The sequence below is a fragment of the Pseudomonas sp. Y24-6 genome, assembly GCF_020295325.1.
Taxonomy (GTDB): domain Bacteria; phylum Pseudomonadota; class Gammaproteobacteria; order Pseudomonadales; family Pseudomonadaceae; genus Aquipseudomonas; species Aquipseudomonas gregormendelii.
The window spans coordinates 1-57671 of record NZ_JACBXG010000012.1 but is presented as its reverse complement, the minus strand read 5'-3'; the positions used below and the strand labels follow the sequence as shown (position 1 = coordinate 57671).

45 protein-coding genes and 4 pseudogenes are annotated in these 57671 nt (G+C 58.1%); 17 read left to right on the top strand and 32 right to left on the bottom strand.

Translation table 11 applies throughout. From position 1 onward, the window contains the following. Positions 1 to 7 precede the first annotated feature (7 nt). The 3 genes from HYI44_RS21685 to HYI44_RS21675 all read left to right on the top strand — a co-directional run bounded on the left by HYI44_RS21685 (position 8) and on the right by HYI44_RS21675 (position 2684). Positions 8 to 1294, top strand: coding sequence for an OprD family porin (locus HYI44_RS21685; RefSeq protein WP_225570502.1), 1287 nt, complete (start codon positions 8 to 10; stop codon positions 1292 to 1294). 94 nt (positions 1295 to 1388) lie between these two features. Then, the gene (nadC, locus tag HYI44_RS21680) at positions 1389 to 2237 is read left to right on the top strand and encodes a carboxylating nicotinate-nucleotide diphosphorylase (protein ID WP_060765963.1); all 849 of its coding nucleotides are present in this window, start codon (positions 1389 to 1391) and stop codon (positions 2235 to 2237) included. A gap of 153 nt (positions 2238 to 2390) precedes the next feature. Continuing rightward, positions 2391 to 2684 carry a hypothetical protein gene (locus HYI44_RS21675; RefSeq protein ID WP_060765964.1) on the top strand — a complete coding sequence of 98 codons (294 nt, stop codon included), beginning with the start codon at positions 2391 to 2393 and terminating at the stop codon, positions 2682 to 2684. Positions 2685 to 3217: 533 nt separating this feature from the next. On the opposite strand, the gene HYI44_RS21670 is transcribed toward HYI44_RS21675, so the two are convergent. Continuing rightward, the gene (locus tag HYI44_RS21670) at positions 3218 to 3499 is read right to left on the bottom strand and encodes a DUF3077 domain-containing protein (RefSeq protein ID WP_225570501.1); all 282 of its coding nucleotides are present in this window, start codon (positions 3497 to 3499) and stop codon (positions 3218 to 3220) included. 962 nt (positions 3500 to 4461) lie between these two features. On the opposite strand from HYI44_RS21670, the pseudogene HYI44_RS21660 reads away from it, so the two are divergent. Continuing rightward, positions 4462 to 4698: pseudogene (locus HYI44_RS21660) on the top strand (hypothetical protein); the annotation flags it as partial. 36 nt (positions 4699 to 4734) lie between these two features. Here HYI44_RS21660 and HYI44_RS21655 read toward each other — a convergent pair. The 5 genes from HYI44_RS21655 to HYI44_RS21635 all read right to left on the bottom strand — a co-directional run bounded on the left by HYI44_RS21655 (position 4735) and on the right by HYI44_RS21635 (position 9777). After that, positions 4735 to 5376, bottom strand: a complete 642-nt coding sequence (locus tag HYI44_RS21655) for a glycine zipper domain-containing protein (RefSeq protein WP_225570500.1) — start codon at positions 5374 to 5376, stop codon at positions 4735 to 4737. 32 nt (positions 5377 to 5408) lie between these two features. Continuing rightward, entirely contained in the window at positions 5409 to 7058 is a 1650-nt protein-coding gene (locus tag HYI44_RS21650) for a DUF3303 domain-containing protein (protein ID WP_225570499.1), read from the bottom strand. Beyond that, the gene (locus tag HYI44_RS21645; RefSeq protein ID WP_225570498.1) at positions 7055 to 7897 is read right to left on the bottom strand and encodes a hypothetical protein; all 843 of its coding nucleotides are present in this window, start codon (positions 7895 to 7897) and stop codon (positions 7055 to 7057) included. The genes HYI44_RS21650 and HYI44_RS21645 overlap by 4 nt, the downstream gene beginning before the upstream one ends. 384 nt (positions 7898 to 8281) lie before the next feature. Continuing rightward, a complete protein-coding gene (locus tag HYI44_RS21640) occupies positions 8282 to 9109 on the bottom strand; it encodes a phosphatase PAP2 family protein (RefSeq protein WP_225570497.1) in 828 nt (275 codons plus the stop codon). Next, positions 9106 to 9777, bottom strand: coding sequence for a histidine phosphatase family protein (locus HYI44_RS21635; RefSeq protein WP_225570496.1), 672 nt, complete (start codon positions 9775 to 9777; stop codon positions 9106 to 9108). Before HYI44_RS21635 ends, HYI44_RS21640 begins: the two co-directional genes overlap by 4 nt. A 457-nt stretch (positions 9778 to 10234) precedes the next feature. Here HYI44_RS21635 and HYI44_RS29680 point away from each other — a divergent pair. Beyond that, a pseudogene (locus tag HYI44_RS29680) lies at positions 10235 to 11113 on the top strand (methyl-accepting chemotaxis protein); the annotation flags it as partial. 42 nt (positions 11114 to 11155) lie between these two features. Next, positions 11156 to 12019, top strand: a complete 864-nt coding sequence (locus tag HYI44_RS29675) for a methyl-accepting chemotaxis protein (protein ID WP_412548505.1) — start codon at positions 11156 to 11158, stop codon at positions 12017 to 12019. 156 nt (positions 12020 to 12175) lie between these two features. Here HYI44_RS29675 and HYI44_RS21625 read toward each other — a convergent pair whose 3' ends face one another. The 5 genes from HYI44_RS21625 to HYI44_RS21605 all read right to left on the bottom strand — a co-directional run bounded on the left by HYI44_RS21625 (position 12176) and on the right by HYI44_RS21605 (position 17779). Further along, positions 12176 to 12595 (bottom strand): type II toxin-antitoxin system VapC family toxin, encoded by a 420-nt coding sequence (locus HYI44_RS21625; RefSeq protein ID WP_225570494.1) that lies wholly within the window; start codon positions 12593 to 12595, stop codon positions 12176 to 12178. After that, on the bottom strand, positions 12592 to 12837 hold the full coding sequence (locus HYI44_RS21620; protein ID WP_225570493.1) for a FitA-like ribbon-helix-helix domain-containing protein: 246 nt from the start codon (positions 12835 to 12837) through the stop codon (positions 12592 to 12594). Before HYI44_RS21620 ends, HYI44_RS21625 begins: the two co-directional genes overlap by 4 nt. Positions 12838 to 12959: 122 nt before the next feature. Beyond that, entirely contained in the window at positions 12960 to 14528 is a 1569-nt protein-coding gene (locus HYI44_RS21615) for an FGGY-family carbohydrate kinase (protein ID WP_225570492.1), read from the bottom strand. A gap of 66 nt (positions 14529 to 14594) precedes the next feature. Further along, entirely contained in the window at positions 14595 to 16178 is a 1584-nt protein-coding gene (locus tag HYI44_RS21610; RefSeq protein ID WP_225570491.1) for a glycerol-3-phosphate dehydrogenase/oxidase, read from the bottom strand. Positions 16179 to 16183: 5 nt separating this feature from the next. After that, positions 16184 to 17779: an FAD-binding oxidoreductase gene (locus HYI44_RS21605; RefSeq protein ID WP_122839941.1), complete on the bottom strand. Its 1596-nt coding sequence runs from the start codon at positions 17777 to 17779 to the stop codon at positions 16184 to 16186. 210 nt (positions 17780 to 17989) lie between these two features. Here HYI44_RS21605 and HYI44_RS21600 point away from each other — a divergent pair, with 210 nt between their 5' ends. Then, positions 17990 to 19018 (top strand): AraC family transcriptional regulator, encoded by a 1029-nt coding sequence (locus HYI44_RS21600; protein WP_122839942.1) that lies wholly within the window; start codon positions 17990 to 17992, stop codon positions 19016 to 19018. Positions 19019 to 19146: 128 nt separating this feature from the next. Here the strand turns inward: HYI44_RS21600 and HYI44_RS21595 are convergent, their stop codons facing one another. The 4 genes from HYI44_RS21595 to HYI44_RS21580 all read right to left on the bottom strand — a co-directional run bounded on the left by HYI44_RS21595 (position 19147) and on the right by HYI44_RS21580 (position 23442). Continuing rightward, on the bottom strand, positions 19147 to 20592 hold the full coding sequence (locus tag HYI44_RS21595) for a SulP family inorganic anion transporter (protein WP_225570490.1): 1446 nt from the start codon (positions 20590 to 20592) through the stop codon (positions 19147 to 19149). Between the two features lie 219 nt (positions 20593 to 20811). Continuing rightward, positions 20812 to 21705, bottom strand: a complete 894-nt coding sequence (locus HYI44_RS21590) for an NAD-dependent epimerase/dehydratase family protein (protein ID WP_225570489.1) — start codon at positions 21703 to 21705, stop codon at positions 20812 to 20814. A gap of 103 nt (positions 21706 to 21808) precedes the next feature. Further along, the gene (locus tag HYI44_RS21585) at positions 21809 to 22720 is read right to left on the bottom strand and encodes a LysR family transcriptional regulator (RefSeq protein WP_225570488.1); all 912 of its coding nucleotides are present in this window, start codon (positions 22718 to 22720) and stop codon (positions 21809 to 21811) included. 131 nt (positions 22721 to 22851) lie between these two features. Then, on the bottom strand, positions 22852 to 23442 hold the full coding sequence (locus tag HYI44_RS21580; protein ID WP_225570487.1) for an NAD(P)H-dependent oxidoreductase: 591 nt from the start codon (positions 23440 to 23442) through the stop codon (positions 22852 to 22854). A gap of 158 nt (positions 23443 to 23600) precedes the next feature. On the opposite strand from HYI44_RS21580, the gene HYI44_RS21575 reads away from it, so the two are divergent. Beyond that, entirely contained in the window at positions 23601 to 23915 is a 315-nt protein-coding gene (locus tag HYI44_RS21575) for a putative quinol monooxygenase (protein WP_225570486.1), read from the top strand. On the opposite strand, the gene HYI44_RS21570 is transcribed toward HYI44_RS21575, so the two are convergent. Beyond that, positions 23905 to 24669, bottom strand: coding sequence for a sulfite exporter TauE/SafE family protein (locus HYI44_RS21570; RefSeq protein WP_225570485.1), 765 nt, complete (start codon positions 24667 to 24669; stop codon positions 23905 to 23907). The genes HYI44_RS21575 and HYI44_RS21570 overlap by 11 nt on opposite strands. Positions 24670 to 24981: 312 nt before the next feature. Between HYI44_RS21570 and HYI44_RS21565 the strand changes: the two genes are divergently transcribed. The 4 genes from HYI44_RS21565 to HYI44_RS21550 all read left to right on the top strand — a co-directional run bounded on the left by HYI44_RS21565 (position 24982) and on the right by HYI44_RS21550 (position 27351). Continuing rightward, positions 24982 to 25866: a LysR substrate-binding domain-containing protein gene (locus HYI44_RS21565; RefSeq protein ID WP_225570484.1), complete on the top strand. Its 885-nt coding sequence runs from the start codon at positions 24982 to 24984 to the stop codon at positions 25864 to 25866. 45 nt (positions 25867 to 25911) lie between these two features. Beyond that, on the top strand, positions 25912 to 26487 hold the full coding sequence (locus tag HYI44_RS21560) for an NAD(P)H-dependent oxidoreductase (RefSeq protein ID WP_225570483.1): 576 nt from the start codon (positions 25912 to 25914) through the stop codon (positions 26485 to 26487). Between the two features lie 41 nt (positions 26488 to 26528). Further along, entirely contained in the window at positions 26529 to 26900 is a 372-nt protein-coding gene (locus HYI44_RS21555; RefSeq protein WP_225570482.1) for a MerR family transcriptional regulator, read from the top strand. 106 nt (positions 26901 to 27006) lie between these two features. Then, positions 27007 to 27351, top strand: coding sequence for a cupin domain-containing protein (locus HYI44_RS21550; protein WP_028624747.1), 345 nt, complete (start codon positions 27007 to 27009; stop codon positions 27349 to 27351). An 85-nt stretch (positions 27352 to 27436) separates the two neighbouring features. Here HYI44_RS21550 and mmsB read toward each other — a convergent pair whose 3' ends face one another. Beyond that, positions 27437 to 28324, bottom strand: a complete 888-nt coding sequence (mmsB, locus tag HYI44_RS21545) for a 3-hydroxyisobutyrate dehydrogenase (RefSeq protein WP_225570481.1) — start codon at positions 28322 to 28324, stop codon at positions 27437 to 27439. Positions 28325 to 28334: 10 nt separating this feature from the next. Continuing rightward, entirely contained in the window at positions 28335 to 29861 is a 1527-nt protein-coding gene (locus HYI44_RS21540) for a CoA-acylating methylmalonate-semialdehyde dehydrogenase (RefSeq protein ID WP_045060090.1), read from the bottom strand. A gap of 149 nt (positions 29862 to 30010) precedes the next feature. Between HYI44_RS21540 and HYI44_RS21535 the strand changes: the two genes are divergently transcribed. After that, positions 30011 to 30958, top strand: a complete 948-nt coding sequence (locus tag HYI44_RS21535) for a LysR family transcriptional regulator (protein WP_225570480.1) — start codon at positions 30011 to 30013, stop codon at positions 30956 to 30958. A 945-nt stretch (positions 30959 to 31903) separates the two neighbouring features. Next, the gene (locus tag HYI44_RS21530; protein WP_225570479.1) at positions 31904 to 33850 is read left to right on the top strand and encodes an AIPR family protein; all 1947 of its coding nucleotides are present in this window, start codon (positions 31904 to 31906) and stop codon (positions 33848 to 33850) included. Positions 33851 to 34258: 408 nt separating this feature from the next. On the opposite strand, the gene HYI44_RS21525 is transcribed toward HYI44_RS21530, so the two are convergent. The 6 genes from HYI44_RS21525 to HYI44_RS21500 all read right to left on the bottom strand — a co-directional run bounded on the left by HYI44_RS21525 (position 34259) and on the right by HYI44_RS21500 (position 40280). Then, positions 34259 to 35095 (bottom strand): hypothetical protein, encoded by an 837-nt coding sequence (locus tag HYI44_RS21525; protein WP_225570478.1) that lies wholly within the window; start codon positions 35093 to 35095, stop codon positions 34259 to 34261. A 33-nt stretch (positions 35096 to 35128) separates the two neighbouring features. Beyond that, a complete protein-coding gene (locus HYI44_RS21520) occupies positions 35129 to 35374 on the bottom strand; it encodes a hypothetical protein (RefSeq protein ID WP_225570477.1) in 246 nt (81 codons plus the stop codon). Positions 35375 to 36131: 757 nt separating this feature from the next. Continuing rightward, complete coding sequence (locus HYI44_RS21515; protein WP_225570476.1) at positions 36132 to 37217, bottom strand: HNH endonuclease family protein; 1086 nt, start codon at positions 37215 to 37217, stop codon at positions 36132 to 36134. Beyond that, positions 37217 to 38317 (bottom strand): adenine-specific methyltransferase EcoRI family protein, encoded by a 1101-nt coding sequence (locus HYI44_RS21510; RefSeq protein ID WP_225570475.1) that lies wholly within the window; start codon positions 38315 to 38317, stop codon positions 37217 to 37219. The genes HYI44_RS21515 and HYI44_RS21510 overlap by 1 nt, the downstream gene beginning before the upstream one ends. A 485-nt stretch (positions 38318 to 38802) precedes the next feature. Further along, positions 38803 to 39531 carry a recombinase family protein gene (locus HYI44_RS21505; protein WP_225570474.1) on the bottom strand — a complete coding sequence of 243 codons (729 nt, stop codon included), beginning with the start codon at positions 39529 to 39531 and terminating at the stop codon, positions 38803 to 38805. A 518-nt stretch (positions 39532 to 40049) separates the two neighbouring features. After that, the gene (locus tag HYI44_RS21500; RefSeq protein WP_225570473.1) at positions 40050 to 40280 is read right to left on the bottom strand and encodes a helix-turn-helix domain-containing protein; all 231 of its coding nucleotides are present in this window, start codon (positions 40278 to 40280) and stop codon (positions 40050 to 40052) included. Positions 40281 to 40546: 266 nt separating this feature from the next. On the opposite strand from HYI44_RS21500, the gene HYI44_RS21495 reads away from it, so the two are divergent. Beyond that, positions 40547 to 40927: a hypothetical protein gene (locus HYI44_RS21495; protein WP_225570472.1), complete on the top strand. Its 381-nt coding sequence runs from the start codon at positions 40547 to 40549 to the stop codon at positions 40925 to 40927. Beyond that, entirely contained in the window at positions 40924 to 41286 is a 363-nt protein-coding gene (locus tag HYI44_RS21490; RefSeq protein ID WP_225570471.1) for a hypothetical protein, read from the top strand. The genes HYI44_RS21495 and HYI44_RS21490 overlap by 4 nt, the downstream gene beginning before the upstream one ends. Positions 41287 to 42460: 1174 nt before the next feature. Here HYI44_RS21490 and HYI44_RS21485 read toward each other — a convergent pair. The 5 genes and pseudogenes from HYI44_RS21485 to HYI44_RS21465 all read right to left on the bottom strand — a co-directional run bounded on the left by HYI44_RS21485 (position 42461) and on the right by HYI44_RS21465 (position 48053). After that, positions 42461 to 43741, bottom strand: coding sequence for a DUF5906 domain-containing protein (locus HYI44_RS21485; protein WP_225570470.1), 1281 nt, complete (start codon positions 43739 to 43741; stop codon positions 42461 to 42463). 340 nt (positions 43742 to 44081) lie between these two features. Next, a complete protein-coding gene (locus HYI44_RS21480) occupies positions 44082 to 44522 on the bottom strand; it encodes a phage antirepressor KilAC domain-containing protein (RefSeq protein WP_225570469.1) in 441 nt (146 codons plus the stop codon). A gap of 315 nt (positions 44523 to 44837) precedes the next feature. Next, a complete protein-coding gene (locus tag HYI44_RS21475; protein ID WP_225570468.1) occupies positions 44838 to 45479 on the bottom strand; it encodes an ATP-dependent Clp protease proteolytic subunit in 642 nt (213 codons plus the stop codon). Positions 45480 to 46170: 691 nt separating this feature from the next. After that, positions 46171 to 46617 (bottom strand): annotated as a pseudogene (locus tag HYI44_RS21470) (integrase); the annotation flags it as partial. An 80-nt stretch (positions 46618 to 46697) separates the two neighbouring features. Next, positions 46698 to 48053 carry a tyrosine-type recombinase/integrase gene (locus tag HYI44_RS21465; RefSeq protein ID WP_225570467.1) on the bottom strand — a complete coding sequence of 452 codons (1356 nt, stop codon included), beginning with the start codon at positions 48051 to 48053 and terminating at the stop codon, positions 46698 to 46700. A gap of 43 nt (positions 48054 to 48096) precedes the next feature. Here HYI44_RS21465 and HYI44_RS21460 point away from each other — a divergent pair. Beyond that, positions 48097 to 48234 (top strand): annotated as a pseudogene (locus tag HYI44_RS21460) (LysR family transcriptional regulator); the annotation flags it as partial. A gap of 63 nt (positions 48235 to 48297) precedes the next feature. Here the strand turns inward: HYI44_RS21460 and recD are convergent. From recD to recC, 3 genes are read right to left on the bottom strand one after another with little or no spacing between them, the layout of a single operon-like run. Continuing rightward, complete coding sequence (gene recD, locus HYI44_RS21455) at positions 48298 to 50400, bottom strand: exodeoxyribonuclease V subunit alpha (protein ID WP_225570466.1); 2103 nt, start codon at positions 50398 to 50400, stop codon at positions 48298 to 48300. After that, complete coding sequence (gene recB, locus HYI44_RS21450; protein WP_225570465.1) at positions 50397 to 54086, bottom strand: exodeoxyribonuclease V subunit beta; 3690 nt, start codon at positions 54084 to 54086, stop codon at positions 50397 to 50399. The genes recD and recB overlap by 4 nt, the downstream gene beginning before the upstream one ends. Next, a complete protein-coding gene (gene recC / locus HYI44_RS21445; protein ID WP_225570464.1) occupies positions 54083 to 57535 on the bottom strand; it encodes an exodeoxyribonuclease V subunit gamma in 3453 nt (1150 codons plus the stop codon). The genes recB and recC overlap by 4 nt, the downstream gene beginning before the upstream one ends. Between the last annotated feature and the right edge of the window lie 136 nt (positions 57536 to 57671).

Here is a 57671-nt window from a genome sequence, read left to right as displayed (position 1 = left end):
GGTGACAATGAATAAACAAACATGTAAGACGCTGATGCCTGCTCTGCTTATCACATTACCCTTCGCCCCATCTTTTGCGGCGGCGGACATCTTGAAAGATAGCAAAGGCAATCTTGAACTAAAAAATTTCTACTTCAATCGCGACTTCAGAGACTCGACGGCCACTGATTCCAAGCGAGAGGAGTGGGCTCAGGGCTTCATCGTTAATCTCCAGTCCGGTTTTACCGACGGACCTGTTGGTTTTGGATTGGACGCGCTTGGCATGTTGGGGCTCAAACTTGACTCCAGCCCCGACCGATCGGGCACAGGACTTCTATCTCGCGGTAGCGATCGGCGTGCCTATGATGATTACTCGAAGCTTGAACTGACGGCGAAGGCCAGAATCGCTCAGAGTGAGTTAAGAGTTGGCGGTTTGAATCCAGTTCTTCCCTTACTGGCCTCAAACAATACACGACTTTTGCCACAAGTGTTTAACGGCGTGCAACTATCATCAAAGGATATCACGTCGTTGACTGCGACTCTTGGTCAAGTCGACTCCGTCAAGCAGCGTGACTCAACCGACTCTGAAGATCTGTCTGCCAGTTCTCAACAAGGCGGCTACTCTTCTGCCATCACCAGTGACCACTACACATATGCGGGATTTGACTATCAACTTCTTCCTTCCCTCAATGTGGCGTATCAGTACAGCGATCTGGAGAACTTGTTTCGGCGGGATTACGTCGGCTTAAAGTTCAACAAGCCCTTGTCCATAGGTCGCGTGTTTGCTGAAGTCAGATACTTTGAAGGTCAAGAAAGTGGCAAAAAACTACTGGGAAAAGTGGATAATCGGACGATCAGTAGCAATGCGGGCTATTCGGCCATGGGACACACCTTGAGTGTGGGTTATCAAGCGGCATCCGGCGCGACTGCATACCCGTATGTAAACGGTACGGACACCTATCTGTTTGGTGAAATGCTGGTGAGCAACTTCGCTCTTGCAAATGAAGACGTCTGGTATGCCGGATATTCGTATGACTTTGCCACCCTCGGCTTGCCTGGCCTGACATGGAATCTGCGTTATGCGAAAGGAGAAAACGTCGATCCCGCGAATATTAAAACAGTGAAGGCAAAGGCGCTCAGGGCGGAAGGTTCCGACGGTGAGGAATGGGAAAGAAGTTCTGATATCACTTACGTAGTCCAAAGTGGTGCGTTTAAAAATGTTTCATTCCGATGGAGGAATGCAATCAATCGCTCCACTTATACAGATGGGGCCGATGAGAACCGACTCATCATTGGATATGTCTATAACTTTTGATTGATAGCCATGCTCAGGTGCAATGCTCGTCTGGATTCTGCGCTTGGGCATGGCGAGCTGATATTTCGTTATTTATTGATTCAGGTGGGCTGGAATGCAAAATATAGAACTGACGGGCTTGGGTTCCGAGATCGATGAAAACGTACACAGGGCGTTATTGGAGGATGTCGGAAGTGGTGACATCTCCGCGAAACTTGTACCGTCCGCTCGCTTGGCCAGTGCAAAAATCATTACTAGAGAACCTTGCATCATCAGTGGTGTGTCGTGGGTGGAGGCCGTCTTTCGCCAACTGGATCCGCTTGTCATCCTGAAGTGGAACGTTAAGGATGGAGATCGCGCGGAACCCAATCAAACCGTATTACATTTAGAGGGCCCTGCCCGCTCTTTATTGACCGGTGAGCGAACCGCGCTGAACTACTTACAGTTTTTATCGGGCGTCGCGACACAATGCCGGCGGCTAGCTGATAAAGTTTCGCATACTCACGTAAAGTTGCTCGACACTCGAAAGACTATCCCTGGCCTTCGGCTCGCACAAAAATACGCCGTCACTTGCGGTGGTTGCCATAATCATCGCATTGGTCTCTACGACGCCTTCCTCATCAAAGAAAATCATATTGCAGCTTGCGGTGGTATTCTCGAAGCTATCAATACTGCACAACGCATTGCACCAGGTAGACCGGTAGAGATCGAAGTCGAAAACCTGGGCGAACTGCAAGAAGCACTGAGAGGTGGAGCGGATTTAATCATGTTCGACGAACTGAGTCTGGATGACATGCGTGAAGGCGTTCGACTCAACAACGGACAGGCCCGGCTTGAGGCCAGCGGCGGAATCAATGAAAGTACATTGGTAGCTATCGCAGATACTGGGGTCGACTACATATCAATGGGCGCGATAACTAAAAATATAAAAGCCATAGACTTATCTATGCGCTTGAGCCTTTAAACATCAGGCAGTATTCTGCCGAGCCCTGCCTGCGTTAAATAGCCAGAAATAGCATTATTTGTGGGGGCATCACGGGGGTTTGCAGGTAGTTGCCCTTGGCCTGGTCGAACAGCGCCGGAGGACTGCGGCGGTACTGCTACCGCTGCGCGGACTATGATGCTGTCGCGAAAGCTCTCCGAGCAGCTTGGGGAACTGTTCGAGGAGCTGGTGAATGCCCTAAGACTGGTTGGCGACGGGGTGATTTGTATCTCGAATATGAACGCCCAGATCGCAAGCGCTACCGAGGAGCAAAGTACGGTCACACCTGAGGTTAACGGCAGCGTAGCGAGCATCCGCCATCTAACAGAGAGCTTCGCTGGTAGCTTGCAAACCTCAGCCTTGGAAATCACTGCTTTGGGGCAGAGTAAAAAGCAGCAGCAAGCGCTACTGGACGGATTCCAGAGATAGCTGAATCACCCCTTAATATTTGGATATTCGATCGCTGCTTCACGCCCTGAGGAAGTCAGTCAACCTTGATCAAGGTTCTTGAGCAGCGGTGAACCGCGCTTCTTCAAGGCATTCCAATTGGTATTCCAATCAAAAATAAAAACAGATATTAATGTTATAAATCAATATCTTACTGAACGGATTCAAATTACCCCGGCCCACCAAATCAACGAAAAAAGACGTCTACGGACGTCTTTTTTTGTGCCTGGAATTCAGTGCAATTATGGGTTTCAGGCCATTGGCCTCCGCAGATGCATTTTGAATTCCAGGCGCTTTGGTGTCCCGTTGGTATCCCGAGCCTGAAGATTCGAGCAGCCACGCCAATCCCCACGACCTCCAAGACACCCTGCCTCACTCCACATAAATTGCTAATCAGCGAACAATAGCCCACTCCCATAACACCACCTCCTGAGGGAGCGGGCTTGCCCGCGAAAGCGCCAGATCATCCACAACAAATCCGAATGACCCAGCACCATCGCAAGCCCACCTTCAGACTAATCCCCAGAATCCTCCCGCTCCCGCATCAAAACCTTCAACGAATCATCAACCAACGCCTTACCCATAGCCGCCAAATAATGCGCAGCCCAAGCATGGCGCCCATTGTCCTTCGCATAAGCCGCATCCTCAGTCAGCGATTTGGCAAGGCAAAGAAAATCGGAAGCCATCGACAACGCATCACCAATGGGCACGCCACCAATGACGTGAAACATTGCTTGATTACCGAGGTAGATCGCGGGAGTGAAGCCGATGGTTCTGAGTTCGGGACTGTCGGTCATTTGCCACCTCCGGAGAGGGAGATGCAGTGGCCGAGGGTGGATGGTGGGGCGTTACGCAACTGGGAACTGCGAAGAGGGGGAAGCCAAACTTCGTACGGTTTAATTCTGCGCATTATCCAACTCCTTGATACGAGGAGCTGCCACGTTCGTTACCACACGAAAGGGTGACAGCTGTGCGCAGGGTGGTAAACCGGGTATCAAGGAAACCGGCACGCCCGAGGGCGTCCCACGCACAGCCGCCATAACTCGCGCTTGCTGGCATAAAAAAACGCCGGCAAACGTGATGGGGCGCTGTTGCGCCTTGAACTCGGGTTACCACACCCGGTCGCTGAGTTTGCAGCGACGGCGAAAGGGTATCGCGAGCGTTCCTTCCCTGCAACCACTGACAGCCTCGGACTGAATCCCGCAACCCACGAGATGACGCCTGAAGCGCTTCGCCGCGTGCGGGCTAACAGTGGGTTTGTTTCGTAACAGATCTTTGCAAGTATGCATCAGTCCCTGGCGCGCTCAGGAAGGGCAGACATTGATTTAGCAGTTAAACCACGCCGGCATTAATCCCAATCGCTCCCGATCAATCCCAATCGCTACCGCCCCCCTGGGTCTGGCTTAGTTAGGGATTACGTTCAGACCGTCTTTTTTCTGGTAGAAATGCATTCCTGAAATTCAGAGAAAAACGCGTACTTCGAGCGGACAACATCGAACGCCGGCGTCCGATGGTGGTTGGGTGGAGCGAGTACATCCAAAAAGCGCCGACAGGCAATTTGTCGATGACGACTATCCTCGCAGACAGAAGCGCGATAGTCGTACCGACACACTGATCGTTAACTGTCCCTGGTGGTGATGCAACTGGGCGTCAGAGGACCTGGAGGTCTCACACCGCTTCCGTGTGCTGACTGGCAACCCGCAACAGCGTCTGTGTCGCACCTGCCTGTCATGGGCGGGCCGTATGTGGGCATCCTCGGATGCGCCGGGGTCCAACTAGCCGGTACGCCAACCCATACGGTTCCGCCCACCCTGATTGGCGTCCGGAGGTTGAGCGCCTCATTCGCAAGCTCGACACTGACCAGTATCGTTTTCTTCGGCTGAACTACCACGGTGAAATTCAGGATACGTTGATGGTGAGCGAATCCGGCTTGTATGCGCTCATGATCTATCACCACATCCCTGAAAACCGAAATCTTCGGCAGTGGTTGACGCATGAGGTCATTCCCACACTACACAGCCTTGAATCAGGTTTACACCTGGGCGCTCGGCATCACCTGGATCGCCGATTGGGTGCCACGCGTCAGCTCGCGGTACTCGTAGGTCACCTTGTCTGGCGCGACCTTGCCGGTGTAACCCTTCTTGATGTTGGCGACGATGTAGTTGAAGTCGCTCTTGCTGCGGGTGGTGACCACAATGTTGGCCTTGCTGCTGGCGCTGGACACGTAGTTACCCACTTGCGACAGAGGCTGCTTGAGGCGGTTGTCGCGCTTTTTCACCAGGGCCTGCGGCACGTTGACCTGCATCGAGTCCATGCTTTCGACACTGGCGGCCCCGACGTCATTGCGCTTGTCCGCGGGTACCGCTTCCTGGCGGGTTGTCAGCTGCACAACCGCGACATCACTCGACTGGCGTTCGATGGCCGCCTTGGCCTGACGGGCGTTTTCCAGGTCCTTCTGACGACCCACGTAGTAACCTGTCGGCGCGCCCAGGGCCGCGCCAATGGCGCAACCGGTGCCAGGGTTGCCACCCGTCCCGGCGGCAATCGCGGCACCGCCAATGCAACCGAGCACGCCGCCGACCGCCGTGCTGCCCATGGGCGAGTTCTGGCAACCACTCAACAACAAACCGGTACAGGCGAGCAACAGGGTGGATACAGCAAGTGCGCGCGACAAGGGCGACTCCTTTCGAGACTGAACATGAGCATTCATTGAGGCTGGTAACCGTAGGTCAAGCCCCCGAGCAGGTGCAGGCGCACCCGTTCGTTGAGCGGGTAAAACACCGGCTGGACCTGGGCCGTCCACTGCACACTGTGGGCAATAATCCAGCCCATGGGCCCCAGTACAGAGCCGTTCTGCTGCTTGAGGTCGAGAAACAGCCGCTGCTCGGTCACCTTGTTGGTCCAGAGCATCGGCACCGTCAGCACCACCAGCGCATAACCGACAAAGGCGGCCGCGTAGAGCCTTGGCGGGACGTAACACAGCGCCCGAGTGAAAAAGCCCAGGCACTTGAATATGTGGGTGAAGGCGCCGAGCAGGGAAAACAACAGGGCGATCATCGGCACAATCAGCGCTCGGTAGCTGTCACGACCGATCTGCGCCTTTTCGCCCCTGTCGCGGTAGTTTTGCGGGTCGACCAAGCGATCGTCTATCAGTTGCCTGGCATCGAAGCTGATGGTCGGCCGGTACACGGTTTGCTCGAAGTCGCTGGGCGACAGGTCGGGTTGCAAGGTGATCAAGTACGGCAAGTGCAACGCGTCGCGCCACTTGTTCTGGATCGGCAGCTGTGCAAAAAACTGCCCGCGCGGCAAGCCCGGCTCGATCCAGCGGCCGATCGACTCCAACCCTGCGGCATAAGCGCTACGGGCATCCTGTTGCACGCGCCGGGCCACGGCGCGATTGAAGCCCGCACGGTCGTTGGGGCGCCAATCGTCGGCCACCGCGATGCCCTTCTCGCGTAGCGACTGACGGACCGTGTTGGCATGGCGGTTCGGTACATTGTTGGGGGTCAGGCGGCGGTTGCGTTGCTTGAGGCTCTGCACGTAATCGCTCCAGGCCTGCTGCTGGTGCCGGGCGATGGAAGCCGCGCTGATCGCCTCCAGGTAGCGCCGGCTGCCCTGCTGGTACTGGCGAAAGCTGTCATCCAGCTCGGCGAGGGACTCCTGGTAGCGGCGATAATTAACCTCGGCATCGCCGCGCACGGTTTCGGCGAACAACTCGAAGAACGGCTGCGCCTGCGGCTTGATGCTCTCCGTCAGGTGATCCTTCGACAGCAGCATAATGGGGAGCGTCGCCAGCAGGGTCTTGCCCTCGGGGCGCTGCAAATCCTCGGTCGTGAGGTCCAGACCCGTCAGGCCGAAATCCTGGTGCACCATCAAGTACGTCATCGGCACGCCCAAGGCCGCACGCGCGCGCTCATCGGGCGTCGAGCGATCCACCAGGTGATTGACCAGCGCCAACTGCGCAAAGTACGTAGTACCCACGCAGCCGACGATCACCAGGACCGCCCAGATCGTCGTGCGAAGACGACTCCAGCCCAGGCGCAAACTCTTCTTCAGCACCGAGCCCAACCCCAGCAGGGCCACCGCGGTGCCGGCGATCAAGCGTCCGTAGACCTCAATGGACTCCACTTGATGTTGACTGGCCAGGCCGCCGACTACGTCCAGCAAACGGGCGTTGAAGCCCATTTCGACCATCAGGTACAGCAGCGTCAGGCTTAGCATCACCAGGACCAGCACACGTTCCTGGCGCCGTGGCAGGGGGTTCTTGTCTTTGCGAAGCCAGTGCATCAACGCATTGGCCAGCGAGCGGCGCCGCGCACGGGGACCCAATCGCTGGAGCAGTGTCAGGCTGGTCACGACTCGGTCTCCATCCTGGAGATCAGGTTGATCTCTACCCGGCGCCTGGGTGGCGTACTGGCCTGGGCATGTTTGACGACCGCATCAGCCACCGGTTGCGGCAGCTGGGAAGGAATCGGCACCTTGGCCGGCGGTTTGGGCGCCGGCTTGGGTACTGGGGCAGGCACGCTCACCTTGGGGTTGGGCGCCGGCGGCGCGGAAGGCTCGGCGCGCGCAGTGGCCGCGGAGGTCGCTGCGGCAGTGGGCACCGGCGCAGGCTTGGAGGCCACTGGTGGCCTGGGTGCGGGTGCGGCGGCAACCGCCGGCCGGGCCTTGGACAGGCCTTGCAGCAGCCCCGGCAGGTCGACCTTCATCGGCCCGCGGAAATTCTTGTCCCTCGAGGAATAGGTCCAGGCCTCGGAGCGTCGGTCATCCATCCGCATGGCGACGAAACTCTTGCCGTCCTCACTGCGCTGGAAAGCCAGCACGTCGTCACAGCCCCCCAGTCGATAAGGGCCCCAGACTGTCTTCCCGGAGATCACTATCAAGGCGGTTTGGGAGTCGCACCGGGCGGTGCGATAGCTCATCACCACCGCCGTGTCGCCGTCCAGCTCCATCGTGGTTTCGACGGTGCTTTCACGCCAGTCGTCCGGCAGCTGCACCTGCATCTTGCGCTCATGCAGGCTCAAGTACGCTTGGCCAGCGGGGGTTTCCATGTGACTGAAAGGCCCGGCCACCGAATTGAAGCGCCCGATCACCTGGTCGGCCTGCACCCCGAACGCGCTGCACAGCAGTACAAGCAACACACCGCGAGTAATTAGGCGGCCCAGCGTTCGCAGGGCTCTGATGGGTCTCAACATGGTCTTCCTTAACCGGGTACCTGGGCGCGCCGACATTCCGCTACGCGCCAGGATGCTAGCATAAAGCCACAAATTCGCGATAACCCGGCTTACTGGGCGGATGACCCAAGCCCCTTGCGTGAGCGCATCTGCGACGGGCGCTAAGCCTGCGAAAGCGTGGAGTCACTGCTAATTGATCCAGCCCAGGCCCTGAGGACGACTTCTGAACTTGATGAGCAGTGTGCAGTGCGGATGAATTTTTCTTCACCCCACTGCACGGCGGCAACCGGTACATTGGCCTCGCTCATTCAAGAAACTACGGTTTGCCCGCCCTCCCGCGGGCTTTTTTTTGTCTGCGGGAAAAAAGATCGCAGCCTCGTTTCACTTGGCAGCTCCTACGGGGGGTTATGGGAGCGAGCTTGCTGGCGAGAGCACCGCCTCGGGTGATCGCGCCTGCGCCACTGGCACTTCCAGCCGCGCGCGACCGTAGAACGCCAGCGCCGTCAGCAGGCAGGCCAGCCACACGAAGATCCCGGCCCAGAAGGTGTGGGACATGTAGTGCCACCCTTGCAGGACTCGGGTGGTGCCGTACACGAAACCCAGTGCCAGCGAGCCGTACATCAGCGCCTTGGAATAGCGCCAGCGATAACGACGCGCCACGAAGTACAGCGCCAGCATGGTGAAACCACCCGAGGCATGCCCGCCTGGCCAGCAGCGCCCGTCACCCGCGACTTTGAGCAGGTCGAAGTTCTGGTACCACTCCTTGTGCTCGATCTTGCCGCCGTACTGGGTGGTTTCAATCGGGCAGTACACGCTGGTGTGACCCTTGAGGTAGTGGATAACGCCGGTACTGATGGAAAACGCGAACACCACGTACAGGAAATCCCGACGGTGCCTGGTGGCAAATCGCAGCACCGGGGCCAGCTTGATTTTCTCCATGAAGCGGATGAGCTTCGCATGCTTTTCAGCCTTCAGGCGCGGCCATAAAAAGGACAGCAAGGCGCCTATGATTGCGATTTCACCGGTCCAGTTGGGGATGATGCGCGCCCATTTATGGGTGATTTTTTCGAACAGGTGGACATGGTCCAGCGGGAAGGTCTGGCTGACCGGGTCATAAAAAAGATCATTGAAGGCGATGTCGATTCGGGTCAGGTCGAACAGCAGGAACACCGCGACTGCGAGGGCCAGCGGGATACCGAAATTGAAGGCATGGAAGCGCATGGATCGGCTCATTGGGTGGTCACCGAGCGCCAGTCGGACGCTTCTACGAAACCCAGCATGCGCGGGACGGTAAAGGCTTGGGCAGAGATGAACAGCGACGCGCCGTAACCGAGCGTCGAGACGGGCAGTTTGAGGTCTTTTTCCAGCTGCGCCATGCACTCGCTGTGGGTGACCAGAATCAGGTTGCGGCCCGGGACTTTGTGCATCAATGCATCCTGCAGCATGGTGCCCCGGCAATTGATCAACCACTCTTCACCGGCGCCCACCTGGTTGAACATGTACCCGGCCGTCTGCGCAGTGCGCAGCATCGGGCTGTTGTAGACGTCCGCTTTGTCGAGCCCCAACTGTTCGAACTGCGCGCCGACGCCCACCGCGACACTGCGCGAGCGCGCGGTGATGCCGTCGTTGCCACTCAGGCACGCGGCGCTGGAGTGATCGCAACGCTCGACATGGCGCACCAGGACGATCATGTCGCCCTTGGCCCAGCCATCGAGCAATGCCCGGGCGCCAGCAGTATTGCCATGGGCCAGGTCAGGTACGGCGGCGGGTGCCAACAGCCAGAGGGTCAACGGAATCACCAGCAGGGCAGACGCCAGGACCACGAGCGTATTTCGATAACGGGTCAGCCCGCTCAGATCAATGGAGCGCTTTATGCCCAACAGACTCAGTCTTAATTCCACATCTGGCCGCCTCCCCGGCATGCATCATCTTCATTTGATGCCGCGAAGTTAGAGAGTGGGGCGTTGGCAGGGGGTGAAACGAATGTGAAAAAAAGCTTAAGAAAAGATCGCAGCCTCGTTTCACTTGGCAGCTCCTACAGCAGGCCCGCGGCGGGCTCCCTCGTAGGAGCTGCCAAGTGAAACGAGGCTGCGATCTTTTGACCTTCAGTTACCAGTCAAGCTGCCGATACCCCCCTGCTACCCATTTTTTGCTGGCTCTCAAAAACAACAATCTTCCAGCCTAACGACGATCAAGAAACACAACGTTCCTGGAGGAATTGTGATGAATAGCTGGTTCGGCAACATCAGCGTAAACCTGAAACTGGGCCTGGGATTTGGCCTGGTCCTGGCACTGACCTGTGTCCTCGCCCTGACCGGCTGGACGAGCCTGGGCGGGTTGATTGACCGCAGCAACTGGATGAGCGACATCACCCAGCTCAACGCTGGCCTGACCAAGCTGCGAGTGGTGCGCCTGCAATACATGCTGACCAACGGCGACGAAACCGCCGCGCAGAATGTGCAGACCACCCTTGACGCGTTTTCCGCCCAGCAACAAGCGTTGCTGGTGAAATTCAAGAGCCCGGAAAACCTCAAGCTGCTGCGCGAGCAAGGCGCTCAGATCGACGCCTACAAAACGTCCCTGAACAAGATGCGCAGTGCCTACCGCTCCGGCAACAGCGCGCGCGACGCCATGGGCGCCAACGCCGAAATCGCCAATTCGCTGATCAATGCCATCAACACGCGCGTGCAGCAAATGCCGCCCGGCGACCAGCGCTTTGAACAGTTCCAGGCCATCACTGCGGCCAAGGAAGCCTTCCTGTTGGCCCGCTACGAAGTGCGCGGCTACACCGCCACCACCAATGCCGAGACCGAACAAAAAGCGCTCGGCCAACTGGACGCCGCGATTGCCAGCCTGACACCGCTCAACGTGCATTTCGCCGAGACTCAGCTCGACGCATTGCGTCAGCTGGAAACCGCGCTGGGCAACTACCGCAGTGCGTTGCAGGCTTACAAGAATGCCAGCAGTGAGGCGGTTCAGGCGCGCAAGGAAATGACCGACGAAGGCGCGGCCATCGTGTCCCTGAGCGATCAGCTGTATCAAATCCAGCTCGACCGCCGCGACGTCGAAAGCGCACAGGCGCGCACCCTGCAATTGATCAGCACCCTGCTGGCGCTGCTGGTGGGCATCATTGCCGCCGTGCTCATTACCCGGCAGATCACCGGCCCGCTGCGGGAAACCCTGGCGGTGGTCGAGCGTATCGCCGGAGGCGACCTGTCCCAAGACATCAAGGTCACTCGCCGCGATGAACTGGGCGTGTTGCAACAAGGCATCGCGCGCATGGGCGTGACCCTGCGTGAACTGATCAGCGGCATCCGCGACGGCGTCGCACAGATTGCCAGCGCCGCTGAAGAGCTGTCTGCCGTCACCGAGCAAACCAGCGCCGGCGTCAACAGCCAGAAGGTCGAGACCGATCAGGTGGCCACCGCCATGCACGAGATGACCGCGACTGTGCAGGAGGTGGCGCGCAATGCCGAACAGGCCTCGCAAGCGGCCGCCGCCGCTGATGGCGAAGCGCGTGCAGGCGACAAGGTGGTCAACGAAGCCATTGCGCAGATCGAACGCCTGGCCAGCGAAGTGGCGCGTTCCACCGAAGCCATGAGTGTGCTGCAACAGGAAAGCGACAAGATCGGCAGCGTCATGGACGTGATCAAGGCCGTCGCCGAGCAGACCAATCTGCTCGCCCTCAACGCAGCGATTGAAGCCGCTCGCGCCGGTGAAGCCGGTCGTGGCTTTGCCGTGGTTGCCGATGAAGTTCGCGGGCTGGCCCAGCGCACGCAGAAATCCACCGAGGAGATCGAAGGCCTGGTCGCCGGTTTGCAGAACGGCACCCAGCAGGTATCGACGGTGATGAACAACAGCCGCACCCTGACCGACAGCAGTGTCGCCCTGACCCGCAAGGCTGGCCTGTCCCTGGAGAACATCACCCGCACGGTGTCGAACATCCAGTCGATGAACCAGCAGATCGCCGCCGCGGCCGAACAGCAAAGCGCCGTGGCCGAAGAGATCAGCCGCAGCATCATCAACGTGCGCGACGTGTCGGAACAGACCGCCGCAGCCAGCGACGAGACGGCCAAGTCCAGTGTCGAACTGGCGCGCCTGGGTGGTCAGTTGCAGATGATGGTGAGCCACTTCCGCGTTTGATTACGCGATTGCGGTCAATGGAAGATCGTTTCGCCAAGCACCGCCGCTCCCACAAAGTGTACGTCGTTCACAAGCTCAATGAACGACACCCATCCTTGTGGGAACGGGGTTGTGCCAGGGGGCGTTGCGAAGAAATGGTCTGAGGGCCTGTGAAGTTCAGGCATCCCACGGATTGATCACTTCAACTGCGCAAAACTCGAAGTCCCGCACGTTTCGCGTGGCAATCGCCGCCCCATGGCTTCGGCCAATGGCGGCGATTTGCGCATCAGCCATCGAAACCGCTCGACCACTTGCCTCTGCGCCTGCTACCAGCGCCGCATACTCCACCGCAGCGTGAGCATCAAACGGCAGAATGCGTCCGGCGAAATCCTCCTCGAACATCGCCATCGCATGGGATTCCAGTTTCTGTTTGCGCTTACCAACCGGAAGTCGAGCGATGCCGTGCAGAATTTCCGCGACAGTGATCGCGCTGATGGCCAACTCCATCGCCGGCTGCGAATCGACCCAATCCAGAACCTTTGAATCAGGTTCGACGCGCATAAACTCCGAGAGAACATTCGTGTCGAGCAAGATCATTCAGACAAGTCCACCGCAGTCGCTTTTTCATGTCGTGATGGCAGGTTTAGCTCTACTCCAGCGTCACCGGAAAATCGCTGGTGAATACGACTCCCCAAGCCACCAGCACGCCGCACGGGTGACAACGCCCGCCCCAGGATCAGACGAGCCTCCTCTTCCATGGAATGACCATGATGAGCTGCGGCAATGCGCAGTTGTTCCTTTATCTGATCGTCAAGGTTTCGAATTGTGATGCTCGCCATGGCGCCCTCCTGCAATCAATGAAATCATTGATTGCAGCGTAGCACATTTGTTTTTGCAGGCCGTGACACTGTCCGATCCGGCCAAAAAAGTTCTCCGATAGCGCCATGGGTTGCTCAACGCATCAAGCCGGGTAACCCGTGATCTCGCGAATGCTTTGGTACAACGGTTTCAATTGACGATACATGCGCAGGTACACCTCCTTGTACAGGCGCTCGTAGGTCTGATGCGCCTCGGCCTGGGGCATGAATACCGCGCCGACCCGGGTCATCGCCGCCGTTGCCGTGGCAAAGTCCGCGTGCAGTCCCAGCCCGACGGCGCAGCAAATGGCCGCGCCCAGACCAGAGGCCTCGTACACATGCGGCCGCTCGGCAGGCAGGCCGAAAATGTCCGCCGTCAGCTGCATCGCCGCATCGCTCTGGGAACCTCCGCCGGCGATGCGCAAGCGCTTGATGGAGACCTTCGAGCGCTTCTCGATACTCTCCATGCCCTGGCGCAAGGCGTAAGCCAGGCCTTCGAGGATCGCCCGATAGATGTGCGCGCGGGTGTGCACGTCGCCGAAGCCGATCATCGCGCCTTTGGCTTCGACTCCCGGCTCGCGAATGCCGGGTGACCAGTAGGGTTGCAGCATCAACCCCATGGACCCCGCAGGCACGGCATTGACCAGGGCGTCGAACAGTTGCTCCGGTTCCACCCCCTGCTCCCTGGCCTGTTGCATTTCCCGCAGGCCGAACTCGTTCTTGAACCAACTGACCATCCAGTAACCGCGATAAATCATCACCTCGCAGTTGTAGTGGTCCGGAACGGCTGCCGGATAAGGCGGGATCAGCGGGACGATTTCCAGGTAGCGCGAACGGGTGCTGGTGATGGTCGCCGTGGTGCCATAGGACAGGCATACCGTGCTGGAATCCACCACCCCGGCGCCCACCACCTCGCAAGCCTTGTCGGCACCGGCGGCAATCAGCGGCAGCCCTTCGGGAATGCCGGTGTGGCGGCTGGCAGTGGCGCTGATGTAGCCCAGGGTTTCGCCGGGCTTGAGCAGGCTGGGCAGTTGCTCGGGGCGCACCGCCAGGGCCTGCCATTTCCAGTCGGAGGGCGCCGCCCAACGCAGGCGCTTGAAGTCGAAGGGCAGATAACCGACGCAGCCGCCGACCGAATCGACAAAGCGCCCGCACAGGCGATGGGTGAGAAAGCCCGAGAGCAGCAAAAACTTGTCGGTCGCTGCCCACACTGCAGGCTGATGACGAGCGACCCAGTTGGCTTCGGCCTGGGCGCGAAAATAGTCCACGGTGGCCTGGGCACCCACCAGTTTGAACAGCCAGCCCCAGGGTCCCTTGATGCCGCCTTCGACCTCGGTCTGGCGCTGGTCGAGCCATAGGATCGCCGGGCGCAGCGCATTGCCCTGGGCGTCGACGTTGATCAAGGTGCCGCGCTGGGTGGTCAGGGAAACGCCGGCAATCTGGGTTCGATCAATCCCGGTCTGCGCCCACAGCAACTGGCAGGCCTCACCCAGTTTGGCCCAGTAATAATCCGGGTCCTGCTCGGCCCACCCAGGCTGGGTGGAGTAGTAGGCTTGCAGTTCGACCTTGCCTTTGCCCAGCAGATTGCCCTGAAGATCGAACAGCAACGCCCGCACGCTTTGGGTTCCATTGTCGATGGCCAGCAGGTAACGCTTGTTCGGGTGGTTGTCCATGGAGCTCTCTTCAATGGGCATGAGGGCCTGCATATCTGCGGTTTTTTACGGGTTGTGCAGACTGGTTCATGGCAAGCCGTGCTGCCGCTGCCACAACACCCGGTACCGCTGCTCCTCCTGCTGCCAACGGGCATCATCCCAGCCCAGCCGGGGCTGGCACAGTTGGCGGATGGCGGGCAAAAACGCCTCGCCGCCTGCGTGCAGCAACAGCCCCAGGCGGGTGCGACGCAACAGCAGGTCATCCAGGTGCAGGACCATTTCAGTGTCACAGGCCAGCGCCAGTTCCGCCCACAAGGTATCAGTGGCGCCGACGGCGTCGTGGCCCAACTGCTCGAGCAGTTGCGCCAGTCGCGGCAGGGCTCGACCGTGACGCCCGGCCACCCGCCGCCACTGGTAGCTGCTGAGCCCCGGGATCACCAAAGGTGGCACGACGGCAAACACTGGCGCGCCGTCATCGTTCAACGTACGCCCGAGCATCGGTGCACAGGCCTTGAGCACTTCAACAGCCTGCGGGCGGAACGTGGTCAACTTGCCCCCCGCCAGCGTCACGCAACCGGGCTCTTGCCACAGCACATGCTCGCGGGTTTCGTTTGACGGTTTACCCTGCTGCTGGCCTGCAGCGCTGCCCACCACCGGGCGCACGCCGGACCAGGTCGACAGCACATCGCCAGCCACCACCGCGGCCTGGGGGAACTGCTGGGCGCAGGCGGCCAGCAGGTAGTCGAGTTCCTCGGCGCTGATGCTGGCGCTCAGGTCCAGGTCGTCGTGATGATCCAGGTCCGTGGTGCCCACGACGGTGGCGCCTTCCCACGGAAAAACAAACACCGGGCGGCGGTCGCCGTGATGCAGAAAAGTGAAGGCCTGGGCCACCGGCAAACGCCAGCCTGGCAGCAACAGATGACTGCCACGCAACGGTCGCAATTGACGGGGATGTTCAGGCGGTCGCAGACGTTCAGCCCAGGCACCGGTCGCCACCGCTAAAACGCCACAGCGCAGTTGCAGCCCTGCCCCGCCTTCGCAGTCTTCAACCTGCACCCCGCACACCCGCCCGCCTTCACGCAGCAATTGGACGACTCGCAGGCCATTGAGCACAACCGCGCCGTCCGCACGTGCCTCGGCCAAGACACGCATCACCAGGCGGGCGTCGTCGGTCAGTGCATCAACAAAACCGGAGCCGCCCAGCAAATCGTTTTCCTTCACTCCCGGCGCCATGTACCGCAGCTGCTGCGCGTCATGAAAACGGTGATTGCGCCTCCCGGCCAACGCGTCATACACGGCCAACAAACCACCCATCACGCGGGGGCCAGGAAAGCCGCCGCGGTAATGCGGCATCATGAAACTCATGGGCTCCACCAACCCTGGGGCTTCATCCAGCAGGCGCTGGCGCTCGCGCACTGAATCGCGGGTCAGGCGCCACTGGCCCTTGGCGATGTAACGCAAGCCGCCATGGACCATTTTCGAAGAACGACTGGAGGTGCCCCAGGCGAAGTCGCGCTGCTCCAGCAACAGGCAGCGCCAGCCACGACGGGCGGCCTCACGCACGATGCCGGCACCGCTGATACCGCCACCGATGACGATCAGGTCCCAGGCCTCATCCGCCAGGGTCGGCAGCGCGGCCTCTCGCCACGCGCCATTCCAGTCAGGGTTCATCGCCGTCACTCCTGCAGCAACGTGCCCGGGTTGAGCCGCCCGGCCGGATCGAAATGCCGACTCAACGCCTGCAAGGTGTCCATCGCCAGCGCCCCTTTCTCCCGCCGCAGATACGCCGCGTGGTCCTTGCCCACGCCATGCTGGTGACTGATGGTGCCGCCGTTGTCGACGATGGTCTGACTGGCCGCGTGCTTGAGCGCCTGCCAGCGTGCCAGGGTCGCCGGGTAATCCGCCGCCGGACGAAAGACGTAGGTGGTGTAGATGCTCGAACCTTCGCCATACACATGGGACAGGTGGGTGAACACGTGCACCTGCTCACCCTGGGCCGCAAGGGCGGCACGCAGGCTTTGCTCGATGCGCTCGAGCAGGTTGTCGACATTGCTCCAGTCGGTGGCGGTTTCCAGGGTGTCGACCACGTAACCGGCGTTCCACAGGTTTTCCCGCAGGTAGGGGAAACGGAAGCGGTTCTGCGCCCATTTCTTGCCGAGCAGAGTACCGGTGAAGACTCCACCGAAGGCCTTCAAATGCTGGCGGGCCTGGCTGAGCGACAGCGCGTTCTGCCGGCGGTTACCGGTGACGCCGAACGTCAGCATGCATTTGCCGGCACCGGCTCCCCGCAGGGCGAGGTATTTTTCCAGCCAGGCGATCTGCTGCGGATGACCGGCCAGGGCGAGCTGGGTTTCGGTTTCCAGGGCATTGGACAGGCGCAGCATCGACAACGGCACCCGCGCCTGGGCCAGCTGCCGGATCGCCTGCAGTGCGTGCGCCCAGTCGGGCAGGAATACCCCGTAGAAACGCTCATCGGCCGGCAGCGCACTGACCCGCACCTTGACCTGGGAAATGATGCCGAAGCGCCCCTCACAGCCGAGCACCACTTCGCGCAAATCGGGACCGGCGGCCGAGGCCGGAAAGGTGGCGATTTCCAAGGGGCCGGCAAAGGTTTCCAGCGTGCCGCCGGCGAACAACTGCTCGATTCGCCCGTAGCGCAGCGACTGCTGGCCGCTGGAACGGCTGGCGACCCAACCGCCCAGGGTCGACAACTCCCACGACTGCGGGAAATGCCCCAGGGTGTAACCACGGGCGCGTAGCTGACTCTCCACCTGCGGGCCGCTGGCACCCGGGCCGAAGGTGGCCAGCAGGCTTTGCTCGTCCAGGTCCAGCAAGCGATTCATGCGGGCCAGGGACACCGTCACCACTGGCCGTACCGAGTCTGGCGGGTTGATGTGCCCGGCCACCGAAGTGCCGCCGCCGTAGGGGATCAGGCACAGGTCCTGGGCCTGGGCGAGCGCCAGCAACTGGCGGACCTGCCCGGCGCTGTCGGGAAAGGCCACGGCGTCGGGGTAGAGGCCGGGCGCCCCTTCGCGCAGCGCCAGCCAGTCTGGCAGGCTCTGGCCCCGGGCATGCAGCAGGCGATCGTGCGGCTCGATACTGTACAGCCCATGCGCCGCCAGCCGCGAAGCCGGCACCCTGGCCAGCGCCTCTTCGAGCGTTGCATCGGGCAATACACGACCGACACCCAGCCGCTCGGCGAGAAATCCCGCGCCCTGGGCCGGTAATTCGACCACCGTGGTTGCCTCTCCCCAGCCGTTCCAGCGTCGCATGCGTGTGTCCTTTTGCGGTTCTTACAAGTGATGTTCCAGACACCCATACTAGCCAGCCCACCGAAAGTGTCACGGTCGCATCCGGCCACTTGGAGTAGCCAATTGAGTCAAACACCGCGCCAGGACTGGCCATTTACTTTAGCGGTGGTTTCACACTACCTTTCAGGCTATTCATCCGCACATGCGGACCTTGATCAAAGGAACACGATCATGCAATCGCTGGGCTTCACTTCGGTTCCGCCACTGCTCAAGTACCTGCGTTATGCCGAACAACTGGGTGTCGCCACCGAGCCGGCGCTGGCGGCGGCCGGGTTGCAGGCGCAACAGTTGAGCGACAACAGCCTGCGGTTGCCGGGCGAGGTCCATGAGCGGTTGCTCGACTACTTCTGCGACCACTCGGCAGACCCGCTGTTCGGCCTCAACTCGGCGCGTTTCGTGCTGCCCAATTCCTGGAGTGTGCTGGGTTACATCACCATGAACTGCGCGACCCTGGGCGATGCCATGAGCCGCATCATGCCGTTCGAAAAACTGGTCGGCGACATGGGCGTCAGCCGCGCCGAGGTGCAGGGCGCACAGGTGCACCTGATCTGGACCTGCCGTCACCAACGCCCGCGCATTCGCCGGCACCTGGTGGAAAATGTCCTCGGCTCCTGGCTGCAGTACGCGCGCTGGATTGCCGACACCCAGCTGGCGCCGGCGGCGGTGTGGCTTGAGCACGCGCAGCCGGACGAAACCACGCTGGCACAGTACGAGGCGTTTTTCGACTGCCCGGTATTGTTTGAGCAGCCCTACTCGGCGCTGATCGTGCCGCTGCCCTACCTGCAGCTGCCCTTGCGCCAGGCCGATGCGCAACTGCTGCGCACCCTGGAAGAACATGCGCTGGGGTTGATGGCGACCCTGGAGGATGCGTCGCTGCAGGAACGGGTCAAGGGCATCCTGCGCCAGTTGCTCAAGGAGGGGTTGCCACGCAAGGAACAAGTGGCCGAACAGTTCGCCGTATCGGTGCGCACCCTGCAACGCCAGCTGCATCAGGCGGGCACGTCGTATCAACAAATCCTCGATGACCTGCGCCAGGAGCTGGCGGAGCATTACCTGCTCAATAGCACCCTGCCGATTCAGGATATCGCGCAGTACCTGGGGTTTACCGAGGCCCGGTCGTTTCATCGCTCGTTCAAGAGCCGGCGGGGAATGCCCCCAGGGGAATTTCGCCAGGTTCATCGAAGTGCCGAGCCAAGCTGACGCGAACCTGTGGGAGCCCGGCCTGCCGGCGATGGCGGTGGTGAATGTCAGGCCGTCATCGCTGGCAAGCCAGGCTCCCACAGGGCATCGGGTGTCTGCGGGATTGGGGATTGGCGCGAATTACCCAGTCAGTCGTGATTCACCCGGGCGCGCTTGAGCAGTTTTTTGCAGCGTTCGGACAGGTGCAGCACACGCAGGTGTTTACCGGCCTTGGCGTAGCGCTCGCGCAGGGTCATGAGCGCGGCAATGGCCGAGTAGTCGACGAAGCTCAGGTGGCGGCAGTCAATGGTCACCAGGTCGGGGTCGCTGGCGGGATCGAACTGGTTGAGAAACGGCGTGGTCGAGGCGAAGAACAGCGTGCCGTGCAGGTAATACAGCTTGCTGCCATCGGGCTCGATATGCGCATCGGCATACAGCTCGCGCGCCTGTTGCCAGGCGAAGTTGAGCGCCGCAATGATGATCCCGCAGAGTACGGCCGTTGCCAGGTCGGTGAACACCGTGATCACAGTGACCGCGACAATGACCAGCACGTCGTTCAGCGGCACCTTGTTGAGCACTCGCAGCGACGCCCAGGCGAAGGTCTGCTGTGACACCACGAACATCACCCCGACCAGCGCCGCCAGCGGGATGCGCTCGATCAGCGGCGACAGGAACAGCACGAACAGCAGGATCAGCACACCGGCCACCACGCCGGACAGTCGACCACGGCCGCCGGAGCTGAGGTTGATCACGGTCTGACCGATCATCGCGCAGCCACCCATGCCGCCGAACACCCCGGAGACCATGTTGGCCGCACCCAGGGCCACACACTCGCGATCCGGATAGCCACGGCTCTCGGTGATTTCGTCGGTGAGGTTGAGGGTCAGCAGGGTTTCCAGCAGGCCGACCAGCGCCATCAGGATCGCGTAGGGGGCGACGATGCGCAGGGTCTCCAGGTTCCACGGGATGTCGGGCAGGGCAAACGTCGGCAGGCCACCGGCGATGTGCGCCATGTCGCCGAGGGTGCGGGTCGGCAGGCCCAGCAGGAATACCGCCAGCCCCACGCCGAGAATCGCGACCAGCGCTGGCGGCACGGTACGGGTCAGGCGTGGCAGCAGGTAGACGATGGCCATGGTGACGGCCACCAGACCGAGCATGATGTACAGCGGCGCGCCATTGAGCCAGGCGTCACCGCTCTTGAAGTGTTCGAGTTGTGCCAGGGCGATGATGATCGCCAGGCCGTTGACGAAACCGAGCATCACCGGGTGCGGCACCATGCGTACCAGCTTGCCCAGCTTGAGCAGCCCGAACGCCAGCATGATCAGCCCGCCCAATAACACGGTGGCCAGCAGGTACTGCACGCCGTGTTGCACCACCAGTGCGACGATCACCACCGCCATCGAGCCCGCCGCTCCCGAGACCATGCCTGGTCGACCGCCAAACAGCGCAGTCAGCGTGCAGATGATGAACGCGCCGTAGAGCCCCATCAGCGGGTTGAGATGGGCGACCAGGGCAAAGGCGATGCATTCGGGGAGCAGGGCGAACGAGGTGGTGAGTCCGGCCAGGACATCGGCGCGCAGACGTTGTGGTTTCATGGGGTACCCAAAAATACGGGCCGCTGGGGCGTGGCCGGGAAAGAGGGTGGGGATGTTACGGAATTGGAGGGGGTCAGGCTACTTTGGGGAACTCGGAAACGCCATCGCGGGCAAGCCCGCTCCCACAGTGGTCGCGCTGCTGCCCAATCCTGGGCATGGAGCCCGCCCTGTGGGAGCGAGGCTTGCCCGCGATGAACGATGACTCGGTCTAGTGCAAACTCACACCATCTCGTCACGAATCCAGTCAACCACTGAAGTCCGCTGCGGTGCCCAGCCCAGCAGTTGCCGCGCATGCTGGCCGCGCACCCGGCTGTTGGAGCCCAGGCCATAGTTGGCCATCTCATAGCCCCACTCAGCTTCGGCATCCTTCAGCGGCCAGTCCTGCGGCTCACCCAGCTTCAAGGCTGCCGCCATGGCCGTGGTCATGTCGATGAACGAGGCCTCGCCACTTTCGACGAAGTAGAACGTGCCGGGCACGTTGCGGGTCAGCGCCAGCAGGTACAGGGCAACCACATCCTCGATATGCACGTTGGACCAGATGTTCCGGCCGCTGCCAACATGGCGCACCACCCCGCTCTTGCGGGCCTGTTTGAGCAAGCGTGGCAATTGCACACTGTCGCGCTTGACGCCCAGGCTGTGGCCGTAAATCAGTGTGTTGCAGATCACGGCCGAGTTCACGCCGTCCTGCGCCGCTGCCAGGATCAGGTTATCGATGGCAACCCGGGCGGCCTTGTCTACCGTCGGCTCCGGGAGGTTGTCTTCGAAGTAGATCACGTCGCTGGCCTTGCCGCCGGACGCATCGCCGACGATGCTCGACCCGCTGGTGTGCAAAAACACCTTGTTGGAACCGCGCAGTGCGTCAAGCAAGGCCTCCACCGCACCGCGGTGGTCGCTGCTGGCGGCGTTGATCACGGCGTCGGCAGCCCGGGCCTGGGCGGCAAGCAAAGCGCTGTCGTCCAGCGTACCGATGACCGGGGAGATACCCAGGGCGCTCAGCTCGCTGGCCTGCTCTGCGCTGCGAACCAGGCCGGTGACCTGGTGGCCCGCCCGGACCAGACCCGTGGCGATCGAACCGCCGATGAAACCTGCAGCGCCGGTGACGAATACGTTCATGGAGAAACTCCCTGCGTGAATAAGTGATGGGTCCAGTATTGAGCACCCTGCCCATGGGAAACAGGCCGCAGCGCCCAAATCACTTTTGCGCTGGAGTCACGAATCAGCCGTTGAACTGCGCGTTGGCATACGCTGCCAGCTTGCCCTGGATAAAGTCGAGGAAGCATTGAATGCGCAGGGCAAGCTGCGAGTTGCGGTAGTACACCGCATTGATCGGCTGGCGATAACCGCTGTTGGAATCCTCCAGCAGCACCTGCAGGCGACCGGCGCGGATGTCCTCGATGGTCATGAAGTGCGACAGGCAGGCGATGCCCTGCCCCTCCAGCGCCAGGTGGCGAATCGTCTCGCCACTGGAGGCGCTGATGCTGGCCTGGATCGGCCAGCGGTCGCCGTGTTCATAGCGCAAAGGCCACTGGTTGAGGCCCTCGTTCTGGGTGAAACCGAGCAAGCTGTGTGCGCTCAGGTCCGCCACAGCCGTGGGCGTCCCGTGCCGCTCCAGATACGCCGGGCTGGCAACGATGTGCAGCGGGCTGCACCCCAGGGAACGCGCGTGCAGGGTCGAGTCGGCGAGGGTACCGATGCGGATGGCGATGTCAGTGCTTTGTTCGAGCAGGTCGATGAGCAGGTCGTTGCTGTTGAGCTCCAGCTGGATGTCCGGGTAGAGCCGGCGGAACTCGTCGATATACGGCACGATGGCGTGCAGCATGAAAGGTGCAGCCGCATTGATCCGCAGGCGCCCGGACGGGGTCTGCTGGCGGGAGCTCAGGCGCTCTTCGAGTTCATCCATCTGGTCGAGAATCAGCTTGGCCTGCTCGAAGAAATACTTGCCCTCTTCCGTCAGGTCCATGCGCCGGGTGGTGCGGTTGATCAACGTGGTCTCGAGCTTGGCCTCCAGCCGCGACAACGTGCGACTGACCGCCGAAGGCGTTTGCCCCACCTGCTCGGCCGCAGCGGAGATCGATCCGCATTCAATCACGCAGACGAAAATCTGCAGTTCATCGGATCTGGCTTTCAAGGGTGTCCTCTTTTCGCAATTGCCCTGGCATCTGTCGCCAGGATCGCAGCCTGCGACGCTCGCATTCCACTGTAGGAGCTGGCGCAGGCTGCGATCTTTCAGGCCGTCGCATCCGATAGTAGCCTGAAACCTTATGCAGACAGGCCAAACACCCCGCTCAAATGCTGCTCATAACGGGCAGTGTCGGCTTCAATATTCGGGCGTTTCATGACGTCAACGCACAGGAAGGTGGGCAGGCTGGTCATGCCGAGGAACTCGTTGGCCTTGTGGAACGGGAAGTACACCGCGTCCACGCCCTTGGCTTCAAAGAAGTCCGTCGGATCATCAAATGCCTGCTGCGGAGCATTCCAGGTCAGCGACAACATGTATTGCTTGCCCTGCACCAGGCCGCCGCTGCCGTACTTCTGCGAGGCATCGGAGCGGGTGCGGCCGTCGCTGGCGTAGAGGCTGCCGTGGCCTTCAGTGAACACTTCGTCGATGTACTTCTTGACGGTCCAGGGCGCGCCCATCCACCAGCCTGGCATCTGGTAAATGATCACATCGGCCCAGAGGAATTTGGCCACTTCTTCGGCGACGTCGTAGCCCTCGTCGATGAACGTGGTTTTCACGTCCATGCCGCCTCGGTCGAGAACGCTCAGTGCAGTTTCGTGCAAAGTGGAGTTGTAGCGACCATCGGAGTGGGCAAACTTTTTACCGCCATTGAGCAACAGGACTTTTTTCATGAAAGGTCTCGGAAGGTTTGAATTCGATGGCGGCAGGGTATCGGCCCGCCTCGCGCGGAATAAGCCCTGATGCGACAAAACTCATTTGACCCACAAGCACGAATCCAGCACCTATTGTTGCCTTAGACTGCGATCCTCTAATTTGACGAGATTTGCTGATGAGTGACATTCAGGGCTTTATCCTGCACGCCAAGACCCGCCCGGAAAAATCGGCGGCCTTTGAAGCGTTGTTCAGTGGCTACGTGCAAGACAGTCGCGCCGAACCGGGTTGCATCGAGTACCACATGCTGCGGGACCAACAGGACCCGACGCTGTTTATCTTCTTCGAGATCTGGCAATCCCGGGCCCACCTCGATGTGCACTCCAACCTGCCGCACATGCAGCGGTTTCGCGAAGCGCGCATGGAGTATCTGGAACGGGATTTCGAGATACGCGCCATCGATATGCTCAGCCCCTCATCCGCTAGCCGCTGATCAGCAAGTGGCCGCCCAGCACGCCGAGGCCAATGAAAAATACCCGTTTGAACAAGGTGGCACTGATGCGCTGGCGCAGCCATTGCCCCAGCAACATGCCAGCCACCGCCGGGATCAGCGCCAGCAACGATGCGCCCAGCTCGCCCCCGCCCAGAGCGCCACGCCAGAACAGGCCGGCGCCCAGGGCCAGGGTCGAGACGGTGAATGACAGGCCCAGTGCCTGCACCAGCTGGTCCTTGGTCAAGCCCAGCGCCTGCAGATAGGGCACCGCCGGAATCACGAATACGCCCGTGGCCGAGGTGATGACGCCGGTCAGCACGCCGCACAATGGGGCGAGCCAGCGTTCAGCACGGCTGCCGACCTGCAGGGTGGGCAGGAACAACCCGCTCAAGGCGTAAAGCAGCAATGCCGCGCCCAACCCCCGCACGACCCAGTGCCCGCCAGCCATGCCAATCCACAGCGTGCCCGCTCCTGTGCCGAGGAAAATGGCCAGGAGCATCGGCCACAAACGTCTGACCAACTGCCGCAAATGCCCGCCGAATGCCAGCTGCCAGAGGTTGGTCAAGGTCGCGGGAATGATCAGCAGCGCGGCAGCCTGCGCTGGCGCCATAGCCAGGCCAAGCAGACCCATGGCGATAGTCGGCAGGCCAAGGCCGATCACGCCCTTGATCATGCCGGCCAGCAGGAAGGTGGCGATCACCAGGATTGACAGGGCGAGGCCGAGGTTTTGATAGAACGCAGTCAGAGTATTCATGGGTCTATCGTGGTGCTGGGCAGCGGGTTTGAAAAGCTGGCTTATACTGAGTGTGCCTCTTGCTGTGGCTGAGGCTAGGTTCCCGGTTGTGGCAGCCGACGCTTTCGCGGGCAAGCCCGCTCCCACAGGTCTGAGTGTCGTGCTCAAGATTGCGCAGCACCTCAATCACCGTTTGGAGTGCCGCTTTCGCGGGCAAGCACGCTCCCACAGGTCTGGGTGTCGTGCTCAAGATTGCGCAGCACCTCAATCACTGTGGGAGCGGGCTTGCCCGCGAAGGCGGTAACCCGACCAACACACCTCTATGGACCCACCATGCACTTCGACCTCACCGACCTGCGCCTCTACCTGAACATTCTCGACAGCGGCAACATCACCGCCGGCGCAGTCCGCAGTCATTTATCCCTGGCGGCAGCGAGTGCGCGAATCAGGGCGATGGAGTCATCCCTGGGAGTGGATTTCCTGGTGCGCGGCAGACGCGGAGTCACCCCCACCGCTGCCGGCAAAGCCTTGGCGCAACACGCCCGGTTGCTGCTGCAACAGGCCGACCGCCTGCAACAGGACCTGGCCGAATATGCCCAGGGCGTCAAGGGACAAGTCCGGTTGTTGTGCAACACCACGGCGATGAGTGAATACCTGCCCGAACTGCTCGCAGACTTTCTGCTCAACCATCCCAACCTGGACATCGACCTGCAGGAACTGCCCAGTGCGCGCATCACCCATGCGCTACGCCAGGGCGCGGCGGATCTGGGCATTGTTTCGGATGCCGTGGACAGCAGCGACCTGCAAACCCGCCCGTTTCGCGACGACCCGCTGCTATTGATCATGGCGCCCGACCACCCCCTGGCCAGGCTCGGCGCCCTGAGCTTCAGCGACACCCTGGCGCACGACTACGTTGGCCTCAACAGCAACAGCGCCCTGGCGATTTACCTGGAAGAACAGGCGCTGCATATCGGTTCGCGCCTGCAGATTCGCATCAGGGCCGATGGTTTCGATGGCGCCATGCGCATGGTTGCCCGGGGGGCCGGGCTGGCCATCGTGCCGCAGGCGGCAGTGGCACGCTGGCCCGGCGCGCCAGCGTTGCACAGCATCGCGCTGGCCGAAGCCTGGGCACAGCGCCAACTGCTGTTGTGTGCCCGTGACTTTGCGCAACTGCCCGGTTACGCCAAGGCGTTGCTGCATGCCTTGACTCTCCCCTGAGGGGCAGACTTTACCCTTGGGTTTTCCTCTTCAAGGACAGCCACGATGAGCAAACGGATTCTGGTGATTCTCGGTCACCCTTCGAGCAGCAGTTTTTGCGCCGCCGTGGCCGAGCGCTATACCCAGTCAGCCCTGCGTGCCGGGCATGAAGTGCGCCAACTGTTCCTCGGCCAGCTAGCGTTCGACCCCGTATTGCGGGAAGGCTACCAACAGGTTCAACCACTGGAAGCCGACCTGCTGCAAGCCCAGGCGGATGTCTTGTGGGCCGAGCAACTGACGCTGGTGTTCCCGATCTGGTGGGGCGGCATTCCAGCCTTGCTCAAGGGCTTTTTCGACCGGGTGTTCCTCCCCGGTTTCGCCTTCAAATACCGCAAAGGCAAAGCCTTCCCAGACAAACTCCTGCACGGTCGCAGCGCGCACCTGCTGGTGACCATGGATACGCCGCCCTGGTACTACCGCTGGTTCTACCGCATGCCCGGCTTGCATCAAATGCGCAGGACCACGCTGCAGTTCTGCGGCATCAAGCCCACCCGGACGCTGACCTTCGGCCCGATTCTCGACTCCAGTCACGCGCAGCGCGAGCGGTGGTTGCAGCAAGCCGAAGCTATCGCCAGTCGTTGAGTGCGCCGATAATGCCCTGGACTCGTTAAAGGGAATTATTGATGTACATCGGCCAGGCTGCGCAGCGCTCCGGAACCACGATCAAAAGCATCCGCCATTACGAAGCGATCGGCCTGCTGCCGGTGGCCGAGCGTCAGGGTAAATATCGCGTGTACGACCAGCAGAGCGTCGAACTGCTGGCCTTCATCAAATGTGCACAACAGTTGGGTTTCCGCCTCAAAGAGCTGCAGGCGATTTTCGCCGGCCATCAGGGAACCCAAGTCCCGTGGGCATTGGCCCATCAGGCCATCGCGGCGAAGAAGCAGGAGATCAGCGAGCGGATGGCTGCCCTGGCGCGGCAATACGCCCAACTGGTGGAGTTTGAACTGGGCATCGAACAGGCCAGGGCCGCTTGTCCGCTGGAGACGCTTTAGGCGCCTGCGCGTTTCTGGACACCCCGATGTCGAGCACAGACAACTCGCCAGCGGGCGGGCGCTATAGGGTGCGACTTCGTTCTTGCATCCACTGCCCGGAGTCCACATGACCGCACCTATTACCGTTCTTCGCGACACCCATCCCCTGCCGGTACTCGATGCCTGCAAATGGGAAAAACTCGAAGGCGATCCGCACACCGTCAATCTCAACGCCTACACCAGCGAAGACGGCAGCAAGATCATGGGCACTTGGATCTGCACGCCGGGCAAATGGTATGTGGAATACGTGAAGTGGGAATACTGCCATTTCCAGGAAGGCTACTGCGTGATCACGCCGGAAGGCATGGCGCCGATCCATCTGCGTGCAGGGGATATCTTTGTCGTTGAGCCAGGGATGAAAGGCACGTGGGAAGTGGTCGAGACTGTGCGCAAGTACTTTGTGTTTGCCTGATGCACAAAAAAGATCGCAGCCTGCGGCATTCCCGTGTAGGAGCTGCCGCAGGCTGCGATCTTTTGCTTGTGCGAATTACCCGCTTTTACTGGGGTTTGCGATAGCTGTTGATGATCGCCGAGAAGTCCTTGCCACCCTCCCCGCGCAGGCTCATTGCCTGATACAACTGCTGCGCCACGGCGCCCAGCACCACCGGCTGGTGCGCCTGACGGGCCGCCTCAGTCGCCAGCCCCAGGTCTTTGAGCATCAGTTCGGCACCGAAGCCGCCGGTATAGCCGCGCGACGCCGGAGCGGTCTCGACGATGCCCGGCCACGGGTTGTACATCTCCGAACTCCAGCAGCGGCCGGTGGAGCTGTTAATGATCCCGGCCAGCACGCCGGTGTCGATGCCCAGGGCATCACCCAGGGCCATGGCTTCGCTGACGCCGACCATGGAAATTCCCAGTAGCAGGTTGTTGCAGATCTTGGCAATCTGCCCGGTGCCGACTTCGCCGCAATGCACGATATTGCGACCCATCTGCGCCAGCACCGGTTGCAGCGTGGCAAACAGCTCGGGCGTGGCACCGACCATGAATGTCAGGGTGCCGGCAGCTGCGCCACCCGTACCGCCAGACACCGGCGCATCGGCCATGGCCACGCCTTGTTTGGCAGCAGCGCTTGCTACTTCACGCGCCGTTTGTGGGTCAATGGTGCTGCAATCCACTGCCGGAACGCCTTCGCCAATCCCGGCGAGCACGCCGTCTTCACCCAGCCACACACTGCGCACATGCACGGCGGCCGGCAGCATGGTAATCACCAGCTCCGCACCTTGGGCCGCCTCACGGGCGCAGGCGCTGATGCTGCCGCCCAGTTGCTCCAGCTCGGCCAGCACGGTGGTATTCAGGTCGACCAGCTTGAGGTCATGACCGGCCTTGATCAGGTTGCGCGCCATCGGCGCGCCCATGTTGCCCAGACCGATAAATGCGATTTTCATGGACCACTCCTTAGCGCAAGTTGATGGTGGTGTTCACACCGTCGTTGACGCTGTTGTCATCGAACCAGCGACTGGTGACCGTCTTGGTCTGAGTGTAGAACTGCACCACTTGCTTGCCATACGGGCCGAGATCACCAAGCTTGGAACCGCGCGAGCCGGTAAAGCTGAAGAACGGGACCGGCACCGGAATCGGAATGTTGATGCCGACCTGGCCGACGTCGATTTCATTCTGGAATTTACGTGCCGCCGCACCGCTCTGGGTGAACAGGCCAGTGCCGTTGCCGAAGGGGTTGGCGTTGACCAGGGCGATGGCCTCGTCCAGCGTATTGACCTCCAGCACCACCAGCACCGGGCCGAAGATTTCCTGGGTGTAGATCTGCATGTCGGTGGTCACCCCGGAGAACAGGGTTGGGCCGACGAAGTTGCCTTGCTCGTAGCCGGCCACACTGATGTCGCGCCCGTCCAGCTCCAGCTTCGCACCTTCCTTGATGCCGCTTTCGATCAGGTCGAGGATGCGCGCCTTGGCGCGTTTCGAAATCACCGGCCCAACGTCGGTACCCGGCTCACTGCCGGCATTGACCTTGAGTTTCTGCGCCAGTGCTTTCAAGTCCGGCAGCCATTGCTTGGCCGCGCCCACCAGCACCACCACAGACGTGGCCATGCAGCGTTGACCCGCTGCGCCAAAACCGGCGCCGACCAGCGCGTTCAGCGCCTGTTCGCGGTTGGCGTCCGGCAGCACCACGGCATGGTTCTTCGCGCCCATCATCGACTGCACGCGCTTGCCGTGTTTGCCCGCCAGGTCGTACACGTGAGTGCCGACCGCAGTCGACCCAACGAAGGACACCGCCTTGATGTCCTTGTGGGTGCAGAGCGCATCCACCACGTCCTTGCCGCCGTGCACCACATTGAGCACGCCCGCCGGAACGCCCGCCTCGATCGCCAGCTCCACCAGCAGCAGGGTCGACAGTGGGTCCTGTTCAGAAGGTTTCAACACGAAGGTATTGCCGCAGGCAATGGCCATCGGGAACATCCACAGCGGAATCATCGCCGGGAAGTTGAACGGGGTGATACCGGCGCACACGCCGATCGGCTGGCGCAGGGTGTAGGTATCGACGCCGCTGGCGACGTTTTCGGCGAACTCGCCCATCTGCAGGGTGCCGATGGAACAGGCATGCTCGACCACTTCCAGGCCACGGAAAATATCGCCTTCAGCGTCGGCAATGGTTTTGCCCTGCTCGTTGCTCAGCACCACGGCAATGCGCTTGGAGTGCTCGCGAATCAACGCCTGGAGCTTGAGCATGATGCGCATGCGCGCGCCGATCGGCGTCAGCTTCCAGGTCTGGAAGGCGCGATGGGCAGCGGCAATGGCCGCGTCGACTTCCGAGGCGGTGGCAAACGGAACCTTGGCGAGCACTTGCTGAGTCGCCGGGTTGACGATGTCGTGCCACTCGGTGGACTGCGACTCGACCCACTCGCCGTCGATCAACAGCTTGACCTTCTGCACGGTGGTTTCGTTGGGCGTGAGCGATGCGTTCATGTTGGGTCTCCTGGACTTGTTGTTATCAGGGAGCCAAGGCGAGAAAGTCGCCTTGAGATGAGGCGTGTGTCGCGAATTGGTTGTCGGACGGTTTTTGGAGTATAGATGTGCAAACTTCTAATAAGAACGCACATAAAAGCCGGTCCATCATGCAAAAAAACATCACGTCTCTAGGCTCGCTGAACTGGGATGACCTCAAGTTTTTCCTCGAAGTCGCCCGCACCCGCAAGGCCAGCACCGCCGCCAAGCGCCTGGCCGTGGACTACACCACGGTGTCGCGGCGCATCAGTTCGCTGGAAACGGCGTTGGGCACGCTGTTGTTCGAAAAGTCCCGCACCAGCGGTTTTGTGCTGACGGCCGAAGGCCAACGGCTGTTGGGTTACGCCGAATCGATCGAGAGCACCCTGCACATGGCCTGCGAGCAGGTGTCCGGCTCAGGGGTGGCGTTATCCGGGCATGTGCGCATGGGCTGCACCGAAGGGTTCGGCAGCTTTTTCATCACCCCGCAGCTGAGCCATTTCGTCGACGCCTACCCGGCGATCTCGGTGGATATCCTGCCGCTGCCGCACTTCATCAGCCTGTCCAAGCGCGAGGCAGACATCGTCATCGCCCTGGAGCGCCCGGAGCATGGCCCGTACGTGTGCTGCAAATTGTGCGACTACCGCTTGCAGCTGTACGCGACCCAGGACTACCTCGACCAGCACCCACCCATCCGCCGCCCCAGCGACCTGGCCAAGCATGCGTTCATCAGTTATGTGGATGACCTGGCGTTCAGCTCGGAGCTGCTGTACCTGGCCAACGTACTGCCGGGCGCCAGCGCCAACCTGCGCAGCACCAGCGTCATCGCGCAGTTCGTCGCCGCGCAACAGGGCCGGTCGCTGGCCATCCTGCCGTGCTTCCTGGCGGCCCAGGATCCGCGGTTGCTGCCAGTGCTGCCGAGCGAGATCAACATCACCCGGCAGTTCTGGATGTACTGCCGCGAAGACCTGCGCAAGCTCAAGCGGATCACCCTGTTGTGGGATTACATCCGCGCGGTGACTGAGCAGAATCAGGGCTTGTTGATGGGCGAGAGTCGGGAAACGCTGTTCGCCGACTGACTGTTCTTCAAGGAATCAGGTAGCGAAATCGTACTCAGGTCAGCAGCCGTTTGCCAAGGGTTTGTAACAGCGGTTGGTACGCAACTTGTAACAGCTCAACGTCGACATTTGGAGACAGCACCCAATAAGGGCCATGCGAGGCCGCCCATCGCACATGTATTGAACACAGACGTCCAGCTATATACTGTACGTACATACAGTTTAGGCGTATGCGTGATGGAAAACGATTTGATCGATGATTCTGGCTTTGAGCTGGGCATGACTACCCATGTGGAGCTGCTAAAGCACAGTGTGACTCGCTATGCTCTGAGCTTAAGACGACAAGGCGAGACTTGCGTGGGCTCACGAGACCATCGCGGGAATGATCGTCATGTACCGCAATTGCATGAAGGAGCTTGCCGCTCTGAAGGTTGAACATGAGCGGTTGAGGTGGACGCTGAGTGACATGTACTGGCGAGAGCAGGAACAGGGAACGACACAGTTGGCCTACCAGTACGGGGATTACTCGAATATCGAAAACTCTCATGAGCCAGGTCGAACGATTGCTGCTGTCGAGGCAGATTAATGCGCGGCTATATATCGAAGAAACCTGTGGCGCGTGTCGCCCCATGGGAGAGTCGCTCGGTAAGCGCCGCGATTCAGACATAGCCGTCAGACGGTTTAGAGCAGCGGCATCGCGGCCAACGCGCCGATTCACGCTTTTACACACAAATTACGCAGACGTTCGCGGGAGCCACGAAAATCTGCATCTGCTTGGTGAGGTGATGTATGGCGACGTACTCACCTTAAAAAGCTTCGGGGTAGGCATAGCAAATGGCCATCGGTTAGAATCCGGTCAGGTCTGAGTTTTTAGCGATTTTTCTCACTGCAGACGGTAGTTCTCCTCGACCCCTATTGAGACCTCCCTTAAGCAGCAACCAGTTCACAAAAATGCCAAGGATTTGCATGAACAACATAACACTGCAAAGCATGCTTAAAGAATTTTCAACTAAAAACGCTTTAACTGAGAATGATAGCCTCCGCTTTGAACAATTCGTAGTTTATTCATTGCTAGCCAACGATTACAACGATACATTTGAACCTGACTCCCTAAGCACAGGCAGCTGCATTGGCGTTGACTCGGTAGCGATTGCAATTAATGACGTCTTGGTTTACAGCGTCAACTCAGCCACCCCGCTTACTACAGGAATATTCGACACAAACTTTACATTCATACAAGCTAAAACCTCATCAAGCTTGGACTTAGGTGATTATCTTAAGTTTCTGCAGGCAGTTAAAATATTTTTCACTGGGAAATTAGAAGATCAGCCAGCAGAGCTAAAAGAAGCTTTTGCAATCAAGCAATTCATCTACGATAAGGCCGGAAAATTTCGTTGTGATCCGACACTAACGATGAAGTATGTTTACACCGGCGACGGAAAATTTCCTGACAAGGATTTTCTCCCTCAAGTACAAGCAACGGTTGGCGAAATCGAAAATTTGAAATACATGTTCTCATCCGTTGAGAACAAACTAATTGGAGCTATCGAGCTACAAAACCTTTACAAAGAGACGTTAAACAGAATCACTAAACCTTTAATGTTTCAGCGCCACGTTGCACTACCTAAGTTATCCTTGGCTACAGCAGCATATCTGGGCGTCTGCAAATGTAAGGATTACGTAGAGTTCATTAAAAATCAAAGCGGGAATATTAACAAGGGTGTGTTTTACGACAACGTCCGCGACTACCTCGGCAGTACAAACCAAGTAAACGCGGACATTGCCGAAACAATTAAAAGCGATGCTCAGCGAAATCTATTTTCCGTTCTTAATAATGGTGTAACAGTTGTTGCTAAAAAGGTAGTCCCTTCTGGGGATGTTTTCAAGATATCGGGCTTCCAAATCGTCAACGGATGCCAGACGAGCCACGTTCTCTTTGAAAACAAAGATCATATAACGGAAGATATGTACGTCACCATCAAGCTTATTGAGACTGACGATATTGAGTTATCTAGTAGTGTCATTAAGGCCACCAACAGCCAATCGGTGGTAATGAAGGAAGCATTTGCAACCATCAAGCCATACCACAAGCGACTTGAAGACTTCTTCGCAGCGATGAATACACAAGGCCACCGAATTTTTTATGCGCGGCGACCTCATCAATATGACGAAGATGATACCATACTACAGAGTGAAACAGTATCAGCACCTCTGCTGATCAAATCATTCATATCCATAGCACTTGAGGAACCGCATAAAGTCCATTTCTACTATGGTCAACTGCTGAGAGATTACAATAACGAAGCCAGCAGCCTTCTATTTAGTGAAGATCATCATCCAGCTCTGTACTTCGTTTCCCATTTAATTTTCTCAAAATCTAAGGAATATTGCGCAAGACGTCCAGTATCAAAATGGAACTACCATATTGCGCTACTAGTTAAAAAACTGCTCAACATCAACTTAAACCCAGAAAGAAAAACAACTGACGACCATGTCAAAGACATGATCGCTAAAATCAACAGCGGCTTTGAGCGAGCGATACATACGGCGGAAGCGATCATTAATTCCTTTAATTTCGGTTCAAATGACCATATGGACCCACGTCACACCACCGCCATTCTCGAGAAACTCAAGATCGTCGTTGCAGACACACATCGTCAAAAAGACATAGCAACGCAAGATGGGAAAAATACTGGACTGGGCAATACCTTGGAGCTACTCCAAGCCAAAACTCAATTCCTAAAAGGTAACTATCGAGTTCGCCGTTATAAAGCATCAAACGGCATCGCAACCTTCAGCTATAACTCAAAAGAGCATAGTTATCAATACGAAAACCCGAAATTCGACTCGGCCGCAGAGGTTAGCTGCAATATAAATTTCGAAAGCGGAACAATTCAAGACGTCTTATTCTAACTATTGCTTCCATATTCAGTAACACCTCCGGTGTACCGCGATAATAAGAGAAAAATGCGCTCTAGCCCCGAATTACCAGGGCTTGAGCGCTCTCTGTCTTCGGTATTAGCAAATGCATAGGTATGGGTTGGCATAAAATGTCGCCTATTTGCCCAAGCATGCCACACAGAGGTCCCCACATCCGATGGGAGCCGGAGCCGGTGCTTCGACGGCTAGACCAAGGATAGGGATTTGAACCCTTCAAACCGTGGTTTGAGCGGTTGGTTAACGGTTACTATGGATCGGGTGAAGCCTTTGGCGACAGGCAGCTATTAGCCGTTATCTGCCGGCGTGTCGATGGGCCTTCCGACAAGCCAATAAAATCGGCGCAGATGACGGTGCAGGACGCCGGAGAGTGGCCTAGATCAATCAAGCGGGTGAAGCGTTTTCCTGCTGGAAGGCTTGATATGCCTTGATATCGAACAGGTTGATCGTTTTGATTTCGCTTAACGGAAAGGCCACCTCAAACAACTCGGGGTTCAAGTGGCTAAGTGACTCATCCTTCTTGAATCGCTGATACACATTTATGTACCAGGTGGTGAAACAAAGATTCATTTCCTCTCCAGCACGATAACCGCTCACCACGGGTAGGATCCTAAGCATGTCGCGTTTGTCACCCGGATCAATCGCACCGGTCACATAACCTATGTATACCTTACCGTTCCCCAAGGTCACGGATACTGGAATGGTCAACTCTAATGACCTCATCAAGATAATCTCAAGATCGGCATTCAGCACACGCACTGCTATCTTGAGCGCAGCCCGGTTGGAATAGGCATAAATTAGCCCAAAAAACTGGTGATCACGGTTTTTTATCCGACGTATGAGCAGTCGGAAAAACTCTTGTCCAGAAATGGTTTTGAGCGCTAGTAGCCAGTTGAGAAAAAAGCCACCAATCATCCCTAGAAATAATGTGGAAAACAGGACGAGAAGCCAAAAAGCTGTATCTGACGGCCGGTCACTGGACTCCTGGAGTATTGCCAGATCTGCCCACTCCCTTACGAATGCTAGATATGGCTCTATATTTTGTTTGACCGATGTGAGAAAACCAAAAGCGAGAAGGAATAGCCAAATACCCCAAAATGCGGCTCTGATATAGACCTTCTGAGAGTCTTCACGTTTTATAAGATATCTGGTTTGATGCCATGTGCTTACGAAAAGATAGCCCGCTATCAAGGGGAAAAACGCCAGCGCTGCTTTGAGCATCAACCTATCCTTAGGAGGCGATTAACGCCCGGTTTAATTGCCTTGTGCGACGCTCTTTTTAGGAACGCTCTTCTTGCCTTGAATCTCCGTCCTCAAAGATTCGAATGCTGAAAGCTGACTTTGCACAGCTTGCGAGCGAATCACCTCTTTTGGGTCAGCAAACATTACGCCGTCTCCTGTGACGTAGAAAGGCGTTGTTTTTGCTGCTTCACGCTCGGCACCTTGGTAATAGCTTTTCAGTCTATCCATCAGCGTTTTATCTTCGCGATGTTTGCTCACCTGTCATTTCTCCTCTAGCAAACCGTCATCCGTTCTGACATAAAAACAGCTTCCTTGTTGAACGCTACATAGGGGATAGCTCCTACGAGCCCGAGCCCCGTCGACAACTGTTGGTGGCGCGAGGCAGGGAGGATATTCCCCTATCTACCCATCAGCAATAGCAGTGCTGTGGGCTTCTGTGGATCTACCTAGGGTTTAGCATATATTCGCCCTTGCACCCGCTTATTCTGACCTCTGGTCGCTGACGGTATTCCATCCATTGGATGGCCAGCGTGCGTTAAGGGCAGAACCAGCAGAGGTGACTCAGTGAAATTCACCCTGCCGTAAGGCGTAGATTTGTGCGAGCGGTTGAAAGAGGTTTTTTCGCGATCTTCAGAGGGGCTGGATACCACCAATTTGCGCTCAGATTACGGAGGATGTCTCCAGCGTCGAAGCCCATAGCAAAGGGTATGAAAGTGGTGAGGCCCTACGAGGGTATGACACGAGGGGATTATGGAAACGTCAACGCTCCGGCGTGGTCAGTGGACTTGCATAACTTGTCGACTGAGTAATTGCATGCGCTTAACCACCCATTCCCACTGACCAGTCAATTACATCCTTGCTGACCAAGCGTTTGCAATCGACTTGACCGGTACACGCCGTGAGGACCGGCAGAGAACGACCCACTGCTGCCGTTCGCCAACGTCCAGACGTTGCGGTTCAGCGGCGGGACGCGAGGCGAGGCAAGCCGTCCGCTGCAAACGATTGTTAGACCACGTTATTTCCCCCCTTTTATTCGGTTGTCTTCGATGCAGAGCATCTGACAGTTATTCGCCTCTGTCTTGCCACCCTCGTGCCACGGGTTGATGTGGTCTGCCTCCATCTCTTCGATCTTGAAGGTGTTGGTGCAGTCAGGACACACTCCCTTTTGCCGCTCAAACGCTGAGCGGCGCATCCTCTCATCGAACTGGCGGATGTTGAGATGCTTCTCTTTGCCGTTCAGCACGTAGAGATAGATGCCGCGAGGGTTCGTCACGTCCGGATCTTGCATCAAGGTTGAGATGCGATCCTCGAGTTGGTCAGGGTCGAGAGACACGTCCTTATAATAATTGTAGAGCACACCCCACGGTTGTCCCTTCATTTCTTTATTACGCGCCACCGGGAAGGTTGCTCTCACCCACGCAACCACGTTTTGGAAGTACACCCACAACTCGTTCGCCTTGGATTTGTGTTGGTGCTTCCCCATGTACACCCGAATGTTGCCGTCGCTAATCCAGTCAAGGACAGTTTCGAGAAAGTCCTGGCGGATTGGCGATCCATTCATGAGGTCGCTTCCGACTTGGTAAGCGGGGCAAGCGGTCTTGCTGAAATGCTTCTTGGCGTCCGACAACCACGGACCCGCATATGTCGCGTTGCGGAGTTCCTGCTTAGTTAATACCTTGCCAGCGATATTGATGGTCTCGAACCACGCCAACCTTTCGCTGTCCGACCCCTCGCAGAAGTACACCATCAGCTCGTAGCTCAGGATCTGCTCCTGCTGGTCATTCGTGAGGTTGTGGAAGTAGAGATCGTTCCATGTGAACTCCCCGTCAACGTACTGGCAAATAGAGATCGTGCGCTGCTGCCCGTCGATTACTTCGAAGGTTTCGTCGTCGCGAACGGACCAGTACATGACGTTGAGAGGAAAGTTCTGGGTGAGCGTGTCTATGACCTTGTTGCGCTCCTTGGCGTCATAGACGAATTCGCGCTGGTATGGTGGGCGAATGTCGAGTTTACCGCCATATCCGCGAACGCCACCCTCCGCGTCGTCGACGTAGCCCTCATACAATTCGCGGACGAGGATCTTCTTGAGTTCGATTTCCATCAGGCTTCAATCTTCTTGTTGCGGATAAGGATGCGAGGGTAGGTCTGAGTAAAGAGCTCATCGCCTACTTTGTAGTAGGTCTTGCCAGGGGGAGGTGTCGCCACCTTGATCACTGCGCCATCGTTTAGTTTACCCACGCGACTGACCTTGCCGTTCGCGCTCACCTGCTCTTGCTGTGGATACGTCTTGGTCGCCACACCGAACCACGTTTTGGTAATTCCGACAATCTCAAACTGGTCAGGGTTGTGTTTCGCGAAAAATCCGGGAGTGACGCCCATGACACCTTCGCAGTCCTTGGGAATGTTAGCGACTGTGCCGACCTCTATGGCGTCAAAGTTGTCGTAGGCGGGATACTCGTCAGGGTTGTAGGTCTTGAAGAGAATCAAATCCTCGTGGCGCTTCCTGTAGTCCAAGTTCGTGAACCAGCACATATTTCCAAAGCTACGCCACTTCTGCCCCATGTCGTCTACCCAGAACCGCGTTGCACGTTCCGTGTAGTGGTCAGGAACTTTGAAACTCATATCCCCGCTGTTAGCGCCCAACCACATCTTCTCGTCCTTGAGCAACGGAAAGATTTCTTTCAGAGTGATGGCGTTCTGGTTCCCAAGAATGATGAACCTCTTGTCGTATTCGATGAGCTGTGCGATGTACTCCCGGAAGAGGGAGAAGGGCGGGTTCGTGACCACGATATCCGCTTGTTTCAATAGTTCGATGGCCTCCGCGCTGCGGAAGTCTCCGTCACCTTCCAAAAAGTTGACATCTATCTCGTCGTCTCCCGGAATGCGGTCCCCGTCCTTATCACCCTCGTACTCTAGGACGATCGCACGATCGCTTTCATGCTCACTAAAGAGGTCACGCTTCTGATTTCTGTAGCAGGTTGCGATTAACTTCTTGAGACCGAACTTCTCGAAGTTGTAGGAGAAGAAGTGGAAGAAAGCACTGACCCTCGGATCATCGCAGTTGAGGTAGACGACCTTGCCCTTGAAGTGGCTCCGATAGTGCTTGAGTTCGCGCTCGACGTCTTCCCGCTGAGTGTAAAACTCATCTTCCTTGTTCGCCTTCGCCCTGCTCAGGCTTGCGTTCTGCGTCTCTACAACCATCCTTCTGTTCCTTGCATCTGCCATTGTGTTTCGGACATATTCACTTCGTGACCTAACTACTATTGTGCGACATCAATGTCGAAAGGATTACGGCGACCGCTGGGAAAAATGCGACATGAATGACAAGCCTTAGGCTGCTTGATCAGGCTGCCAGAAAATTCGACTCAAACACTACTCGATTCGCACTGAGCAAGTCCAATGCCAATGACCGCTCCTGGCCTTTCTCTGTCGGTCGTAAGCCATCCTCTGCAATGCTCTGACACCCGAACTTTTCGAAGTCGGCGCCTGCCTCTGGGTAAATGTCGCCCGTGAGTCTGTGGAGGAAATATCAATGGGCAGATGGTGAAACGGTGGGAACCTCGCTCAATGTGGGTCGAGGTTAAGAGCCATTCCCGTCCTAGCCCACTGCCAGCGGCTACGATTGCAAAATATTACGGGCATGAAAGGCCGCCCGTAGGAGGCTGATGTCACGCTGCAATAGCTTCTTAGGAGCTTATAGAAACGGTGCCGACCTTGTTCAACTCCAGTCCTAGGCGCTGCATCACACGCATCACGGCTGTAGGCGACCATTTACCGCCACGGGCGGTGTGGATGTTGCGAGCGACGAGGCAATCGGCAACGGCCTGTAGGCTGGTTGCCCCTTTAAGAACGCAGTTTTCAATGGCGTCTTTAATCACGTCTGCTCGATGGTCAGCCCGCTTGCGTTGGGTATCGTGTCCCTTCGCCCTATTCAACATGCTACGTCCCTTCCTGAGTTTGTCCTCACGGTTGGCCAGGCTGTGAAGGGCGTCAATATCACCAGCTTCTGCCCGAGCGTCGAGCGACTTCAACGCCTCCTTGGTGCGTTGACTGATGAAGTTGCGTTCCTGCTCAGCCAGTACTGCGTAGATATGTAGCTCCACAGTCGAGGCGTTGGGCATCGTTGCCACCTTGAAATTGTTCCGCTTCATCAGGCCGGCAATATGTTCAACATCCCGGCTCAGCCGGTCCAGCTTAGCTATCACTACAGGATGCCCATCAGCGAACGCTTTGGCGCCTTCTGGACGTCCTAGCGGGTGAATCGAGCCAGATACGCCTACGTCCTCGTACTCAGCTACCACTGTCCATCCTTGCTTCTCAGCGGCGAAACGGACGTATTCTTTTTGCGCCTCGATACCAAGACCGGATTCGCCTTGTCCTTTCGTGGACACGCGATAGTAGGCGACGACATCCATGCTCGTGATTCCATAAAGTGGCCGATATAGAAATTTTACAACTGTTAGGACGACCGATCAACCGATGTAAAAGATGTTGAGCCGGAATTCTGGCGTTGCTGGAGAGTTCTGAAAGATGGGCTGAGTTCCTCTGTGCCTTAGAGCAGAACAGGCGCTATCGAGCCGTTACCGCTGCCACTGGGATGTCCATACCTTGGGGTGTGGCAACGACCGTGTAAGGGGGTGTAGGCAGCTATAGGGTGCCCTGGGGGCGTCCTGGCCTATCATCCACGCAATGCCTACTGGGTGTAGTGCAGGCCTGGCAATTTCTGATGCTGTGATCGGATGGGTGTGGGGAAATCTGCCACGACTTCGGGAAAACGCGTGTCGAGGGGGCTTTGCTTGATACCACCGGCTAAAAGCCCCGGAAATAGAGGGGGTAGCATTAGGATTTGTAGTAGGGGTCAGGAGTAAGTGCCAGCAAATGGATAGATGTCGGCTAGTTTTCGATAAGTTTCTTGTGGGCAGACCATCAGGATTCACATTCCCTCGAACAGAGCAGAGATGCTTACTCCTAAGGCGTCAGCAAGGACCTTGATGGCGTTGATCGAAGGGTTTGCTCCCCCCGTCTCTATGCGAGACATGTATGTCCTGGCGAAGCCACACCGATCAGCAAACGCCTCCTGGTTCATACCCATGGCAAGCCGCAGCTCCCTGACTCGGGTGCCGAACTGGTGTTGAAGCGCTGGGGAAGGAGGTGGTGCAGGCATTCCCCAATGCTGGGTTCATGTGCTTTAATCGTGAACACACTAATCGTGACATTCGGATTGGTGAGCTACTGGAAAATCTGAGCGAGAGCTTTATAGGTCATGGTCTGCGCCAGGAGTGAGCGCTATTGGCAAATGAAAACTGCACGAGTTGTTCGTGTGCGGGGTGTTGCTCTGTGGAAATTCGGTAAGTCCGAAAGTCCGTAAGTCCGTAAGTCCGTAAGTCCGTAAGACGATCGAACTTTTAACTGCATTGCAGAGGATTACTTATGACTGAACAACACGTTTTAACCGGTAGCATCCCCAATCGAGAGCGATACAAGGTGTGGGCGAGTCAAGCCCTATTCGGAGAGCTGGGTAAGCTGACCCGGACTAATCGCCAAGCCGTATCAGTGATGCTGGTGACCAATATCGGCGCCAATGGTATGGTGCAGTTCGCCCAGGCAGCGGTGCCCCAGCAGTGCAAGATTTATCTACAAGAGGTAGCGAAGGCCATTGCTAACCTTGAGAGCGCTGGCTTGATCGGCTCTGTGGATGCCAGTACCGATCGGGGTGGATCTCTTGCCTATGTCGTTAGTCCCAACCTTGCTCGTGCAGAAAAGCCTGAAGAGGCTAGTTCACTTTCCGTAGCGGAGGGGCATGATCGATGAAACGTCAGGAGCGAGTATTACAAGTCCCGCGTTACGCATTTGAGGCTTTGGCTGCATACATACCGCTGGGTGAAGATACAGTGGGAGTGATGTTGCTCCTGCTAATGAAAATGGACAGTAACCGTGTTGTGATGATCGATACGCACTTGTTACTTCACTACTTCACGATCAGGCGTGACCGGCTGGATTATGCAATCTCCGGCGTTATTAAGAAGGGGTGGGTACATTCAGTCGATCAGGAAGCGATGCGAGACGGGTATCTCAACTGCACTGTTCATTCGGCTTTCGTTGATTCAGACTTTGAAACTCTTATTGCGCTGTTCCATCCTCACTTGCCTAATACGTGTAAGCGGCTATAAGGGGCTGTGGAACTGTGTAGCTCCGATTCAATTGGGTAGGGATGCCCTTTTCAGCCCTAGTGAGGCGGAGGAAGTTACGTATATCATCTCGAGCAGTAATTAATTTAAACCTCAAGGAAATTATTATGGCAAGGATCTTCCGCAACCCAGCGAATGGGCATACTGAATCAATTAGTAGGGAGGCTAGTGGGTTAGTCGTTCTATTCGGCCCTTTGTACTTAGCCTGCAAGGGCCTGTGGGGCCACTTTTTCCTCTGGCTATTACTGGTTGGCGGCTTCACGTTGGCCACTGGTGGGCCTGGAATTATCATCGCATTGCCTATTGCAATCGTCGCATATGCGTTCAGTATCAATAGGATTATTGCGAATTCATACCTACGCAAGGGTTGGATTGAAGTGTTAGAACCGTCTAAAGTCAAGGCGATGCAAGCAACAAATGGTATACGGGAATGCCCGTATTGTGCCGAACCTATCAAAGTACAGGCTGTAAAATGTAAGCATTGTAGTTCCGAGGTGGAGCCTGAAGGTCAGCAAACAGCATCAACTCCAACAATTTAGAGTGGAAGCCCCTTTTTTATGACGTTTGAAAAGGTCTGCTCTCTTATGTCTCTCGGTTTTGTCAGGAGATAGGGCTGGGTGATGGTTGCACCCTCTTCCATCATTCTGAATAAAATTGTTTATCTTGCTTGACGGTAAAGTATCTAACAAGAGAGGCGCGGGCATAAAGCCCCGAAAGCTTTTGATCTGAATTGTGCAAGTGAAACTGGAGACCATAGTCACCACTAACTTTCCTCCTTTGCTTAGCCGTGGCATACGCCACAAGGTGTCTCAGCAAGGTTCAGGGCAAGATCAAGAGCTGGGAGGGGCTTTGCTGCCCCAACTCCCTCTTGTAACTGTATAGGGTCGTAATTCGTGCCTAGTGGCACAAGTTGTTATGCCCGGCGTCGGCGCCGCATGATAACTTTATAAGGCATGCCCAATGAACGCATTGGCGCTGCTTGGTCTAAACCATCTTGGGGCGGCCGTGAACCCATGCGTAGCTAAGTGAATCTTCCTTATTATAAGAAAGCGGCGTTAACCCGTCATACCCGTCATAACATCGCTAGACCCGTGCTGTATGGGGTGTACAGCCATGACGGGTTATTTTGCAACCCGACATAAACCCGTCATACCCGTCATGGCCGCCTCGTGCTTGAATAATCGCGTTGCAGCTCGGCAGGTGGGGATGATACCGATAGACCGGATGCCAAACCCTTTGGAGTGATCCACATCCTACCGTCGGTAATTCGTTTCGCCTTGCATCCCAGCGCTGACAACTTCTCAGCTACTGCGCGGTTGTTCAAGACTTCCCCGGTCTCTATGCGGTACATTGCCTCGATGTCCAGAGCCTTCACAACCAAATGCTTTGCAATGTAATCAGAAGCGAACTCAGCTAGCCTTTCTTCGGTGCGGAATCCGATCATTTCACGCTTGCTGACGGTCATTGGTGGATCACCCCACGGCTGGAACTCAGACAGATCCACTTTCTCTAGTAGGTCCCGCACAATCTGCATTCCATCTTGCTCCAGTAGCCAAGGTTTGAGGACTGTGTTGATGAACGACATGGTTTCTTTCTTCGACTCCTTGTGCGTGATGAAAGCAGGTACCCAGAAACGGCGGTCTTCCTGCTCTAGCGGCAATGGGAAATGGTCATTGCTCGTTATGATGAAGTTAAGAAAGTTATCCACCGTGGTGTCGGGGATATGCTTTCGTCGCAGCGTAATCGTCTTGTTCCCCTGGATTGATTTCAGGGTGTTAACCGTCGACTCGGGGTTCTTGTACACCTCATCAATCACAATGAGCGTCTTGCCAACTAGAGCATCATTAAACTGACCGACCACGTCACCTAGAGCCACTGTCCCTACGCTCGATTTCCCCAGTAGGCCCGGTAAAAGCGTTTCGGCTAGGAAACCCTTGCCTACACCATGCTCGGAACGCAGCAAGACTGTTGCGTTTATACGCATGCCAGGATGTCGGACGGCATGAGCTAACCATTCCCGGAAGTAGTGCTGCTCTTCCTGCACGGGGAAGAGGCGTAGCAGGAACTCACTGAAGGGCTCAGCATCTATTGTAGATACCGCCTTGCCACTCGCCCGGATATCTGGGCCGGTCCACATATTCAACAGCCTGTTACCGCCGTACTCTATGATTCGGCGGTAGTTACCGGGGCGGAAGTCCTCGGCGAATACTATAGGTAGCTTGTTGAGCAGGCTTTCGCCCGAAATGTCTCCAGCTCCGCCAGCATCTCGGTAGGCTTGGCATAGCATCATAGGGTTGCCTTGTGGAGCTACTGCCATGTTTAACAGGTCGCGAAATCTGGGGCGACTATCTATTGAGGGGACAATCACAAATCGATTTTGCACAGCACGAGTTGCGATCATATTAGTATCATTTAATTGCATTGTAGTAATTGACATGTCTTTCCTTGACTTTAGATATTAAGATAACTTTCCCTTCATAAATTGGATGGCTCCAGAGAATAACTGAGCCCTATTCGCATAAGATTGAGAGCTTTCCTCGCCTTTCTCCACGCCACACTAAGCCCGAAGGCACAGTGGCTTATAGGCCAGAGTAAGTAGTTGCATGCTGGATGGCCAGCGCGTTGTCACCAGCCATCTTCAAAGAGCGCTAAGCTAGGCCGGGGCATAGCGTCTTGCCCGACTCTGCATTTTCCCATTTTGGCCTGATTCACCAATTGGCAGTTATGTTGGAGGTAGTATGTACCAACTACCGCCTGATGATATCAAGCTAACTCCATCACAAACCATTACGCCCGTTCTGCTCAATAAATTGCTGGATCCAGATAATCCCTTTGCCAGTGAATAAAGGTACAGGATGGATTTTCCGCTTTCCCGTCTTGCGATCTACGCAATTGACCCACACAGCTTCAAGTCGCCCTGCATCTACATGCTGCTGATAAGGCAAGTTTTTCTTATTTCCGCTACCCATTAGGATTTTATGTTCGCGCAGGTAGTTGAGGAATCGGATCTTACCTGTCCCTAGGGTCTTAGCAACTACGCCTGTATTGAAAAGGTCATCTGTATTAGCCATATCATCATAAAACGCTACCTTCAGGGCGTCTTGGTCAATTTGCCGCTTGAGCTCTTCTATCAGTGTCGCCTGTTCTTCTTCCAGTTCCGCAGCCAGTTTCAGAGTGCTGTAGAGTTTAGTGGGTTCTACATGGGCTGGCGTGCTCATGATGACAGCACTAGCGGTTCGATTGTATGCAGCGCTGGTATACGTGTGTTGCATTTTCATAGATTAAATACTTTTTAAATTCAAGGTATAGCTGCCCGTCGCTACAACTCTGTGCGTTTAAGTCGGGCAATGGTAAAATGTGTTTCCCGCATTGATTTAACACTGGGCGAGGTCAGTGTTGTTTAGGTCGAGGCTAGGTCATGATTGTTTCCTTAAGGTGGTTCTTCGGGTTTATTCGGTCAGCAAGAGCCCAGCACGGAGATTTAAAGTTTTGCCATGTTATTAGTATGTGCAGGTCGAGTTGATCTAATCAATCTATGCTGCATCTTTCTGGCTCCAGTGGCGCATGGCTTCTTCGAACCGTCGGGCTTTACATTGTTTACGGTACTCCTTTAATAGCGGCATGCGTTGTCGCAAATCATCTGCATAGAGGTACAGGTCTTTGCCGCAGTCTACCGCCTCGAAAAGTTCATCCTCAAAGAGAAAACCTTGGTAGGTTCGCTCAATCCATTCACGGTTCAATCGGTCTGTGTATTCCGTCATCGCTCGGACATCCGATTCTTTCCCGTATCCTGGTGAGTAAGAGCAGGAGTGAATCATCATGGTGCTGCTGTCATAAATCACCCAATCATCGGCTTGTAGCGCTATCGCAGAAGCAGCTGAGGCGCAAGTCATGCCAATCTCTACAGTAACGTGAGCTTCGCATTCTTCCATTCGGCGACAAAGATAGTCGCAAGTTTCCAGGCTTCCGCCAGGTGATGAGAGCTGGATGTATACTTGATCTTCCTCTCCCGCATGGGCCAGGATGTGGACGAACTCGCCGTATCCATCAATTTCACCGATAGGACCGGTGAGCGGCACGACGTAGTGCGTCGAAACTCGCTGCTTGGCAAGGATGTTCTTCGGGCGGTTAATTCTGTGGAGTTCTACGAGCTCGCTGTTGGCTTGGTGTTTCATTTAATTGTCTTCCTTTACGAATTTCAGGTAATAGGTGGCCGTCGCTCGAAGTTGAGAGCTAGTGTGGGCGTATGCACCTATTGAGTTAAGTTGGGTGGTAGTGAAACAAGTGTCTAGGGTAAGTTAATTCATCTATAAGTCCTGTGGTCGGTTGGGGTGCGTTTCTCAGGCAATAGGGTGCCGTAACGTAAACTCTGAGTTTCGTCGGACTTATAATGTAAGTGGGCCGAGTTGGCGTACTGGCTCTATGCTAAGCCAGGTATGAAGGGTTCCTCTCTTACGTCATATAGTTGTTCTTTAGTGGTGGTTTGAGGGTGTTTTTCGGGTGCGGACTTATCTTGCAATCATGGCATGGTAGTTACTCGATTGATTTTAAACTAGGGCTGATGCGGTTGAGATTTACAAAAATCCAGGACGCAGAAAAACTCCGTGCTAACACTTCGTCATTTTGACGGAGTCGCAGGGAGGTTGGTGCTGCATTTATGCTGGTCTATCAGTTCACTGGTGAACTTGCTGATGGCGTCATTCTACGGGCTCGGAGTTTCCTGTCAAGCCTGGTGGTGGAAAATATTTGAAAATTTTCGTAAGCATGCTCCCGGTACAGTATTGCCGTCGCTAGGTCGCCCGTCTGGGAACGGCCTTCTTCTATATAGATAGCAGGATCACCAGTGGGTTGGACATCGGCGAAAGACTAGGCGCTGGTCACAATGATGTGGCCAAGCGCCTCGGCCATCGCCTTCAGCGGGCTGCGGCCGCCATAGATTTTGAAGCTCACCGCACCGTCTTCGTTTCCCGCGATGCGTTTGATGAGCGAATCCTGCACACCAGCATCCCGTAGGTCGTCAATCAGAATGTGGCGGAAGCTGTGGAATGTCTTTCTCGTCTCGGTGATGCCCTGCATTGTCTTGTACTTGCCGAACCACTTCGACGGAGCGTGGCCTGGTTTCCCTCGTATGGCCTCCAGTTCAGGGGACGGGCGATCTGCTCTGGTGGTCCTGACTGATTCTACATGCTTCAACAGCCCCAATTCGATCAGGGCCGACTGCAATGGGAGAATACGTCGGCTACTGGATTTCTTCAGGGCCTGGCCTTCACGACTGTCATCGATGCGGATGCACTGGATGCCCTGTTGGTCAATGCTTCCTGTGTGGGGCTGAAGGTGGACAGGTAGAGAGGTAGAGAGGTAGAGAGGTGCCAGAATATTCCCCAACAACACGGTCACTGACCACTGCCAACGAACAAATCCTTAAGCATCTCCGCGATGGTCTCAACGGGTACCCCTGACCCGTAGACATCAAACGTAATCGTGCCCGACGCATGCCCCATTACAGCCTGTGCATAAGCCATAGGAACTCCTTTGGCCTGCATCAACGACGCCAACGAGTGCCGCATGGAATGGAATGTTAAGCCGGGGCCAAAGGACTCCCCCAGGGCCGCTGGGATTGCATGCTGATTCGCCCACTCACCTCCGGGCCTGTAGCCAATCTGAGCCAAGGATTCAGACTTACTGAGTTTGCACGCTTCAACGTATCGCATGAGTGCCGCAAGGTCGAACCCATAAGCACCATCAGTCAACGGCACCAATCGTTCACTGCGTTTGTTCTTGATTGACTTCCCCTCACCTGCTTCGTTGATATGGATAACCGTGATACCTGAAGCGAGGGTCTGAACGTCATTTACCGTCAACTGTGAGATTTCATTCAGACGCCCGCCAGTGATTGCCCCAAGGCTCAACAGCCAGCGCTTCCATGAGGTCTCTGGCAGTGTGTTGGAGTACGCCACCAGCTTACCTACTTGGTACTGCGTGAACGCTTTACGGCTCGACTCAGTGCCCTTTGTGAGTTTCAGTTTCTTGTCGTAGGACTTGGGTATGTGACCATTTTCGACCGACCATGCAAGGACAGCCGACAGCTTCACGATCAGCTTGTTGACCGTTGATGGCATGCGACCATCTGAGAGACGATCACGCAGAGCCACAAGATCAGCCCGTGAGTGGGTCCGCATGTCCAGCTCACCGAGAGCCAGCCCGAGTACCCTGTGGCAAATAGTGGTCTCTTTAAGGGTAGAGGCCTTTTGGTCTTGCCCACGGTCAGCCACATAGAGAGCTGAAAGGGCCTCAAAGGTTACTGCGGGAGCGACTACAGATAAGGACACAGGAGCGCTTGCTACGAACTTCAGAGGTGTGGTCGAACTGCCCACGAGGCCTGAGTGGCTGTCATGCAGTCCGCCCCACACGTGCATAACGTCTCCTTCACGTTCTGCCTCAAACAGCTCCGCTGAGACCAACCGGAAATGCTCCTTCAGTTCGCTCCAAGAGGCGTCTGGGTTCTCTAAGTGAAAGGTTCTGATAAAGCTCGAGAACTGCTCTGCGGTATCCATAGCCTGCCTTCGGTTGCTGGTCTTCAGGGAAACCGAAGCGAAATCAGTGGCGCTACCTGTAACCCTGAGACGCATGTAGTAAATACCGTTGCGTCGGTAGTGATACGGCTTGGCGAGCCTTGTCATCGGTTTCAGGGAAAAAGCGAGGTTTGTAACAGTGTTTGTAACAGCAGATCGAACTTCAAGGAGACTCATGGCGGTTAGGCCCCGTATTCATTGGGTTAACCTGTTTTCCTTGAAGTTCTGGATGTACTGCCGCGAAGACCTGCGCAAGCTCAAGCGGATCACCCTGTTGTGGGATTACATCCGCGGGGTGACTGAGCAGAATCACGGGCTGTTGATGGGTGAGAGTCGCGAGATGTTGTTTGCCGATTAACCGGCGGTACCACGATCGACACACGGCGGTTCTCGGTGCGGCCGACAAGTCGGCCAGTTTGCGTTACTGGCCGGAGGCCTCATCCAGTTCAAGCATCAGCCCGCTCAGGCGCTTGACCTTGCGCCGCACGGCCTCTTCGAATACGCCGGCACGGGGTTCTATGAGGGTGAACCAGTTCTTTGCCCGGGTGATCCCGGTGTAGATCAGCTCCTTGGTCAGGACCGGGTTGAGGGCGTCCGGGAGGATCAGTGCGGTGTGGGCAAACTCCGAGCCCTGGGATTTGTGCACCGTCATCGCGTACACGGTTTCGACGTCGTTGAGCCGGCTCGGCAGTACAAAACGCACACCACCTTGACCATCGTTGCGCGGGAATGCCACGCGCAACACCTGCTTCCCGGCTTCAGGCCCCTCGCGTTCCGGTAGCTTGAGCGCGATGCCGATGTCACCGTTCATCAGTCCCAGGCCGTAGTCGTTACGCGTCATCAATACCGGGCGACCTTCGTACCACTGCTGATCGTTATCGATCAAGCGGGCCTTGAGCAGCGCGGCGGTCGCTCGCTGATTCAGGCCTTCCACGCCCCAGGGGCCCTTGCGTACGGCGCAGAGCAACTGGAAGGCGTCGAACGCCTGCAGCACCTGGCGAGCCCAGTCGGCCCAGCAAGGATCCTCAAGGGCTCGGCCAGGCGCCGGGCGCTGCTGGCGCAGCAGGCCGAGGTAATGCCGATAACCCTGCGGCCCATCGCCGTGACCTTCAAGCAGCAAACGCTCCAGCGCCCGGTCCTGTTCGCCCTTGAGCGACAGGCTGAACACGTCGTCATGGCTGCGGGTGGCCAGCAGTTTGCGCGCCTCTTCAGGCTGCTGCTGATTGACCCGACGAGCCAGCTGGCCAATGCCGCTGCCCTCACCGAAGCGGCGCGAATGGCGCAGCATCACCACTTGTTGCGCCAGCGGATGAGCGCCTTGGGTATCCTCGTGCAGGTCGCTGTTTGCCAGGCTTTCGCCACTGACCTGCTCCAGCCACTGGCGAGTCTGCGGGCTGTACCAGCCGGCCTCCGCGTCACGACACAGGTCGCCCAGCACGGCGCCCGCTTCCACCGACGCCAGCTGATCCTTGTCACCCAGCAGCACCAGTCGCGCATGGGCCGGCAGGGCATCGAGCAGATTGGCCATCATCTCCAGGTCGATCATCGACGCTTCATCCACCACCAGCACATCCAGTGGCAGGCGATTGCCCGCGTGATGCCGGAAGTGCCGCGTCCCGGGCCGGCTGCCGAGCAGGCGGTGCACCGTGGTGACGTCCGAAGGAATTTTCGCCCGGACCGCTTCGCTGACTTCCAGCGTCCTGACCTGCTGGCTGATGGACTCGGTCAAGCGCGCCGCCGCCTTGCCCGTGGGTGCGGCAAGACGGATGCGCAGCGGCTGGCCAGCATCGACTGCGGGCGCCTGGAGCAACGCCAGCAACCGTACGACGGTGGTGGTCTTGCCGGTGCCGGGACCACCGGTGACGATACTGAATGCACTGCGGGTCGCCAGGGCGCAGGCGAGTTTTTGCCAGTCGATCACTTCACCCGGCCTGGCGGGCCCGAACAGGCCGGTGAGGCGCTGGTTCAAATCCGCAGGGGTCACTTCGTGCTCAGCCAGGCGCTGGCGCAATGACAGGTCGATGCGTCGTTCGTACGCCCAGTAGCGCCGCAGGTACAGGCGTTTACCCGACAGCACCAAAGGCCTTTGCTGCGCATTCTCGCGTCCGTCGGCTGCCAATGCGACCAAGGGGCTGACCGCCAGCGCCTTGCACCAGTGAGCGCCATCCAGCGCCTCCAGCAACTGCGAAGGCAACACCATCGAGCCGCCTTGAACATCGCCTTCGGGTGGCAGGGACAGGGCAAAGTCCGGTTCCTTGAGAGTCTCGTACAGATCCAGGCACACATGCCCGTGACCCAACTGGTGGCTGGTGAGCGCGGCCGCCAGCAATACCAGGGGATCGTCATCGGGCGCCAGCTCATGCAGGAAGGCCACGAACGCCTTGTCCAATGCACGCAGCCAGCCGCGCTCGACCCAGCGCGTGAGCAACAGCAGCAAGTCTTCGGCGCGGCTCAAGGGTGCGAGGTCGGCCAGGCTTTCAGCCGCCAGTGAGGTGGGCAGCAAATCGGCGAAGGTGCGACTCATAGCAGTTCTCCCTGTTCCCAGGCGGGTTCGGCCTTGGGCTGCTGCTTGCCCTGGAACAGGCGATCAAGGTGTTCGATCAACTCCCGCGGCGGACGGGCGAAATAAACCCCCTGGCTGGCTGCACGGGTGCCGCGCAGGAACAGGTACAACGCACCGCCCACGTGACGGTCATAGTCGTAATCGGCCAAACGCGCTTTGAGCTGGCGATGCAGGGCCAGCAGGTACAGCACGTACTGCAGGTCATAGCGGTTGTCGAGGATCGATTGCTCCATCGCTTGCGCGGTGTACGCCGAGTCATCGACACCCAGCCAGTTGGATTTGTAATCCGCCACGTAATACCGACCTTCGTGTTCGAACGTCAGGTCGATGAAACCCTTGAACATGCCGTTAAGCAATACCGGTTCGGCCGCCACCCGCGCGACGCCGTTGTGAGTGTATTGGCGCACCAGCTCATCGAGTTTCAGCACGTCGACCTTGTGGCTGGCGAACCAGAATTCCATCTCGACCCGGTACTGGGTCAGGTGCTCGAACACGACCGGGGCCTGCCCTGACCCCAAGTGCAGGGGCGATTTGAGCAAGTGCTGCAGCCAATCGCTCAAGGTGGTAATCCAGCCTTCCCAGCCGCGTCGATTGCAGCGACGCGCAATGGCGTCTTCCACCGCTTGTGGGTTGGCGCAAAAGCCTTCACCACCGGCCCATTCCAGCAGCCCATGGAGAAAGGTGCCGGGGCCTGGGCCGCGAGGGAATCGATGGATGTCCGCGCCGCCGGCCGCCACTTCACGCGGAGCATTGGGGTCGAGGCGTTCGTCGTCGAACAGTTTCTGTGCCTGAGGGTTTTCCGGTGCTTCGTCGCTGCCGATACTCAAGCTGTCGCCGATACGCAAAGCGCTGTAGGAGGCAATCCACCAGTTTTCACTGGCCCGGCGTTTGGGCATCAGCGGCGCGAGCAGGCGCGCGTCGTTCTGCGGCGGCTGGTAGTGCTCGGCGGTAGCGGGCGGGACTTCGCAATAACGCAGGGCGGGGCAATCTTGCTGAAGGTCTTCCAGCCAGCGTTTTAAACCGGCAGATTCCGCCAGCATGGCACCGCCACCCAATAGATAACCCAGTGCCGACAGGTGCAGCACCGAGCTGTTGTTATTGCCTCGCTTGAGATCGGTGACGCCTAGCCAGCAGGCGTGCTGCGCCCGGGTCAGGGCGACATACAGCAAGCGCAAGTCCTCGGCCAGGCGCTCGTGATCGGCCAGTGCGATCAATTCGGCCGTCGGCTTCAGGCTCATCTGCGCCTTGCCGTTGGCATCGTGGTAGTGCAACGGCAACCGACTGCCGTCCACCGGCTTGGCCGAGCAAATGAACGGCAGGAACACCAGGGGATACTCCAGGCCCTTGGACTTGTGAATGGTCACGACCTTGACCAGTTGCTCGTCGCTCTCCAGACGCAGTATCTGCTCTTCCCCCGCTTGGCCGGATAACGCCAGGTGTTCGGACAGGTGGCGAATCAGCGCCTGCTCGCCATCGAGTTCGGCGGCGGCCTGTTGCAGCAGTTCGGACAGGTGCAAGAGATTGGTGAGAATTCGTTCGCCATCGCTGCGGGCGATCAATGTCTGCGGCAACTTGAAGTCGTGCAGCAGGCGTCGCAGCATCGGCAAGACGCCCTGCTTGCGCCACAGCTCACGGTAGCCGCGGAACTGCATGACCCGCGCTTCCCATGCCAGCTCATCCTGATTGAGCCGTTCAAGTTCGGCCAGTGACAGGTTCAACGTGATGCAGGCCAGTGCGGCGCGCAACGGCCGCTCGACATCCGGCTCGGCGCAGGCCTTGAGCCAGGACAGCAGGTCATGGGCCTCCTGCGCGGCGAACACTGAGTCCTTGTCTGACAGGTAGACGCTGCGCACGCCACGGGCCGACAGCTCGGCGCGTACGGCCTGGGCTTCCTTGCCGTCGCGCACCAGGATGGCGATATCCGCCGGCAGCAGGCCGCTGAAATCCTTGCCGTCCTGATGGAATCCCGACTGTCGCTGTTGCCCGCTGTTGAGCAGTGCGGTGATTTCACTGGCGCAGGCGGCGGCCAATTGTTTGCGGTAGAACGCGCCCGAAAGCGGTTGCTCGCCAGGCAGGAGCCAGATGTTCAAGGCCGGCACCGGGCTGCCCTCTATCTGCAGCACTTCCTTGCGGCCCTGGGATTGGACCGGCAGGAATGGCACGGGATTTTCGCCGTTGCGTTCACGGAACAGGAACGCACCGCGCCCCAGTTCACGCCTCTCGGCACGTTCGAACACATGATTGACCGCCTCGACCATGCCATGGCTGGAACGGAAGTTGGTCCCCAGGGTATGCAGCCGGCCAGTGGTGGCCTGGCGCGCCCGCAGATAAGTATGAATATCGGCGCCACGGAACGCGTAGATCGCCTGCTTGGGGTCGCCGATCAGGAACAGGCCGCAGTCGGGGTTGTTGTCTTCGATGCGATAGATGGTTTCGAAAATCCGGTACTGCACCGGATCGGTGTCCTGGAACTCGTCGATCAAGGCCACCGGAAACTGTTCGCGAATCAGCGAGGCGAGGCGCTCGCCGCCATCGGCTTGCAGGGCGGCATCGAGGCGCAGCAGCATGTCATCGAAGCCCATCTCGGCACGGCGCCGCTTCTCTTCTTCGAACCGGGTACCCACCCACTGGGCCGCGTGTTGCAGCACGGCCGCATCGGGAGTCGGCAGGTTATCCAGACTGGCCTTCAGCCCCGGCATCGCATCCAGCCCCGGGTGACTTGGCACTTCGCCCTTCCAGGCTTCGGCCATGCCGTCCGGGGTCAGGCGGGTGAAGCCGGTGCCGATGTCCAGCTGCTCCAGCGATTCGTCCGCGGCCCAGGCCTGGATCTTTTCAAACCAGGGTTCGAAATAACGCGCCTGCATCTTGCGCCCGTCGACGCTCTTGCTTGCGACGCCCTGGTGGCAGATGGCGAGCAGCTCCTGTGCCCATTGAGTCCACGGCATCTTCAGCTCAAGCAATGCCGCCCGCCGTTCCTGCAGGCATTCGGTAATCAGTTGCGCAGGCTCTTTGCCGGCAGTGGTGCCACGTTCGCTGGAGAACAGCCCACGCACACGCGGCAACAACGCCGACGGGCCGCCCCAGTTTCCACGCACCCAGCTCAGTGCATCGCCTTGCATGGGGTAGCAGAACAACCGCCAGTAATCGCGCAGGACTTCACCCAGCAAGTCGCTGTGGTCAGTTTCCAGGCTTTGGGTAAACAGGCTGCCACTGTCGAACGCGTGCTCGCGCAACATGCGCTGGCACCAGCTGTGGATGGTCGAGACCGCAGCTTCGTCCATCCACTGCGCCGCGATGTCCAGGCGGTTCGCACATCCGGCCCACTGTTCACCTGGGTATTGATCACGCAGGTCGGCGATCAGGGCGTCTGGTGCGGTTATTTCATCACGGAAAAAACGCGCCGCTTCAGCCAGGCGCGTGCGGATACGTTCACGCAGCTCCTTGGTCGCCGCGTCGGTGAAGGTCACAACGAGGATCTGCGGCGGCAGCAGTTCACGGCCGAAACCGGCGGACTCGCCACCGTGGCCAAGGACCAGGCGCACATACAATGCGGAGATGGTAAAAGTCTTGCCGGTGCCGGCGCTGGCTTCGATCAGCTGGCTGCCGCGAAGCGGAAAAGCCAGGGCCAATGGTGTCTTGTCGGTCATGCGCGCGAGTCCTCGCTGTTCAGCGAACGCCAGGGAGCTTGCAGCAGCGGTCGATACAATGCATCGCACCACCCGGGGAATGATTCATCCGCCGTGAGCGCGTCGTAGTCCTTGAACTGCCGGGCCAGCGCAGCACTTTCACGCCGTTCGCCGTCAGTAGTTAGGCCATCGCCTTCATAGGCTTTGCGAGCGGCGCCTTCGGCCTTCAGCGGGTCGGTCTGACCCAGCCAGGCGAAGGCCGTTTTCACGGCAATTGGCAGCGGCTGGCACATGCCGGTTTTCCAGGCCAGCAACAGATCGCCCAGAATGCCCAAAGCCTGTGCCTGCTCCATTGGGGCCAGCAGCAGACTGTCGTCACTGGCCACCAGCGCGGTGGTCATTGGCCAACCGCTGGCGCAAGCCACCAGATGGTTGACCCAGGGCCGTGTGAGCCGATGCCATTTACGCGCCTTGATCGCACCAATGCTGTTGGGGATAGTTGTCACCGACAACAAGCCGCCATCGGCGCGCTGATGCAGGCCGCTTAGCCAGCCTTCCAAGCGCAGGCCTTGGGATTCCAGGTTCACCGGCAACGCGCTGGCGAGTGGGGTCGGCCATAACGTCAAGAGTTGTTGATAACGCTGCAACAGGTCCGGCAAGGGTTCGATCAATTCCCGTTGCAGGTATTCGCCAAAGCCGGCCATGGGCAGCAGGCCACTGTTCTGCAGGCGGATGGCGTGTGCAGCCAGGGTCTGATCCACAAAATCGGGTTGCCCCAGCGCCGCTTCCAGCAAACTGTCGCTAAGGCTGTAGCGTTGCAGGGCATCGAGGACAAAAGGCTCTTCATCGGCCAGGGGGGCCTCGGCCGCCTCAAAGAATATCTTCAAGCGTTGGCTGAAGAAGTGGCGCACCGGGTTGCGCAGGAAATCCTGAAGTTGCCCCAGGCTCAACGGCTCTTCCTGGACGTAGGCTTCAAGGGTCTCGAACCCGGCATCCGTTGCATTGGCTTGATGGAGGGTCTGCCATTCGCTGGCATAGCTGAACAGCCCATCGCCCTCATGGAAATAGCGGGCGCTGAAAGGCTGTAGCGGGTGTTCCTGCGTCATGGCTTCAAGCAGGTCCTGCGCCTCGTCGGCCGAGTGCCAACCGCTGGCCAGGTGATCGCGAAGCTGGCCGATCAGTACCGAGGCCGGACGTTCGCTGTTGTCGCGAATGCTGCGGCCTACCCAGCTGATATAAAGCTGATCACGGGCCGAGAGCAGGGCTTCGAGCAGGAGATAACGGTCGTCTTCGCGCCGTGATCGATCGCCGGGGCGGTAATCGCTGCCCATCAGGTCGAAGTCCAGCGGCGGTTGCGCGCGAGGGTAGTCGCCGTCGTTCATGCCGAGCAGGCACACCAGCTTGAACGGGATGGCCCGCATGGGCATCAAGGTGCAAAAGTTGACTGCCCCGGCCAGGAACCGCTGGGATAAGCGCCCCTGATCGAGGCCCGCGAGCCAGGCTTCGCGAACCACGGTCAGGGGTAACTGGTCATGCAACCCAACCGACTCACAGGTTTCCAGCCAGGTTTCGCGCAACTCTTCCAGCTGGGCGAGCAAGTAGTCGTCGTGTTCGTTGCTGGCCTGGAAAAACAACTGGATCAACGCTTGCAGGCGCATGCCCCATTGTCCGGGAGCTGCAGGAGAAGCCAGCTCATGGTGAGCAATGTCCAGCGCATCGAGCAGCGCTACCAGCGGCCCGATCAGCGCGGCATCCAGGCCGCCGATCTCGTCATAGGGTTCGATGCCGCCGTAGGCACCAGAGCTGCCTACTGCGTAACCGAGCAACATCCTGCGCAGGCCGAAACGCCAACTGTTTTGCTCGAGCTCGGCGGGCAAGCCGAGATTGGCGCGCTGCTCGGCATTCATGCCCCAGCGGATGCCCGCACCTTCGATCCAGCGATGCAGCGTCGGCAGGTCCCGCTCCTCGACACCGAATCGCGCGCGCAATGCGGGAACGTCCAGCAGATCGAGGATCTCGCTGACGGGGAAACGACTGTCAGGCAGCTTCAGCAAATGCTCGACGGCGATCAGCAATGGATCGCGACCGCGTTGGCCCTGATCGGCGAGTGTGAACGGTATGAAGCGCTGGTCCCTGTGCTCCAGCTGACCGAATACCGCGCGGATATGCGGGGCATAGCTGTCGATGTCCGGCACCATGACGATGACGTCACGGGGCCTTAGCTCGGGGTTTGCACTGAAGCGGGCGAGCAACTGGTCGTGGAGAATCTCCACTTCCCGCTGGGCGCTGTGGGCGATGTGAAAACGGATCGACTGATCATGCTCAAGATCAACAGCCGGCCAGCGCTCGCGGGTTTCACCCAGGGGGCGCAGTTCGAGGATGTCGTCCTGCAGTTGATTGAGCATGTTCTGCGGCGTGCTGTCGCTGAACAGGTCGATACGACCATCGCGAAACGCCGAGCGATAGCTGTTGGGATCGTCGTAGCTGTCGAGCAGGTTGATGTAGTCCCGACCTTGTTTACCCCATGCCGCCAGCAATGGATGCGCATGCTGATGGAGGGTTTGCGGGTCGAGTACAACGGGCATGCCGTTCTTGCGCGCCTGACGCTTGTATTGGTGCCGTAACAGGTCTTTATCGGCGACGATGTCTGCCCAATGGTGACGACATGGGTTGTGCACGCACAGCAGGACCTGACTGAAACGGGCGAGCCCGGCCAGCGCTTCCAGGGCCTGGGCCGGCAGCGAGGAAATCCCGAATACGATCACCCGCGAAGGCAACCCCGCAGGCGCTTCATCCAGGCCATTGATACGTTCGATAAACCGTTGGTGCACGCCCGCACGACTTTGCGCCATGCCCTGCTCACCCACATCCAGCAACAGTGCACGCCACAACTCCGCTTGCCAGGCGTTGGCCGGAGTCAGCGGCTTGGCTTCGCCGCGTCCGTTGCGTAACTGGTGTCGACCTTGCGCCCAGTCTTCAAGCCAGTCAGCGCGGTAGACCTGGTATTGGTCGAACAGGTCGGCCAGGCGTTCGGACAGCTGATAACGCTTGCGCAAGTCGGTGTCGTTGGTGAGGAAGCGTTGCAGGGGCTCGAAGTGTGGCTGATCGATCACCTGCGGTAGCAGGCGCATCAGGCGCCAGGTCAAGGGCGCTTTATCGAGCAAGGATTTGACCGGAATTTCCTCGCGACCAAGGACCATGCGATACAGCTGCCACATGAAACTGCCGGGCAGTTGCACGTCGATGGCAGCGGCAATTCCGCAGCCGCCCGTATCGTCGTCTTCAGGGTCTTCTGCCAGTGCCAGCTTGAGCCATTGGGCAATGCCGTTGCTCTGGACCAGGGCGATTTCGTTTTCCAGGGGGGCCAGCGGGTACCGCCGCATCCAGCTCACTACCAGGCTGCGCAACTCGTCCAGGCGGTTGCCATGAACCACCATAAAACCAGCACTGAGGGACGTCGCGTCCGGCATAAAGGCTTCCTTGGAAAAATACAAACGCCAGGGCGAACCTTAGCACTGTCGGCAGGCTGTGGCAGCCGGGAGCGGCCCGGTGTTGATGCGGGAATTTTCTCGCGGACAAAAACAAAACCCCTACCTGCATACGCAG

Coding starts and splice junctions, on each gene's coding strand:
- HYI44_RS21590 (WP_225570489.1), bottom strand. CDS start 21,705: ATGAACGTATTCGTCACCGGCGCTGCAGGTTTCATCGGCGGTTCGATC.
- HYI44_RS21500 (WP_225570473.1), bottom strand. CDS start 40,280: ATGCCTGCACCACCTCCTTCCCCAGCGCTTCAACACCAGTTCGGCACC.
- HYI44_RS21510 (WP_225570475.1), bottom strand. CDS start 38,317: ATGGTTGTAGAGACGCAGAACGCAAGCCTGAGCAGGGCGAAGGCGAAC.
- HYI44_RS21490 (WP_225570471.1), top strand. CDS start 40,924: ATGAAACGTCAGGAGCGAGTATTACAAGTCCCGCGTTACGCATTTGAG.
- HYI44_RS21530 (WP_225570479.1), top strand. CDS start 31,904: ATGAACAACATAACACTGCAAAGCATGCTTAAAGAATTTTCAACTAAA.
- HYI44_RS21535 (WP_225570480.1), top strand. CDS start 30,011: ATGCAAAAAAACATCACGTCTCTAGGCTCGCTGAACTGGGATGACCTC.
- HYI44_RS21645 (WP_225570498.1), bottom strand. CDS start 7,897: ATGTTGAGACCCATCAGAGCCCTGCGAACGCTGGGCCGCCTAATTACT.
- nadC (WP_060765963.1), top strand. CDS start 1,389: ATGCAAAATATAGAACTGACGGGCTTGGGTTCCGAGATCGATGAAAAC.
- mmsB (WP_225570481.1), bottom strand. CDS start 28,324: ATGAAAATCGCATTTATCGGTCTGGGCAACATGGGCGCGCCGATGGCG.
- HYI44_RS21550 (WP_028624747.1), top strand. CDS start 27,007: ATGACCGCACCTATTACCGTTCTTCGCGACACCCATCCCCTGCCGGTA.
- HYI44_RS21600 (WP_122839942.1), top strand. CDS start 17,990: ATGCAATCGCTGGGCTTCACTTCGGTTCCGCCACTGCTCAAGTACCTG.
- HYI44_RS29675 (WP_412548505.1), top strand. CDS start 11,156: ATGGGCGTGACCCTGCGTGAACTGATCAGCGGCATCCGCGACGGCGTC.
- HYI44_RS21625 (WP_225570494.1), bottom strand. CDS start 12,595: ATGATCTTGCTCGACACGAATGTTCTCTCGGAGTTTATGCGCGTCGAA.
- recB (WP_225570465.1), bottom strand. CDS start 54,086: ATGACCGACAAGACACCATTGGCCCTGGCTTTTCCGCTTCGCGGCAGC.
- HYI44_RS21640 (WP_225570497.1), bottom strand. CDS start 9,109: ATGAGCCGATCCATGCGCTTCCATGCCTTCAATTTCGGTATCCCGCTG.
- HYI44_RS21685 (WP_225570502.1), top strand. CDS start 8: ATGAATAAACAAACATGTAAGACGCTGATGCCTGCTCTGCTTATCACA.
- HYI44_RS21620 (WP_225570493.1), bottom strand. CDS start 12,837: ATGGCGAGCATCACAATTCGAAACCTTGACGATCAGATAAAGGAACAA.
- HYI44_RS21670 (WP_225570501.1), bottom strand. CDS start 3,499: ATGACCGACAGTCCCGAACTCAGAACCATCGGCTTCACTCCCGCGATC.
- HYI44_RS21570 (WP_225570485.1), bottom strand. CDS start 24,669: ATGAATACTCTGACTGCGTTCTATCAAAACCTCGGCCTCGCCCTGTCA.
- HYI44_RS21540 (WP_045060090.1), bottom strand. CDS start 29,861: ATGAACGCATCGCTCACGCCCAACGAAACCACCGTGCAGAAGGTCAAG.
- HYI44_RS21560 (WP_225570483.1), top strand. CDS start 25,912: ATGAGCAAACGGATTCTGGTGATTCTCGGTCACCCTTCGAGCAGCAGT.
- HYI44_RS21495 (WP_225570472.1), top strand. CDS start 40,547: ATGACTGAACAACACGTTTTAACCGGTAGCATCCCCAATCGAGAGCGA.
- HYI44_RS21475 (WP_225570468.1), bottom strand. CDS start 45,479: ATGAAACACCAAGCCAACAGCGAGCTCGTAGAACTCCACAGAATTAAC.
- recD (WP_225570466.1), bottom strand. CDS start 50,400: ATGAGTCGCACCTTCGCCGATTTGCTGCCCACCTCACTGGCGGCTGAA.
- HYI44_RS21605 (WP_122839941.1), bottom strand. CDS start 17,779: ATGCGACGCTGGAACGGCTGGGGAGAGGCAACCACGGTGGTCGAATTA.
- recC (WP_225570464.1), bottom strand. CDS start 57,535: ATGCCGGACGCGACGTCCCTCAGTGCTGGTTTTATGGTGGTTCATGGC.
- HYI44_RS21575 (WP_225570486.1), top strand. CDS start 23,601: ATGAGTGACATTCAGGGCTTTATCCTGCACGCCAAGACCCGCCCGGAA.
- HYI44_RS21480 (WP_225570469.1), bottom strand. CDS start 44,522: ATGAGCACGCCAGCCCATGTAGAACCCACTAAACTCTACAGCACTCTG.
- HYI44_RS21595 (WP_225570490.1), bottom strand. CDS start 20,592: ATGAAACCACAACGTCTGCGCGCCGATGTCCTGGCCGGACTCACCACC.
- HYI44_RS21565 (WP_225570484.1), top strand. CDS start 24,982: ATGCACTTCGACCTCACCGACCTGCGCCTCTACCTGAACATTCTCGAC.
- HYI44_RS21485 (WP_225570470.1), bottom strand. CDS start 43,741: ATGTCAATTACTACAATGCAATTAAATGATACTAATATGATCGCAACT.
- HYI44_RS21505 (WP_225570474.1), bottom strand. CDS start 39,531: ATGGATGTCGTCGCCTACTATCGCGTGTCCACGAAAGGACAAGGCGAA.
- HYI44_RS21525 (WP_225570478.1), bottom strand. CDS start 35,095: ATGCTCAAAGCAGCGCTGGCGTTTTTCCCCTTGATAGCGGGCTATCTT.
- HYI44_RS21675 (WP_060765964.1), top strand. CDS start 2,391: ATGATGCTGTCGCGAAAGCTCTCCGAGCAGCTTGGGGAACTGTTCGAG.
- HYI44_RS21610 (WP_225570491.1), bottom strand. CDS start 16,178: ATGAACCCTGACTGGAATGGCGCGTGGCGAGAGGCCGCGCTGCCGACC.
- HYI44_RS21580 (WP_225570487.1), bottom strand. CDS start 23,442: ATGAAAAAAGTCCTGTTGCTCAATGGCGGTAAAAAGTTTGCCCACTCC.
- HYI44_RS21615 (WP_225570492.1), bottom strand. CDS start 14,528: ATGGACAACCACCCGAACAAGCGTTACCTGCTGGCCATCGACAATGGA.
- HYI44_RS21465 (WP_225570467.1), bottom strand. CDS start 48,053: ATGAGTCTCCTTGAAGTTCGATCTGCTGTTACAAACACTGTTACAAAC.
- HYI44_RS21515 (WP_225570476.1), bottom strand. CDS start 37,217: ATGGAAATCGAACTCAAGAAGATCCTCGTCCGCGAATTGTATGAGGGC.
- HYI44_RS21555 (WP_225570482.1), top strand. CDS start 26,529: ATGTACATCGGCCAGGCTGCGCAGCGCTCCGGAACCACGATCAAAAGC.